A 42,103-nucleotide genomic window follows, 5' to 3' on the forward strand; every position below is an offset into this window, starting at 1 on the left:
GTTCCGCTTGGAATAATCTTGCCGCCTTGCCTGACACCATTCGATCCATCGGTCTTAGAAAGTGGGCTCACACAGGTCAGTGCCCATAACCGTTGGTATAATTGGCCAGGCAGGCTTCCCCCCGTCCTTCCGCCAGCACCTGTTCCGTCAGCATCAGGCTGCGGTCAAAACGCCGGGGCAGTCCATCGGCGACATAAACGGTCGCCAGCATGCCGACACCCAGCGCCAGCGCCCCACCGTACCGGAGGACGACGCCACCATCCGCCCCGCCGCCACGGCGGAAGGGCTGTTCGATGTAGCGCCATGACAGCACGGCCGGAAACAGTGATACGATCCCCGCCCCAAGCAGCAGCAGTGGCGCGGGCGGCTGGGGCGAACACACCCAGATGAACGCCATGAGCGGCCAGTGCCACAGGTACCATGAATAGGATATGCGCCCGATCCATATGAATGGCCGCGTGGACAGGATGGCGCGGTTGACAAAGCTGCCATCGGACAGCAGCAGCGCCAGCGTGCCACCGACAGGCAGCAGCGCCGCGATACCCGGAAACGGCGTATGTTCGTCAAATACGAATATGGACAGCCCGATAAGAAAAAGCCCCATCCAACCAATGAAATGATTGACGGGGCGGGGAAAGGACAAAGTATAATTTGATTTTGCCACAGCAAGGAATGTGCCCATGCCCAGTTCCCACGCCCGCGTGGGCAGCAGGTAGAACGCGGCGGCAGGCCACCGGCCCACGCCGATCTGGGCAATGCACAACGACCCGATGCACAGCGCACCAAGCATGCAGAGCACATAAATCCCCCGCAACTGGCGAAACGCAAGTATCAGCAGGGGAAAGAACAGATAGAACTGTTCCTCCACCCCCAGGGACCACGTCATGAGGAATGGATTGAGGTGCGCATCGGGGGAAAAGTAACTGATCTGTTTCCACAGCAGGACGTTCGACCATCCAAGTAGCGCGCTAATGGCCCCCAGACTGTTCTGACGTAATTCCGTCGGGCTTGAAAGTAACAGCCCGAGCAGCATGACACAGATGACAGTGAGCATGAGCGCGGGCAGGATACGCCGGGCCCGGCGGGCGTAAAACCCAAGGAAACTGAATGTGCCCAGGCTGACATCCCTGTAAACGATGCCGCCGATCAGGAAACCGGAAATAACGAAGAATATATCCACCCCGACAAATCCGGACTGCACGGGGTAAAGATTGGCATGGAAAAGTACCACGGCGGTGACTGCGATTGCACGTAGTCCATCAATATCGCGCCGGTAATCGGCGTGTAAATTCAGGCTCATGGGATCACCCTACAGAAGCTGCATGACAACAGATTGGGGGTGACCTTGCGATCCCGCACAATTTGTCAACTGTAATAAAATGTAAAATTAACGCTGGTTTCACCGGGCTTGTAAAATTTTTTACAAATAAAAGCCGTGTGTCTGTTTTGCATCAGCCCACGATATGGCGCGGCGGGGCGACACCGACCTGCGGCATCGCGCGGACCCCACAATCTTATGAAAAGCCTGGCAGGCCCGACCCGCCTAATATGCCCCGACATCTGCCGCAGAAACCGGAGCGTACGACCCCATGCTGCTCAATACCATCGAACTTGGTCCTGAAAACGGTGACCTGTCCCTGCCACCTGTTGTATTCCTGCATGGACTGTTCGGGCGGGCGCGCAATTTCGGCTTTTTCCAGCGCCGCATTGCCGCAACCCGCCGCACGCTGGCGCTGGACCTTCGCAACCACGGGCAGAGCCCACATGGCCCCATGGATTATCCGTCCCTTGCGGCGGATGTGTGCGAAACACTGGCCACCCATGGCGCATTGCCCGCGACCGTGGTGGGGCATTCAATGGGGGGCAAGACCGCCATGATGCTTGCGCTCAGCTTTCCTGCAGACGTGCATTCGCTGATGGTAGTGGATATTGCGCCGGGCGAGGGCGGTTTTTCGCAATCCCACCAACTGGCACGGAAGCTTGCGGCACTTCCCCTGCCGGATTTCCTTGACCGGGCAGGGGCGGAATCATGGCTGGGTCAGGTCATTTCTGAAAAGCCCGTGCGTGACCTCATGCTGATGAACCTGGAACTGGGGGAAAAGCCACACTGGACGATCGGGCTGAAGGACATAGCGGCCGCGATGCCAGCGATTATCGGCTGGCCTGACGTGCTGCCCGGCGTTCACTATGACGGGCCAACCCTGTTTGTGGCCGGGGGACGCTCCCATTATATCCAGCCGGACAACTATCCTGCCATGCGCAGGCTTTTTCCGCATTATCGACTGGACGTCATACCGGATGCAGGACATTGGGTGCATGCGCAGGCGCCACAGGCGTTTCTGGAGACGCTGGAGTATTTCCTGCACGTTGCCTGATGGCGCGACGTTTACTGGTGGTCAGTGGTCGGTATGGGGACCGCGGCTCCAGTGCTGGTGGGGGTTGCGGTAATCATCCGCCAGGTTCTGGTCGGTGTCGGGACGATCATGGGCATGGTGGTGACATCCCGCGACTGACAGGATGACAAGGGTGGCGAAAATCCTGCTGGCGTGACGCATCTGTGGCCTCCCGTATTGGTGCGGGCTGAACGTGCATGGCACGGGAAAGTTCAGGGGCCTGTATATTTAGGCTGTCTGAAATTTCTATCCGGGAAAATCCAGAAATTATAAGTAAGATTCGGAAGTCGTTGCCTTGACATACATGAAATCCGAGAGCGTGTTCCCTCGTATCATGTAAAAAATTAAGTTCAGTTGATGATGTGTTTTTAATACCCTGCCGCAATTAAATAGATCACTAACAAGACATTACGGAGATTGATAATACCCGCAATGGCTGATCAGAAGATATGGATTCCAGAATTTGCGCGACCTGCCCGCATGCACGCGGGCAGGAACGTGTCGGGGCTACGCTTTTGTGCGCATACCGTCACGCGGCATCATGATCCATACGCTTTCCACCGCCGGGCAGACGCCCTTCAGGCCGCCCGGTATGGGTTGACGGGCTATGCAGGTCAGGCTGAACGTCTGGGCATAATAGTGCCGTAGCGCCTGTTCATCGACGCAAAATGGTGGGCCCGCCTTGCGGGACTGGTCATATTCCATGCAGACCACAAGTTCTGGGGCGGCTCGGGTAATGGACACCAGATGCACGGCGTATTGCGCGCGGACGAGGGCAGGCAGGGCAATCAGCGCCGCGCGGTCGTATACGGCATCGACCGGCCCCAGTTCTTCACGCGTCAGGTCGAAGATATTGCCGACGAAAATACATAGCCCCGCAGCCTCAAACCGCTGCAGCTGCCCGACGGTGGAGATGCGCGGCGTCAGATCAAGTTCGGCAAAAAGCTGTGTGACGGCAATGGGACTCAGTTCAATGCCGACCACCTGATACCCGCGTTCCAGCAGCCAGTGGATATCTCGGCTTTTCCCACATAACGGCACAAAGACCCGTGCCCGCGCAGGCAGATGCAGTGCCGCGAAATGATTGGTCAGCAGCGGGTTGGGTTGTGGTTCGTGAAAACCGATTTCGTTGCGCTGCCATTTGGCATGCCAGAAGGCTTCATCCATCGCGTTGTATTTCCATTTCCCTGTGCCCGCGTCCTGTCCAGACTGGCGCGGCCACGATACCGGCATTGGCAACGCAGCGAAAGGTGGGGGATGACCGGGCCCGGTCGCCTGCCGGGCGGGTTGTGCCAGACGGGGAATAATGATTTCTGGGGCCCGTCAACCCTGTGTTCGAAGCTGATGGATCGGTGCGGATATACAAGAAAAATATTTGGTATCGGTTCTGCAGTATATTTCTGGCCACAATCGGGGCTGCTGGCGGGGGTCTTTATCTGTTCGTGGTAATGGTTGACCCATGGGGTGGACTGCCGCTGTCGTTGCCTCTGCACCGGTGGCCGGTCACGGGCAATGTGCGGTTCACCATGCCCATGCTGGCGCGCGACGGGCGTTTTGATTCCGTCATGCTGGGGACATCCACGGGCCGGTTGATGCAGCCGGCGGTGCTGGACGGCCGGCTCAACGCGCATTTCCTGAACATGTCGATGAACAATGCCCAGCCGCATGAACAGTATCGCCTGCTGCGTGAATTCCTGCGCCACCATCCGGACCCGAAGGTCATGATGGTGGACATTGACCGTTCATGGTGCCTGTATGGTCCCAAGCAGGTTCCCCTGAACCCCGAACCGTGGCCTGACTGGATGTATCGGGGGACGCCATGGATGGGTTACCTGCAGATGGCCAACCTGTATGCGCTGCAGGAAGCGGCCAACCAGTTCATGCTGCAGATCGGCCTGCGCCATGACCATTACGGGGCCGATGGCTACACCAGCTTCGTCGGTGCGGACAGTACCTATACCCGTGCGCGCGCCGACAGGCTGTTTGTGCACTGGGGACCGGACCACATGCGTCCGCCATCGGGTGGTGTCGCAGCCGCCCCCGTCATGCAGGCATACCTGCCGCTGGTCCTGCATGCCGTGCCCGACACCACATTGCGCATTGTCTGGTTCCCGCCGGTACAGGCCATACGGCATAACCCGCAGGGGTCGATGTATGACAGCATGTTCGCCGCCTGCCACCGTTATGTGGCGTCCTTGGCGGGACATATGCCCAATACGCTGGTGATCGATTTCGATATTCCCGGCCCGATTGTCGATAACCGTGACATGTTCTGGGACCCGATCCATTACCGGCTCATGACGGCGGACCGCATCATGGGTGATATTATCGCGGCCGTTCATGACCGGACGCAGCCATCGCCGGATTATGTCGTCATTCCGCCCCCTGATCCGGTCAGGCCTGCTCCCGTTCATTAAAGGGGCGACATCCTGTTTTATCGTGATATTTAAAACAGGTAACCCGGCAGCATATCAGGCCGTCCCATCCGGTTTGGGTGGCGGCTTCTTTTGCATCCATAACTATATGTCCTTTGGCTACAGGCAGTGCAGATGAACATGTCTTTCCTTACATCGGGTATGATGCTGGCCTTTGCCGCGTTTTCCTCGTTTTCGATCAGTGATGCGTATTCCAAGCTGCTGGCCGGTCAGCTTGACCCCTTCGAGGTCGCTTTTTCGGGCGGAATATTCGGTTTCCTGATCATTCCATTCATCCGCAGGCCGGACGAATCCTACCGTGACATTTTCTCCCCCCAGCGACCGGGCATGTGGCTGGTGCGGGCGGTCGCCACCTTTGCCTCCACCGCCGCCAGTGTCGAAGCCTTCATGCTGCTGCCGATGCCCGAGGCGCTTTCGCTCATGTTTCTCATGCCGTTTTTCGTGACGGTCCTGTCGGTCACGCTGCTGCATGAAAAGGTGTCCGGCTGGGCATGGCTGTCCGTTATTCTGGGTTTCATCGGTGTGCTGATTGTGCTGCGGCCGGGCATGCGGGAGCTGCATCTGGGGCATCTGTGCGCGGTGATCGCGGCGGTGGCCAATGCTGTGGGGGTCATTGCCTACCGGCTGGCGGGCAATGATACGCCGCGGCTGTCGCTGTTCGGGTCCAGCCTGTTTGGCCCGCTGGTGGGCGATGGCCTGCTTATGCTGGCGCATGCGCACTGGCCGCATGGGCTGAAGACCTGGCTGTTCCTGTTCGGTTACGGGTTTCTGGCGGCGCTGGGGCAGTTGCTGATGATGATGGCGACAGCCCGCGCACCGGCCAACCGGGTTGCCCTGCCGCAGTACAGCCAGATGTTATGGGCCGTGGCGTTCAGCTACTTCCTGTTTCACCAGCCGCTGGATAACTGGACGATTGCGGGCATTATCGTCGTGACCCTGTCGGGCATGCTGAACTGGATCCGACAGCGTATCAGCTTTGAACGCCTTGCCATGCGGGAAAGGCGGGAGCGGCGGCGGCATCTGCACGATCCGCAGGCATCGACAGGACGGGGGTGAGCGCCGCCGTAAAACCACATGGCCCGTGCGGGGTCAGGCGCGCATGATGGCCATCGCCGGGCACGCGGTCAGTCAGGCCACGCCCGCACCATCGGTCCCTGCGCCCCCATGACCGGGTCAGAACGGGGAAAGGGCAGGGACGCCAGCCTTGCCCGCTGCACGCCATCGGGGGCGCTGCGCACGATGTCGAAATCCTGTCCCGGCGGATACGCGCCCACCACCGCGAAATCAGCACTGCCGGACAGCTTCATATGTCCCGTTCCGGCGGGAAGCAGGACAATGTCCCCGGCCAAGACATCAACCACCCGCGCATCCGGCCCACCCAGCATCAGCCGGGCCTGACCGCCATAAAAGCCCAGAACCTCGTGCCCCATGGTGTGGTAATGGTGGAAGGAATAGACACCGTTGCGCCATTGCGGCGGCCAGCCATTATGCTGGAACATCGCTTCGAACACGGCTGCAGGGTCGTCGCCGGAAGGGGGCAGGACGTTGCGGTAGATGATGACCGGCAGCTTCGGGTTGTTGGGAACCCAGCCATTGGCCCGCAGGACAAAGCTTTCGGTCCGCGCTGGTGTCGCCCCGGCAGCCTGCACACGGCCTGCGCCAAGTGAAAGGCCCAGCCCGGCAAGGATGGAATTGAACGAACGTCGTTCCATCATGTTGCTCCCCCAAATATCAACGTCCCATGGTTGGTCGGACGGGATGGATGACGGATATGACCCGCAGGTGCACTATAGCCGGTTCATGCCTCCGTTTCATTGCGTCACTGTTCAAGATACCGTCGTGCCGTCTGCCCTATGGGGCCAGGGTGGCATGAAACTGAAAGGATTAAGATGATCATACTTTACGGCATGCCGTTATCGGGCCATGTGCATCGCGTCCGGCTGCTGCTGTCCATGCTGGACCTTGAATACCGCTTCGAGGTCGTGGGTGCATCCGCGCCCGAACTGCTGCGCCTGAATCCGCTGGGGCAGGTTCCGGTCCTGCGTGATGGGGACCTGGTGCTGGCGGACAGCAACGCCATTCTTGTGTATCTGGCGAAAGCCTATGGTGCCGGCACGCACTGGCTGCCGGATGATGCGGTCGGCGCGGCACATGTGCAGCGGTGGCTGTCGATTGCGGCGGGTGAACTGCGGCAGGGACCGGCAGCAGCCCGCATGGTAGCGTTGTTTGGCAAGGCAGGCGAACCGGCGGATGCACGCGCGCGGGCGGCAGGACTGCTGACCTTCATGGATCGCTGGCTGGATGGCCGTGCGTATCTGGCGGCAGCCTGCCCCACGCTGGCCGATCTTGCCTGTTATGGATACACCGCCCATGCCCCGGAAGGGAGCGTTTCCCTTGAACCCTACCCGCATGTCAGGGCATGGCTGGAACGGATCGAGGCATTGCCGCGCTTTGTGCCCCTGCCGTGGTGGGACTGATACATTGCAGACCGTATCGCGCGACCGTCCCGCAGCCTGATGGCCGGGACAGGGTGTTCAGACGAAGGCTCCGATCCTGTCGCGGTCGATTTTTATCCGCTGGGAGGACAGTCGCTGGATCAGGCCCATATCCTCCAGTTCCTTCAGGGTGCGGCTGGTGGTCTCGATGGCAAAGCCCAGATAGTCGGCAATATCCTTACGGTCCATGGCCAGTGTCAGGATATTGGACTGCCGGTCAAAAAAATCCTTCTGCCGGGTGCATTCCAGCAGGAATCCCGCCAGCCTTTTGATCACAAGCGGACAGGTCGCCAGCAGCAGGTGGCGCTCTGCCGTTTTGGCGTAGTCCAGTGCCTGCTGTAAGAACAGCGCCTGGATGCGGGGATACACCTCCACCAGTCCTTTCAGCGCGGAACACGAAATCTGGAACAGGTAGGTGTCCACCAGCGTGATGGCGGACGTGTGGTACAGCCCATCTTCCAGCGTGCCAAACATATCATCCGCCCATAAAAAGGCAAAAATCTGGTTGCGTCCGTCTTTCATATGATGTTCCAGACGCACGGCGCCGGAACGGATACGATAGATGTGATTTCCCGGTTCACCCTGTGTGTAGACACGGCGCTTTGCCGGCCGGTGTATCCGGGTCGAGATCGCATTCAGCGCCTCGCGTTCCGCATCGGTCAGTTTGAAACTACTGAACATTATGACAATCGGTTTCTCTATCGTAATCATTCATGACGTAGTGGCCATAGGGGGTCCACGCGCACCACGCTGTTGAACCGATCCATCTCCGCTGAACCAAGCGGGGAACAGACTGGTTAGCATGAATTATATATACGATACTGTTTCGTATCGAAATATGCATATAAATGCCCGATGCCGGGAACGCGCCGCCTGAACAGGGGGGCGGATGGCATGAAATCCGTAAAGAACCGGACGGTTTCCCGTGCTGGCATCCTCTCGCAGCATATGTCTGGCGCCAGACCTGCGGTATGTTGTGGGGCCCGTTCGGCGGAAAACACAGCATAAGCCTGTTTTATGGCGAGGGTAGGGCAAAGTGGCGGCAGGCACATGCCGGTCCGACCTTACCGACGGGTGCGGGCATGCCCCGCAGCAGGTCGGAAACCCGGCATCGCCCTACCGGGATAACGATTTCGTTCAGGCGGCCATCATGAATGGATGGGATCAAGCAGGCGGAAGGACAGCCGCCCCACCTGACCCGACAGCTGCGCGCCACGGGTCTGTGCATGCAGGTTGATATCAACGCCACGGGCATTTTCCATGACAACACCCGTCGTGCCATGGTGGATTGTGGCAGTGCCCCCTGCGGTCCAGTAGGTGCCGTTGAAATCCTGCACCCGCGCAAGGTTGCGCACGCAGCCCCGACCCGACAGGGCTATGCCCCCAATGTTCAGCGCGCCGCCGCCGCGCACGCGGAAACGATAGTGATTCGTGCCGTCATGTAATGTGCCCTGTCCCCACAGGTAACCGATCCCTGCGCCAACCTGATGGGCGGACATGTCAATCCATGCGTCCGTATCTGCACATCCTGTCTGTGCGTGGGCCGTGCCATGACTGGCAAGAAAGCCTGCAAGGGCCAGAAGACCCAGATGCCTGAAGCAGATCATGGTGTGTCCAGTACGAAAATGGATATGACATATTCGCTTCATTTAAATGAACGAACCCGTTTCGTTTAATTTGAAAAAAAAGCTCCGTCAATTCCAAAACCGGTGCCCGACCGGATCGGGATCAAGGTCCATTCCGGACAGGCGCAGAGGATCGGGTTCCGAAAGAATGAAGACGTTTCCGGTCAGACCTTTCCGGATGGGACAGGACACCCGGCCTTTTCAAAAAATCGAATTGACTGAAATATGTATTTTTTATCGATGAATATTCTGAAGCATCCGTTCAGCCATGGAACGCGACCCGCACCAGCATCATACTCGCACCCACCAGACCGCACAGCGACAGCATGACGGTCAGGGCCAGCGGCCGTCCCGCCCCCATGACGGAGCGTATGTCGACACTCAGCCCCAGCGCCGCCATCGCCAGAACGGTCAGCACGGTTGTGACATTGCCAAGCGGTTCCACAATGCCCGGCGGCACAAGGTTCAGGGAACGCACGACCATCATGCCCATGAAGCCCGTGATATACCACGGCACCAGGCGGGCAGGGGCACGCACCCCAGCCCCGTGCCCACCACCGGTCATGCCGCGGCCGGACCGCGCGGTCAGTATGGACAGCACGACGCAGACAGGCCCGAGCATCAGCACCCGTACCAGTTTGACCAGCATGCCGATATGGACTGCCGCAGGGCCAAACGGCGCGGTCGCGGCCACCACCTGCGGCACGGCATAAACGGTCAGCCCCGCCAGTGCGCCATGCGCCCACGCCCCCATGTCCAGCAGCGGACCAGACAGCGCAAGCCCGATGACCACCACCAGCCCGCCAGCCGCGGTGAACGCAATGGTGGTGCCGACGTCTTTATCGCGGGCCTGAATGACGGGGGCCGCCGCCATGATGGCGGAATTGCCGCAGATGGAATTGCCACAGGCCACCAGCAGGGTCCGACTGGTATCCAGTCCGCATATCCGCCCGATACAGCATGTAAAGGTCAGGCTGAGGATCGCCATGCCGGTGACGGCGGCCAGCACCCACGGCCCGACGGACAGGACGGCATCAAGGCTGAACGATGCCCCCAGCAGGACAATGGCAATATTCAGCAGCGTGCGTGAACACAACCGGATACCCGGCGTCCATGCCGGGCCGGGATTGCGCATGGCGCGGCAGGCGACACCAGCCAGCAGGGCAAGGTTCAGGCTTTCCAGCCATGCTTTTCCCAGCACACGCACCTCCATGCGTTCCAGCAGGCAGGCGAAGCCCGTTATCGCAAGGCACAGCCCGATACCCGGTACCTGCCGTATCCAGTGGGGCCGGGTCCGCTGCATCTGGCGAAACGGAACGTGAAGCAGTGTTGTCACGATACTCTTCCTTTCGCCCGGCAGGGTAGGAGGAGCGCGTTACATCATTCCAACTCATAGTTTTTCTTATTCCAATCGAAAATCATGATTGGTTGTGTTATGCGCGGTGCATGACCCTGGAACAGCTCCGTCTTTTTATCGCTGTCGCGGAACGTGAACACGTTACGGCCGCCAGCCGTGTCCTGAACGTGACCCAGTCTGCCGTATCTGCGGCCATTGCCACGTTGGAAGAACGACATGGCGTGAAGCTGTTTCATCGTGTCGGGCGTGGTATCCGGCTGACGGAGGCCGGCCGGCTGTTCCTGCCGGAAGCCCGCGCGGTCCTTGCCCGTGCCGCCGTGGCGGAAAACGTACTGGAGGAATTCAGCGGGCTGAAGCGCGGTACGCTGCGTGTTGTCGCCAGCCAGACCATCGCGGCATACTGGCTGCCCGTGACACTGGTGGCTTTCCGGCGCGCATATCCGCATATTGCGATCGAACTGGCGATCACCAATACGGAAGAAGCCGCAACGCGCGTCCGCGATGGGGATGTGGATCTGGGTATTGTCGAGGCGATTGTGGATGATCCGGCCCTGGCGCAATGGCCGGTCGGGACGGATCGTCTGACCATCATACAGGCTGATCCCTGCCTGCCCGGCGTGGTGGATACGCACTGGCTGCGCGCCGCAAGCTGGGTCATGCGCGAACCCGGATCTGGCACCCGCGCCACGCTGGAAGACAGCCTGCGCCAGCTGGGGATTGATCCGGCGGACCTGAATGTCAGCCTTGTACTGCCATCCAACGAAGGCGTACGGACCGCGATCGAGGCCGGGGCCGGCATTGGCGCGCTGTCATCGCTGGTGGTCGCGCCCGCGTTGCAGGCCGGCACGTTGCACGCCGTGCCACAGGCACTGGGCACCCGGTCGTTCTATGGATTGCGGCACAAGGAACGGCACCGCAGCCCGGCGGCGGAAGCCCTGCTGGATCTTGTCGCCCGCCGGGGACGCTGACCCGCCGTCTGCACGGACGCGGGGCAAATGCCCCACCCGGTCAGGCAGGGCATCCGGTCGGTTTACGCGACGCGTAGCGTGATCTTGTGCAGGTCCTTTTCAGCCTTGGCGTCGGGGTGGCCGACATGGAAGGCTTCGCCCGGTAGCAGGCGGATGTCGCTGATGTTGGCCAGCGGCAGCACGCTCCATTCGCCCATGGGGGGCACGCGCTTTTCATGGGCGTCCTCGCCACGGTAGATCATGACCTGTGTCGTGCCGTCGCGCTCACCCAGCGCGTGGGGGGAGCCGATGTAGTTCTTGCCATCGAAGGTAAAGCCGACAACGACCTTTTTCTGGATGGCGTCACGAAGCGTGCTTTCAACTGACATGCATATGTTCCATTCTGGTTGAACCCGGTGCGGGTTGCCGCATGTTATAACGGACCCGGCAGGTTATACCCTGTCTGGCGCTATACAGAAGTGCGGAAGGATATTTATTGATGCAATACTGCCCTGCATTATGCTGTTCCTCGTCAGAATTGGCATAGGCCTGCGCTGATTTTGTTTCGATAAAGTAAATATCAGCCCTGTATGGAGCAGGCCGCATGGCAGGTTTGACCTGTGTCACTGTCGGGGGCGGTTATCGGTTCCAGAATTCGCAGCACAGGGCGGCCATGTTCCCAAACGGGCCGCCCCGGTTACGTAATTCAGGAGAATGACCATGATTGCTCGACCGACATTTGTTGCAACCCCGGTTCGTGCGACCACGGCGCGGGTGGCAGACCCGTTTGCCGTACTGCAGCGTCAGGTGGGCAGGCTGATTGATGATTATCGTGCACCCGACACGTTCGGGTCGGGCCGTATCGGGGCCACCGATATTACCGAGGACGCGACAGGATACCATATCTATATTGAAGTACCCGGCTGCTCCGAAAAGTACATCACGCTTAATGCAAGTAATGGCGTGCTGAGCATTTCGGGCGAGAAAAAAAGTCCCATGGCGGAAACCGACCACAAGATGCATGTCTCCACCCGTAGCTTCGGTGCGTTTTCCGAGCATTTCAATCTGCCGGAAGGCGTGGATGAGGATAAAATCACCGCCCGTATCAAAGATGGGGTGCTGAAGGTCACACTGCCGCGCCGCGAACCGGCCAAGCCGACCGAACGCAGGATCGATATTCAGCCCGGCTAGGTCTGTCGTGTGCATTGTCCCACAGCCGCATGTCAGGTCCGGGCATGCGGTTGCGGGACGTCGATGCCATCTGTGCGCCCATGTCCCGTAACGTGCCGCCATGGCGGGCCTGCGGTGGGGTGGCGTAATGGTGTGCATGCTTGTCAGGCACGGGAACGGGGGCAGGCTTTCTTGGCCGCTCGGTCTCGTGCATTTTGCGGGACTGGATCGCTGCCGTTACTTCAAGGGGGCCGTAAATGGCCCCACGCCCGGCTTTCCGCCCAACTTTCGCAGTGCAACTGAGTGATATGACCCCGGGCCGATAGGTCATTGCGCCGAGCCCGTCAGTTCAGCACAGTCGGGCATGGAAATGGTGCAGCGTGCTACTGCCTGATTGTGGCGGCGCGTGTCCCTAACGGAAATCACCGCGGAATTTCGTGACCGCCGCCTGCGCACAGGCTTCGTCCTTTTCCCCACCGGGCGCGCCCGATACGCCAATGCCCTCCAGCACGGTCTGATCCGATGCCCGACGCAGCGTGACGCCCCCAGGCACGAACAGTACTTCCGGAATGGTATTGAGCGCACCATTGGCCGGCCCCGTGACCTTGGCGGCGATCAGTTCGCTCGTGGTGTTCATGTTGAAGGCAAGGCCATAGGAATAGGCCGTATAGGCCTTGCGATAGGACACCGACAGGGACTGCAGTGGAACACTGTCCCCCTTGATGACAGCCTGCTGGTGGCCGGTCGTGTCCACGACGGTGGCGGTCACGGAATATCCCTGTCCGGCGCAGGCCGCTACGGCCTCCATCGCCAGATGCGCGGCCGTGGTCCAGTCCAGCTTGGGCATCAGGACCACATGGCCCTGTGCGCAGACCGGGGAACTCATGAACAGTCCACCTGCGATAATGGCATGCTGCATGACCCTGTTCATATCCATTGCGTGCATCATTCCCTGCTGCGGACAGGCCCCATGATGCAGACCGGGGGGAAAGCCGCGCAATCGGAAAAGCGGGCGGTCACACGATGGTGTTGGGTCACGCGGCAGCGAAGGGCGATGCGTTCCGGATCGTCTTTCCGCCCGGTCATGCCCTGCGTTCAGGGGCAGGGCGGAAACGGGCGATTGCGACCGTCCTGCCCGCCTTTCGGGGATAAGCCGCGCGGCGGTCGGCCATGGCAGGTGAGTTGCACTATCGGCCATCCGCGTTACGATGGAACCGGAACGATCGTGTGCCGTCAGGGCAGGGTGGGCATTCTGCCCGGTCGTGACGCGAACGGGCGGCGGGTGCGGAACGTGTCATCATGCCATGCCGCTCCTTCCGGACCGGAGAGTGGTACGATCATGGGGTGGCCTGCGCGCGGAACTGTCCCGTGCGGGTGGTCGAAACGTTGGGCCAGGGGAACCGCTCCGGGTCATGTCGTTCAGGATGGATGGTCAGGAAACGATGAAGGTATCGGAAAAGAAGCAGGCGGCGACCACACAGGTTCCCCCCGCCACGTATGAGGAACTGATCCGTGTTATCCATGACCGATATGCCCGGCTGAGCAATTCCTACCAGAAGATCGCCCTGTACATGACGCAGAACCCGAATGATGTGGCCGTTGATTCGGTCCATGTCGCCGCCGGGAAATGCGGCGTGCATGCGTCGGGCTGCGTCAGGTTTGCGCAGTCTTTCGGGTATCAGGGATACAGGGACCTGCAGACCATATTCCGTCATCGCCTGTCCACGGCGGCCCTTGGGTTCAGCGCACGTGTCAAGGCGCTGGAGGAGGAACTTGATACGCGTGAGGACCGGAGCGAGATGGGATTCATGCGCGACCTGATCGTGCGCGATATCTCATCATTGCAGGAACTGCTGGCCAATGTAACCGCACAACAGATCGCCCGGGCGGTTGACCTTATGGAACAGGCCGATACGATTTACCTGATCGGTCAGCTACGTTCCGCACCTGTGGTTGAACTGCTGCGCTATATGCTGACCATGCTTGGAAAACGCGCGGTGCTGCTTGATGCGGCGGGTGGCCTTGCCACCCATATGGCCCGGGTGATGCTGCCGACAGACATGCTGTTTGCGGTTTCATTCCGCTTTTATGCCAGTGAGGTCGTCAATATCGTGGAGGAAACCGTTACCCGGAACATTCCGGTGGTGGCGATCAGCGACAGTACCCTGTCCCCCCTGGCGCGCAACGCGGATGTGCTGTTTTCCGTACCGGAACATGAATATACGTTTTCGCGCTCCCTGGCTGCGCCCATGTGCCTGACACAGGCGCTGGTCGTGGCGCTGGCATCACGGTTGCAAAATGAATCCCGCAAGCCCCGGATTCCGGTCGCAACACAGAAGTGAGGGGCCGCCTGAAAATACGTCCCTGACGGGAACCACTTTGAAAAAAGCACCCTCACAAATGTCCCGATGACCTGCGGGAAATGTCATACGCTGCTTTGTCAGGCTGGCCAGCGCATCGGCCCGTCCGGCGTGGGCATGCTGCGGGCGGTCGCCCCCCAGACGGACTGATCGAAATTCACGATCGCGCCGGTCATGAGACCAGCATCATCCGAAACAAGGAAGTTCACGGCACGGGCCGCTTCCTCGGGTGCGACTAGTCGTCCGAACGGAAGCTTTGCCGCCGCCTTTTCCATCCAGTCGGGATCGTTCGTCTCGGCCATCTGGATTTCGCGTTCCTTATCCGATGCCATCCAGCCGATATTAAGCTGGTTGACACGGATCCGGTTGCCCATGACGGAAAAGGCCGTATTTGCGGTCAGCGTGGCCAGCGCGCCCTTGGACGCGCAGTAGGCACTGATGAACGGCTGTCCCGACAGGGCGGAAATGGAGCCGATATTACAGATTGCCCCTTCAATCCCGTCGCGGATCATATGCCTGATCGCTGCCTGCATCAGGAAATACGGCCCGCGCACGTTGGTCGCGAAAATGCGGTCAAACAGGTCGGGGTCGGTATCCAGTATGGTGCCCCGCTGCGTCAGTGCCCCGGCGTTCACCAGCACATGCACATGGCCAAAGTGGTCATGTGTCCGGGCGATTACCGTCCGGCAGTCCGCGACCGATTCAAGATCGGCGCGGATGAAGATGACGGGCACGCCGCAACTGTCCGAAATCTCGCGCGCGACTGCCGTGCCGCGTGCCTCGCTCCGTCCCGTAATGGCAATGCCCGCGGCACCCGCCGCGGCAAGGCGGCGCGCAATGGCCGCCCCAAGGCCCTGCGTGGCGCCCGTGACCACGCATACCCTGTCATCCATCCGGTTCATGACGCCACCCTGTATTCCGCCTGCGTCATAAGCTGCAGCAGGGCGGCATGTCCCTTGCGCGCCATGTCCAGCGGCGGGTTGAGGGCCGGGTCCTGCTCGGCCTCCACCACAAACCAGCCTTCATAGCCATAGGATGCAAGGCGTTCGATAATGGGCAGGAAATCGATCGACCCGTCCCCCGGCACGGTAAAGGCACCCTTTACGACCGCGTCAAGGAAGCTTTCGCTGCTGCGGTCAAGGCTGTCGATGACAGCGTTGCGCACATCCTTGGTGTGTACGTGGCTTATGCGGGCATGGTGTCTGTCGATTACCCGCAACAGGTTGCCCCCCGCAAAATACATGTGCCCGGTATCAAACAGCAGGTGCAGCGCCGGGCCCGAATGCTTCATCAGCAGGTCAAGCTCGGCCTCGGTCTCGATCGGGGCGGCCATATGGTGGTGATAGGCGAGGGGCATGCCTTCATCGGCACACCATTCGGCAAAGGCCGTCATCCTGCGGCCATAGATCCGTATGTCCTCTTCCGACAGGCGCGGCTTGGTCGCGAGTGGTGCGGAGCGGATTCCCTGGATCGACCGCGCGGTTTCGCCGTAGACAATGCACGGCGCGCGGGCGGCGATGAAAAAATCCATCTGGGCACGGATACGGTCCTTCTCCGCCTCCATGTCCCCATCCAGCAGCAGGCCCGAAAACCATCCCCCGCACACCGAAATGCCGTAGCGTTTCAGGATTGGCCCCAGTTCGTTCATGTCCATGGGAAAGCGGCGTCCGGTTTCCATGCCGGTAAAGCCCGCCTCACTGGCCTGACGCAGGCATTCCTCCAGGCTGACATCGTCTGACAGTTCCGCAAGGTCGTCATTCCACCATGCAATCGGCGCGATACCCAGTTTTGCCTTCATGGCCATTACACTCCCACACGCTGTTTCGCGCGGATTTCTTCCTGTTGTTTTCTTGCCGCCTGTACCGATGCGCGGGTCGAGACCTCCGGCACCCCCACATCCCAGTCCGCATCGCCCGGCGTCCAGGCATGGGCGTCCGTGGTGATGGCAAGGATGGTGGTCCGGTCCGTGGTTTTTGCCCATTCGAGGGCCGCGGCCAGTTCGGCCATGCTGTCGCACCTGCGGCCCAGCGCGCCCATGGATTCGGCATGTTTGACAAAATCGACATGCAGCGGCCGGTCGGGATGCTGCACGTGGCAGTCAACCAGCAGGTTGTTGAAACCGGGCACGCCCTTGGCCTGCTGCAGGCGGTTGATAACCGCGAAGCCACCGTTGTCACAGACCACGACAATCATCTTGTGGCCCGTCAGCACGGTGGAATAGATGTCGGAGTTCATCATCATGTAGGTGCCGTCACCAATCATGACGATGGGCGTGCCGCCTGTCCCGCCCGGTCCCTCGCTGGCCATGGCGTGGCCCCAGCCCGCCGCGATTTCGTACCCCATGCATGAAAAGCCGAATTCAAGGTCAAAGGTATTGGGGGCCTTGACCCGCCAGCCCTTGCACACTTCGCCCGGCAGGCCGCCTGCGGCGGTAATGATGGTGTCGCATTCCCCTGCCGCGTCATTGACCGCATGCACGACCTGCGCATAGGTCGGAACGGGCGCATTCGTGGGGGCCTGCAGTTTTGTCAGCAGGTTGTCCCATTCACCAAACAGGTGCCTGGCGCGCTGCATCTGTCGCGGGTCCGCCGCCCAGTCATCCAGCAGCGCGTCGAATTCGGTCATGGTTTCCAGCGCGTCGCCCACAACCGCCAGAGCACGGTGCTTGACCGCGTCAAACCGGGCGGTGTTGATGGAAATGAACCGTGCCGTCTGGCTGAACAGCGTCCATGACCCGGTGGTGAAATCCTGCAGCCGCGTGCCGATCGCCACGATCACATCGGCATCTCCCGCCAGAGCGTTGGCCGAGGTGGAGCCGATAATGCCGATCGGCCCCGCATGCGCTTCATGGTAATGTGTTACACTGCCCTTGCCCGCGATCGTTTCCACGATCGGGATGCCGCGTTTTAGCGCGAATGCGGCGACGGCCTCCTCTGCCTGTGAATACCGCACCCCGCCGCCTGCGATCAGCAGCGGCTTTCTGGCCGTTTTCAGCAGGTCCACCGCCTGCGCCAGCCTGCGGCGGTCCGGCCGCGGGCGGGGAATGACCCACAGTTTTTCTTCAAAGAAGGTAACGGGATAATCAAAGGCGATTTCCTGCACATCCTGTGGCAGGGATACAAAGGCCGGCCCGCAATCGCCCGGATCAAGCATTGTTGCCGCAGCCTGTGGCAGGGATGACAGGATCTGTGCCGGGTGCATGATCCGGTCCCAGTACCGGGTCACGGCGCGGAATGCATCATTGACCGTTATTGTGGGATTACTGAAATGTTCGACCTGCTGCAGGACGGGATCGGGCAGGCGCGTGGCGAAGGTATCGCCCGCCAGCAGCAGCAGCGGCAGGCGATTCGCATGCGCGGTGCCGGCGGCTGTCACCATATTCAGCGCGCCCGGCCCGATGGAGGACGCGGCAACCATGATCTGCCGCCGCCGCCGGGCTTTGGCAAAACCTGTTGCGGCCAGCGCCATGGACTGTTCATTCTGCCCGCGCCATGTGGGCAGCCTGTCCTGCACGGCCTCGAGTGCTTCGGACAGGCAACTGACGTTGCCATGGCCAAAAATGCCGAAGACACCGGGAAAAAGCGGAACGCGCTGACCTTCGATTTCCGTGAACTGATTAACCAGCCAGTGCACGATGGCCTGTGCGGTCGTGAGGCGGATTGTCGCCTGTGTCATTTTTGTTTCCTCCCTTGACGGGTTATGGCCACCATATCCAAATGCAATATATGTTGACAACCAAATAAACACGCAACATTAATTGCAAATACAAAAAAGGAAGAAAAGAACCTGCTGACCCATCCCGATGACCGGGGACGCCGTCATGTGGACGCAGGGGACAGATGGTGTGCCGGTGATGAACGCCGCAACGCTTGCACGGTTCATGACACCATCATGTCACGACCACGACTGTTCATCTGTGTTCAGGTGTCCCGGTGCCAGCAGTGGCGCGGTGGATGGCCAAACCGCCACCGAATGCGCGGAAAGGACGGTCCCGGTACCGGCACGGCCGACGGATATGTGCCGGATAACAGGGCCAGGACGGACTGGTGGGCAGCTTTACCTGCGGGATGCATGTCGGTCCGACTGCCGTCAACAGAAGGGGCGATCAGGTCAATCGCCATATGTCGTGTCACAAGAATAATGGGGACCCAATAATGTACACGAATTTCGGGTTGTTTATTGACGGCGCATGGCGTCAGGCATCGGAAGGAAAAACCGAGCCGGTCATAAGTCCCGTATCGGAAAGTCCGCTTGGCGACGTGCCCAGTGCGGGTGCCGCGGATACGCAGGCGGCCATTGATGCGGCGCATGGTGCGCTGGCGCGATGGTCGACCACGCCCGCCCATGACCGCGCCGAAGCCCTGCATGCGATTGCCAATGAAATGATCCGCCGCACGGAGGAAGCCGCCCGGATGATTTCCAGCGAGACAGGCAAGCCGCTGATGCAGGCACGTCGTGAATGGGGGCTGAGTATTGACCAGTTCCGCTGGTATGCCGAAGAAGCACGCCGTATCTACGGGCGCATTATCGAAAGCCGTGTCCCGTCTGGCCGTTTCGAAGTCAGCCATGAACCGGTTGGCGTCGTCGCGGCGTTTACGGCGTGGAATTTTCCCGCATCCCTGCTGGCGCGCAAGCTGGCGCCCGCGCTGGCGGCGGGCTGTCCGGTCATTGCCCGCCCGTCTTCGCAGACACCGGGCACCGCGATGGTCATGATTGCCTGCTGCCGCGCGGGCAACCTGCCGCCGGGCACTGTCAATTTGGTCGTAGGCTCCACGGATGCGACCTACAGGCCGATCATGGCATCCGGGATCGTGCGCAAGGTTTCGCTGACCGGGTCCACGCGTGTCGGTCAGCAGATGATCCGTGACGCGGCAGATACGATGAAAAAGGTGTCGATGGAACTGGGCGGGAATGCCCCGCTTATCGTTTATGATGATGCCGATCTGGATATGGCCCTGAATACGGCGGCACAGGCTAAATTCGCCAATACGGGCCAGGTCTGCGTGGCGCCTGACCGTTTCTTTATCCATGACCGCCTGCATGACGCGTTTGTGGAAGGGTTCGTGACCCGCGCGAAGGCGATCAGGCTGGGGAACGGGCTGGATGACGGCGTGGGCATGGGCCCGCTGATCAACGCGCACCGGCTGGCGGAAATGGAAACCATTGTTGCCGATGCCGTGGCCGGTGGCGCGAAAGTGATGACAGGCGGCCAGCGGCCACCGGGGTTCAATAGCGGCTATTTCTATGAACCGACGGTCCTGACCGATGTCACGGATGACATGCGTGTGATGGCGGATGAAAATTTCGGGCCGATTGCCGCCATTACCCGTTTTTCAAGTGATGATGAAGTCCTGACCCGTGCCAATGCATCGGACATGGGGCTTGCGGCGTATGCCTTTACCCGTTCGCCCGCGCGTGCGCGCCGCACGGTGGCCGAACTGCAGGCGGGTATGGTCGGTATCAATTCCACGGCCCTTGCTGCGGCGGAAGCACCGTTCGGGGGCACCCGTTTTTCCGGCATGGGCCGGGAAGGGGGCAGCGAGGGCATTCTTGATTATCTGGATGTAAAACTGGCACAGGTGGTATTCTGACATGATCCCCAATCGTCTCAAGCAGCTCTGGGCCGAGGGGAAACCCACGCTCAATGGCTGGTGTTCCATCGGTAACCCCTTCACCGCTGAAATCATGGCAGCCCAGGGGTATGATTCCGTCACGATAGATGTGCAGCATGGTGCGCTGGATTATTCCGGTGCGCTGCCCATGATGCAGGCCATGCGTGCATCGGGCGTCGTGCCCATGGCACGGGTCCCGTGGCTGGAGCCCGGCATCATTATGAAAATGCTCGACGCCGGCGCGTATGGCATTATCTGCCCCATGGTGAATACGGCGGCACAGGCGGCCGAATTCGTAAGCTATGTCCGCTATCCCCCCTATGGACAGCGCAGTTTTGGCCCGACGCGCGTTGCATTCGCAGCAGGCAGCAATTACGCCAGCCAGGCCAATGACGAACTCCTCGCCTTCGCCATGATCGAGACGCAGCAGGGCATGGACAATCTGGCTGAAATTGCCGCGACCCCGGGGCTTGATGGCATTTATGTCGGGCCTGCCGATCTGATGCTCAGCCTTGCAGGTGGACGTCTGTCCCCCGGTTTTGACCGGGAAGAGGCGGAGATGATCGACCGGCTGCACGAGATCATTGCCGCCTGTCAGGACAGTGGCATTCGTGCCGCCCTTCATTGTGGCACGCCGGAATATGCCGCGCGCGCCATTGGCTGGGGGTTCAACATGACCACCGTGTCGGGGGATTCCCGCCTGCTGGCCGCGGCTGCGGGTGCCAGTGTCGCGCAGTTCCGCAGGCTTGTCAGCCGCGACAGCGTGACGGTGATGCAGGGAGGGGCGTACTGATGCCCCACATACTGGTCGCGGGGCGCCTGCATTCTGCGGGTCTTGCGCTGCTCGACCATGCTCCCGGTGTGACCTATGACTATGTCGAGGAGATATCGGAGGACAGCTACGCCCCCCTTGTTTCCCGTGCCGATGCCCTGATCCTGCGCACCCAGCCGCTTTCGGCCGCAACGGTGGAAAAGGCGTCGCGGCTCAGGGTCGTGTCCCGGCATGGCGTGGGCTATGACGGCATTGACCTGCCCGCGCTGGACCGGCGCGGCATTACCCTGTGTGTCGTGGGGAATGTTAATGCGGTGTCCGTCGCCGAGCACGCAATGACCCTCATACTCGCCTGCGCCAAGCATCTGCTCCAGGCGGACCGGTCCGTGCGTCAGGGGCAGTGGGAGTGGCGCAACCGGCTTATGGCGGGCGAGGTAGGGGGCAGGCGGCTGCTGATATTGGGGTATGGCCGCACCGGGCGGCATCTTGCCACCATGGCTGCGGGCTTTGGCATGAAGATCCGCGCCTATGATCCCTACCTGTCCGCCAGGGGAAAATGGCCCGCAGGCCCGGTGGGCGAGGTGGCGGATCTGTACGACGGGCTGGAATGGGCCGATATCATCTCGGTCAACGTGCCGAAGGGCGACCAGCCGTTGATTGGCGCGGCCGAACTGCGCCACGTCAGGCCGGGTGCGATCATCGTCAATACCGCACGTGGCGGCGTGGTGGATGAGGCCGCGCTGGCCACGGCCATCGTGAACGGGCATGTCGCGGCGGCAGGGGTGGATGTATTCGACCCCGAACCACCTTCCGCCCACAATCCATTGATCGATCTGGATCGTGTCATCCTGACGCCCCATGTCGCCGGGCTGACCGCACAGGCGGCGGAGCGCATGGCGGTCGGCTGCGTGCAGAATGTTCTGGATTTCTTTGCGGGCACACTTGATCCCGCCCTTATCGTGAACAGGGAATTCGTCAAATGACCAGACGTAAGCTGCGTATCGGCCTGATTGGCAGCGGTTTCATGGGCCGGACCCATGCTTTTGGCTATTCAACCGCATCGAAGGTATTCGACCTGCCGTTCCAGCCGGAACTGGCGTGCTTGGCCGATATTTCGGAAGACGCGGCGGCACGGGCGGCCGGCGCGCTGGGGTTTGCCCGGTGGACGGATGACTGGCGCGCCCTTGTGGCCGATCCCGACATCGACGTGATCAACATCACCGCTCCCAACGCCCTGCACAAGGAAATGGCGCTTGCTGCCATAGCGGAGGGCAAGCACGTCTATTGTGAAAAACCCCTGGCCCCCCTTGCCGCGGATGCGCGTGAAATGGCCGAAGCGGCGGAGGCGCGGGGTGTGAAGACACAGGTCGGCTTCAATTACCTGTGCAACCCCATGTTCGCGCTGGCACGCGAGATGATCGCGGCGGGCGAACTGGGTGAAATCCGTGGGTACCGCGGCCTGCATGCGGAAGACTATATGGCGGATGCCGCATCCCCCTTCACCTTCCGCCTGGACCCGGTGGGGGGCGGCGCGCTGGCCGATATCGGCAGCCATGCGCTGGCCACCGCCGAATTCCTGATGGGACCGGCAGCAGGCGCGATTACGCAGGTCATGGGTGACTGTGTCACGGTAATCGGGTCACGGCCGGACGGGAAAGGGGGTACCCGCGCGGTGCAGGTGGACGATATCGGCCGCGCCTTCCTGCGTTTCGAGAACGGGGCGACAGGTTCGGTCGAAGGAAACTGGATCGCGACCGGGCGCACCATGCAGCATGATTTCGAGGTTTATGGCACGAAGGGCGCGCTGGCCTTCAGTCAGCAGCGGTTCAATGAACTGCATTTCTTCTCGACCGCGGATGCGCGGGGCCGCAAGGGGTTCCGCCGTATCGAATCCGGCCCGGACCATGCGCCCTACGGGCTGTTCTGTGTGGCGCCGGGGCATCAGCTTGGGTTCAATGACCTTAAGGCGATAGAAGTCGCACGCTATCTGGATGCACTGGCCGGCAATCAGCCCGAACCGTTCAACTTCCGCGCGGGCCTGCGTATCCAGACGCTGGTGGAAGCCATTCATGACTCAAGCCGTGCCGCCGCATGGCGTGACGTACCGACGGACAGGATCGGACACCGTCACGAACACCGGCAGCACGAACAGGCATGACGGTCCCATATCCTGCCATTTTATGGAGGAAACACCATGACCCAGCCGACCCATGACCGGAAGATCCGCTACGCCGTGATCGGATGTGGGCAGATTTCCCTGCAATCCTTTATTCCCGGTCTCGAACGGGCTGCCAATTCCACCCTGGCGGCCCTTGTTACGGGCGATATGCACAAGGGGCAGGCCCTTGAAACCCGCTATGGCGTGCGGGTCTGGCATTATGATGACCTGCCGGATCTTCTGGCATCGGGCGAGGTTGATGCCGTGTATCTGGCAACGCCAAATGCGTTGCACCGGCGCTATGCCGTGCCCGTGCTGGAGGCGGGGCTGCACCTGCTTCTGGAAAAACCCATGGCCACAAGCGTGGAAGACTGCGAGGCGATCCTGCAGGCCCGGCGCAGGGGGGGCGGCAGGCTGATGATTGCCTACCGCCTGCATTGCGAACCGGGGACGGTGGAACTGGTTTCACGCTGCCGCAATGGGGATTTCGGCGCACCTGTCGGGTTCAGTTCGGTCTTTGGGCAGGACGTGCCGCAGTCGAATCATCGCGCCCATGGCGGGTACTGGTCGGGTCCCGTGCCGGATCTGGGCAATTATCCGATCAATGCGGTGCGCCACATGTTCGGGGCCGAACCGGTGGAGGTCACGGCCACAGGCACGCGCACGCCGGGCCGGACCTTCAATTTTGATGATACGGTGTCGGTCGTGCTGCGGTTTGCTGATGGCCGGATCGCGGATTTCATGGTCAGCTATGCCTGCGCACCGGTTGAGGGGCTGACCCTGTTTGGCAGCCGGGGCAGTGTCAGGGCCATGCCCTGCTATACCTTCGGCCCGTCCGTCGCCATTACCTACACCACGCTGATTGACGGCAAGGAAGACAGGCGCAGCCATGGCCCGGTCGAGCAGTTCGGGGGGGAAGCCTTCTATTTTTCGGAATGTATCCTCAATAACCGCGATCCCGAACCCGATGGCGAGGACGGGCTGCGTGATGTCCGTGTGCTGGTCGCGGTGGAAGCGGCCCTGCGCACCGGGAAACCGCAGTCCCTGCCGCCGCTTGCCGGGCGCGAGGGAATACGTGAGGATCAGGTCGTCATCCTGCCACCCCTGGCCGAAGCATGTGAAAGTGACCTGACCGGCGTGATGCCGCAGGCCGTTTCATGACCCGCGACCGCGCGGCTTCATCCATGCAGGGACGGACATCATGACATTCACGACCTGTCCCCGGCCCCTGAACCATATCGGGATCAGCGTGCCCGATATCGACCGTGCCATTGCGTGGTACGGCGAGGTTCTGGGCTACCGGCTGTTCAGCGGCCCGTTCGACCTGGTCGCCAGCCCGCCCGCACTGGCGCAGTTTCAGGACGCGTTGGGGGAGCGGTGCCAGCATGTGCGCATCGCGCACCTTTCAACAGGTGGGGGCGTGGGAATTGAACTGTTCCAGCCCGTTCTGCCGGCTACCCAGCCCGGAACCACGGATATCCGTTTCGATCAGCCCGGTCCCTTTCACATATGCGTCACGGACCCGGATATAGAAGGGCTGATCGGCAGGATTGTTGCGACAGGGGGCACCCAGACGTCCCGCATATGGGACGATCGCCCCCCATCGGGCATATACCGGATGGTGTACTGCCGCGACCCGTTTGGCACCGTTATCGAAATCCATACGCATTCCTGTGAAATCGTTCAGGGATGGCGGAACGGAAAGCAGGAAGCGGGCCAGTAGAGCTGCCCTGCTGTATTCACAATGCCCATGTTCTTTCGAAAAGCATCAGTCTGGACGTTTCAGTATATGTTTCCTGTAAACATATACTGACCTGAGAACCATGAATGTACATGAGCGTTGAATGCATTATTCGATGCCTGTCCTATCCGGTTTTATTTCGTTTTCATTCTGGTTTTCTGTCCTGGGCGTTCGTGGCGCGGGATATGAGGCCATTCCTGTATCTGGTCCCGGCGCATGTCGTGGCCGTCGTATCCTGCGGGAGCGGCTGCACATACGGCACCGGGCAACGGATACAGGCCAAGACCGCAGGGACAGGCCTGCAGGCATGGTGACCGGGGCAGCCTGCCACCGCGCCATGCACCTTACGACTGGATTCATTTAAAGACGCGGACTGTCGTCCCGCGTCACTCTGCTGAAACAGAACAACAAGAACAAATGACTGCTGGAGTGGTAAATGATGAAAGAATCCATAAAAAACGCCATGTTTGTCCGGTCGGACCGGCATGACGTGGGCTACGTGCTGCGAATATGTGCGATCGCGGCATTGGGTGGTATTCTGTTCGGGTATGATACGGCGGTCATTTCGGGCGCTGTCGGGTCGCTGCAGGCCTATTTCCACCTTTCGCCGGCGGAAATAGGCTGGGCAGTTTCCAACGTGCTGCTGGGCTGTATCCTTGGGGCCGGGGTTTCGGGCTGGCTGGCGGACCGCTTTGGCCGTCGCCCGACACTGGCTGTGTCCGCCGTACTGTTTACCGCATCGGCCATCGGGGCGGCGCTGGCGACGGGTTTTACATCCTTCGTCGTGTATCGCTTCATTGGCGGGGTTGCAGTGGGGGTGGCGTCCTCGATTTCGCCCATGTACATGTCGGAGGTCTCGCCAAAAGACATGCGCGGGCGGGCGCTGTACATGGAATCCTTCGCCATTGTGGGCGGGCAGCTGACTGTCTTCATCGTCAATTACCTGATTGCCCGCAGTGCGAGTGATGTGTGGCTCATGAACGTGGGCTGGCGGTGGATGCTGGGGTCGGAAGTCATACCGTGCATTGTTTTCTGCATCGCGATCTTCTTCATGCCGGAATCACCGCGCTGGCACGTGCTGCGTGGGCGCGATGCCGACGCGATGCGGACCCTGACCCGCATTTCCAATGAACATCATGCCCGCTCGGTCCTGACGGAAATCAAGGAATCACTGGAACATAAGATCGAGACATCCGACCTTGGCCGGGCCGTGGCCTCACGCGGGGCGCGGTGGATCATCTTTGTGGGGGCCACGGTCGCCATGCTGCAGCAGCTGACCGGCGTGAACAGCATGATGTACTACGCGCCGCTGGTGCTGGGTTCGGTCAGTGGCAGCGTGCAGAACGCCCTGTTCCAGACCATATGGATCGGGGTGGCGTCCGTATCGGGCGCGGTGCTGGGCAGCTGGGTGATTGACCATAAGGGCCGGCTGCCGCTGTTTCGTTTTGGCTCGATCGGCATGATTATCGGCCTGCTGGCTGCATCATGGGCGCTGTATACCCAGACGCACGGGTATTCCGCCCTGGTGGGCATGCTGGTTTACATGCTGCTGTTCGGCCTGTCGTGGGGGCCGCTGACATGGGTGCTGATTGCGGAAATCTTCCCTAACCGGATCCGCGGCGTGGGCATGAGCATTGCGGTGTCGGCCAACTGGGTGATGAACTTCATCGTCAGCCAGCTTTTCCCGATGATGGCGCAGAACCACAGGCTGGACGCGCTTTTTCATGGCGCGCTGCCGATGTGGCTTTTCGCGCTCTTTACACTGTTTTCATGGTGGTTCGTTGAACGGTATGTGCCGGAAACGAAAGGCATCGCGCTGGAAAAGATCGAAAGCGTCATGCTGGCCCCGAAGCGCCGCCGACGCGGGGCCGGCACGCCAACGGTCCCGACAGATGGCCTGACGGATATGGTCGGGCGGAAATGACCCTGTCGGGGAAAAGGGGGGCGCGCGGCGGGTCCCGCCGCGCGCCCATTTGTGGGAACAGGTTGTACAGGAAAGAAAACTGCGCCTGTTTCTTTTTGTTTACAGGGAGAAAACTGATGCCACTTTTACATTTCCACATGCTTGAAGGGCGCACGGATGAAGAAATCCGCACCCTTCTCGATGCGGCGCACGAAGCCATGCTGGAAGCATTCGCCGTGCCGCGTCGCGACCGTTACCAGCTTGTATCGGAATACAAGCCATCGCGCATGATTGTCGAGGATACGGGGCTTGATATCCCCCGGACGGACCGGGTCCTGGTCGTGCAGATGTTCAGCCGCCCCCGTGGGGCGGACAAGACAGCCGAGTTTTATCGCCTGCTGACCGAACGGCTGGAACGCGAATGCGGGATCGCACCGTCCGACGTCATGGTGTCGGTTGTCGAGAATGAAGACGCCCACTGGTCCTTCGGGAACGGGCGCGCGCAGTTTCTGACAGGCGAACTTGGCGGGGGTAGGCCGGTTCACTGACGCATACGTTGTCATTACCGTGGGGGCGTTATTATGCCCCCACGGAACAACGTCACGAACGTTTTTTACAGAAGATGGCACCCGTGAAACGGGTGCCATCTATTTTATCAGGCTGTGTTTGAAAACGGTTTCCGGCCTGCCATCCGGGCATGCCATATGCATGGTCTGCTGCTATTCATCAGCGCCCACGTCCTGCCTGCGGAATACACTAAACTGTATTTGCCGCATCCGGTCTGTAATGCGACAGCATGAATATACAAACCTGAGTATGAGCCAGATTACATATAATGGGTACAGGACAGGAATGGCGGAACATGTCACAATGCGCCTGGTGACAGCAGTGAACGGGCTTTTGGGTGGGTTGGCCAGCCATCAGTACAGTGCGGTTGACCCGGCCATGCCAATTGCCACATAGATCGGTATTCTGGCGCAGACAAAAGCAACGTGTTCAGGCCGTTTCATCCAGTCCATGCCTTTCTGTCCGGAACGTGACATGAAGTATTCAGACGGTTTTTCTGTAATTCTGTTCCCTATATTCGGACTGCGTGGTATTCGGTCAATCCTGAGGATGTTTTTTACTGGAGGTTTTTTCAAAGAACTTCAGAAATGCCGTGTTTCAGAAAAGACGATAATCGAACATTTCTACTTTTCCATCAATGAATTATTTCAATTTCGATGACATCGGGACCTGTGCTGCGGGTGAGCTGATTGCAATTATTATTTTCCGCCGCGGCATGTCGGACCGGCAACGCGACCAGATCGGACGCATATGTCGGAATACAAGAAAATCTTACGCAGAATAGCGGCAGTTATGACGCGTACGACCCGTGCAATCTCATCTGCGCGGCCTGACAGGATGATGGTATCCGTCAGCACCTTTACGGGCGATGTCACGTGACATCGCCCGATATGCAGGTAAATGCAGGCCATGTGCCCGGCAGCCTGCGGGGGCACCGGGCGCATGGCCTGCGCGGCGTTACCCGATTTCGTCTGTGGTCACGATACGGCTTTCCTTCAGCGATTTCAGGGCTGCTTCGGCAAGGAGCAGCGCCTGCCGTCCGTCATGATAGCTGACGGCAACCGGGCTGCCGTTTTCAACGGCATCGACAAAGGCGTCGATTTCCGCATCGAACGCCTCACGGTAGCGTTCGATGAAAAAGTTCAGCAGCGGGGCGGCATGTTCGGTAAACGTGCTGCCCGACAGCACCATGTGGTGCGGACGACGGTTTTCCGAAACCGCCATACCCAGGCTGCCAAAGGCTTCGACCCGCTGGTCGTAGCCATATGTCGCTTCACGCGAGTTGATGAGGATCGCCTGCCTGCCCGTATCCGTCGTCATCACCACCGTGATGGTGTCCTCATCCCCCAGCGCGTCCATAAGGGCAGGGGCCACCAGGCGCGATCCCACGGCGAATACCCGGGTCGGCTCCTCGCCCAGAATGTAGCGGGCCATGTCAAAATCATGGATCGTCATGTCCCGCAGGATCCCGCCGGATTTTTCCAGATAGGCTTCCGGCGGCAGGCCCGGATCGCGCGATGTGATGACAAGCTGGTGCAGATCCCCGATCGTCCCGTCATGAACCGCCTCGAACACCGCCCGGTGTCCGGGGTCGAAGCGCCGCACGAACCCGATCTGGACCGGCAGGGTCGTGTTGGCAATGGTCGCGGCACAACGGTCCACCCGTGCAAGGCTGAGGTCGATCGGTTTTTCGCATAGTACAGGCCTGCCCGCCGCGATTGCCTGTTCTAGCAGGTCGGCATGGGTATCGGTCGCGGTTGCGATCAGCACCGCGTCCACATCGGGCGCGGCAAGCACCTCGGCCGCGGATGTCATGACCGGGGCACCCGTCGCCCTGGATAGGGCCTGCGCCGCAGCAACGTTGATGTCATATACCGCCGCGACGCGCGCGCGTGGATGGGCGGCAATATTGGCAGCATGCATGGCGCCAATACGCCCACAGCCCAGAACGCCAATTCCAAGCATGATTAAGGTCTCCCTGACCTGTATGATCTGTGGTGAGGTGATCCCGGCGTCGGCCGTCCTTCAGCATGGGCCAGTGACAGCCGGCGCGTATTTTTTCCCCTTTCCTGCCCGGTGCGGGCAGGAAAGGGGACAGAGGTCAGTGCCAGACGGGCTGTTCTGCGCCGATGGCCTTGCGCGCCCTGGCGACATCGGCAGGCTGGACCGCCGGGGCAGCGTTGCCCATGCTGTTGCGGATATAGGTCAGGATAGCCGCGATCTGGTCATCATGCAGTTTCCAGCCAAAGGCCGGCATTGCCGCGCCGGTGGGGTTCGCGGCCGTCATGGGGCCATTGGTGCCACGCAGCACGATGTTCAGCAGGCTGTCCGGATCGGGCGCGTTGACCGCCGGATTGTCCTGCAATGTCGGGATCATGTTGCGGATTCCCGCGCCGCTGCTGACATGGCAGGCGCTGCACTGCACGATGAATTCCCGTGCGCCTGTCACCATCTGCGCGTTGGTGGCAGGCAGTGGCGCGGGTGCGGCCGCCGCCCGGGGCGGCAGGGATTTGAAATACGCCGCGATGGCCTGCAGGTCCACATCGCTCAGGTGTTGCGTGGAGTTCTCGATCGTTTCCGTCATGGGGCCGGATGCTGCAGTAAAGCGGTTTGTGCCGCTGCGCAGGTAGGTGACAAGGTCATCCGCGCTCCATCTGCCCAGGCCCGTATGGGGGTTGTTGCTCAGGTCCGGGGCATACCATCCCTGCAGGGATGTGCCCTGGTAGGTGGCACGGGTATCGCCGCCAAGAAAATTCTTGGTGGTGTGGCATGTGCCGCAATGTTCCAGCCCTTCAACCAGATATGCCCCCCGGTTGACCTGTGCGCTTTTGGACGGATCGGGCGCAAAGGGGGTGCGGTCAAGGAACAGCAGGTTCCACCCGATCATGAGGGCGCGGATATTATACGGAAATGGCAGTTTGTTGGTAACTGCCGCGTTGCGGACAGGCGGGATGGTACGGATGTATTCCCACAGGTCCGCAAGGTCGGTATCCGTGATTTTGGCATAGGCGGGATAGGGCATGGCGGGATAGAGGTACCCCTTCGGGCTTTTGCCATGCCGGACTGCGCTGTCGAACTGCTGCAGCGTCCATGATCCGATCCCCGTTTCCCTGTCCGAGGTAATGTTGCTTGTCGTGATGATGCCAAAGGGCGTTTTCAGGTCCAGCCCCCCCGCGAATGGCTTCCCGCCCGGCGTGGTATGGCAGGCAAGGCAGTCGCCCGCGATTGCAAGGTACCGCCCGCGTTCGATCCGCGCGCCCCGGTCATCCTGTGCCTTTGCGCCATGGGCCAGAAACGCCATGGCGGAAAAGACCATGCCGCCACGCATGCAGGTGCGTAGTGCAGTGCGAAACAGGTTCTTTGCCATGATCATAGCCTTACCAGCGGGCCGGGGTTCCTGATGTACTGATCGATGATCGCTTTCGCGGTCCATAGGGTCGTCGCCCCCACGACGACCGTCGGGTTGTATCCGGCATTGTTGGGGAAGGAAGATGCGCCAATGACAAACAGGTTGGGAATGTCCCAGTTCTGCTGGTAGCGGTTCTGCACGCTGGTCCGTGGGTCTTCGCCCATGGTCACGCCGCCCTGCACGTGCGATGAATCCCATGGTGTATAACCGGAATAGGGACGGTCGGCGAAGGAATCCCCGCCGACCTCGGTGGCACCCATTTCACGCGCGATTTCAACGCATCTGTCACGGATGAACCTGCCGGAACGCCGGTCATTCTCGTTATAATCGAAGGTGATGCGCAGCAGGGGACGGCCGTAACGGTCCTTGTATGTCGGATCAAGGTCAAGGAACTGTTCGCGATGCGCGAAGCTTGTGCCCTGTCCCTGTATCTGGGCGTAATTCTGGTATCCACGCTGAAACGCCTGTTTCCAGCCCTTGCCCCATTGCGGACTACCCTTGGGCAGCAGTCCGGCCATGCCGATCGGCAGGCCCTGGTTGCTGAGCGACTGGATACCCGCCCCCCCGATAAAGCCCAGACCCGTATGGTCGAAGTTGTCGCCATTGAAATCATCGATCTGCGTAGCCAGCGCACCAGTATTCATGAAGGGGTTCATGTATTCGTTTTCAAAGAACATGAACGCCCATGACAGGGTCTGGAATGTAAACGCCCGGCCAACCACGCCCTGTCCCGATGCGACATCATAGGGCGTGCTGATGCCCGACAGCAGCATGAGACGCGTATTGTCCAGCGTAAAGGTCGCGGTTATGACAATATCGGCAGGCTGTTCACCAGTATTGCCGTCGGAGTCAATGAACGTCACGCCAGTGGCCATTTTTTTGTCCGGCGTGGTGTTGATGCGCAGGACCTCGCACTCGGTGACCAGCGTGAAATTCGTGCGCTGCATCAGGACCGGCAGGATACAGATGTTCGGGCTGGATTTGGACCAGTTGCCACATCCGTATAGCTGGCAGTACCCGCAATAGGTGCATGGGGCCAGATTCAGGCCCAGCGCATTGGTATAGGGCGCGCCGATCATGGCTGATGGCACGGGGAAGGGGTTGTAGCCCAGCCGGGTCGCGGCCTGGGTAAACAGCACGTTGGCGCGGGAGCGTTCCAGCGCGGGCGTGGGAAACGGGCCGCTGCGCGATCCCTCGAACGGGTTGCCGCCGGGCTGGCGCTGTCCGTTTATGACGCCTGCCGTGCCGGACGTGCCTGCGATCTTCTCGAACCTGTCATAAAAGGGTTCAAGATCGTCATACGTCACGCCCCAGTCCTGCAGGATCAGCCCGTCCACCAGCTGTCCCGCGCCATAGCGCTGCATAACATGGGTATGGGGCTGATGGTCGAATGGCAGCCACCGCCAGCTTGCACCCGCCCAGTGCGTACCCGCGCCGCCAACATTGTTGCCCAGTGTCAGGTTATGGTATTTGCGCAAGGGCAGGGCGGTCTGTCCGACTTTGTTGCGCACGGTATAGGTTTCCGTCACCGGCGCCTGAAGGATCTCCTTGCGTACGGACCCGCTAAGTTCATCAGGGTCACGTGTGGTTGGGAAGCTGGTGGAGGTCTCGCGCCATGCGCCCCGTTCGATCGCGACGACATTCAGCCCCGCGCGGGTCAGTTCCTCCGCCATTGTGGAACCGGACCAGCCCAGCCCGATAATGACCACGTCGGCCTTTGGCCTTTTGTAATTCATTCAGCTGCACCTTGTTTTTATTATAATTGTGCGCAGGACACCCTGATCGTACCGCCCTGCCGGGTGCGTCGGAATCAGGCGCGGCCCAGCAGGCTGACGGGATGGACATCAATCTTTTTGCCCCGTTTTGATACGATCCAGTCCCGGTAGTCGTAAATCGCGCCGGGAAACCCGACCAGTTTCCAGCCCACCATGTCGCGGTTGCCGCCATACATGGGATCGGCCAGATAGCCTTCACGGACATTTTGCAGCATCAGTACAAAAAACTGGTCGGATTTCAGGGTGTCGAAAGAAATGGTGCCGCCTTCGACACCCTTCAGGAAAGTAATCTTCTGTTCTTCGGACAGATCAAGAAACGATTTGTTGAATTCTGCATGTGCGGCATGTTCCAGTTCAGCCAGTCCCGTGCGATACATTTCCGCAGGCGTCATGATGCCCTGCGGCCCCTGCTGGGGCAGTCCTTCAACAACGGGGCCAAGCCTGTAATCCTTTGCCGCCGATCCGTACGGACCGGCCAGCTGGTGGTCCAGAAAGGTCACGCATCCTGCTTCGGTCGCGCCCATTCCCAGTTCATCCGCAGGGATCAGGATATCGAACACGGCGCCCACCAGGCGTGCTTCCTGCGGTGTCAGATAGACAAGGCGCGTGGGGTCGACCACAGACAGCGGTGGTGGCGGGGCGGCCTTCCACATGCCCGTGCCACCAACATATGTGCGCGAATAGGCCGGTTTATAGATGGAGGCCAGCGTGGTGGTCGCCAACAGCACCAGACCACCCTTCATGACATCACGCCGCTTCATGACTTTACTCCTGATATACGCCGGGTGAGGGATGCCGTGTTGGACGGATGCTTTTTTCCGGGCGCGACCTGCGTTACCTGAAAAAAAGACCTGTCTGAATCCGATCCGTGCCATGGCATCACGTCACCCCCGCAGCATGGCCGCGGGTACATGTTTTTGTGGTTTACGAATGATCGGGGTGCCGCCTTACAGGCTGCTGACGACATCACCCAGCCTGTGCCCCTCCAGCGTGTCCGGTAACGCAAATCCCAGGGTTATGAAGGGCAGCCGCACCGCGTTGACGCCCGCGTTGTTTGCCGGCAGCCGTTCCGTCTGGGCAACCGGCACCAGCATGTGGCGGTCGGTTGTGATGAACAGGGCGTCGCCATCAACCAGCCGGTCATCTTCAAGTAACGTAAGCTGCTTTTTTTCGGGTGTAAGCACCATGATCCGTCCGTGTTCGGTATCGGCAAAATAGAAATTGCCCAGCGTATCAATGGCCGTGCCCATGATTGTCGGTATGTCGATCACCGTTTCGATCCGGCCGGCGCGCTGGTCATCCGTCAGGCTGGAATCCAGCAGGATGTCGGTCGGAATCCGTCGCAGCGGACCGGAAGGGGTGGAGAAATAGAACCATTTGCGGTCTGCCGTGATTTCCAGCATGTCCGAATGTACCAGTGGTCGCTTGCCCGTCCTGTCCTGCAGTATGTGCCCGTCGCGCCCGCGCAGCGGCTTGGCGGCGGTTGCGCGCAGCAGGGGGTGTTCCGACAGGCGGCGCACGGTCTCTCCGCTACGCATGTTATGGATGATGATCCCGCCCAGACCGGAATCGGTCACGAACAAAAGATCACCCGCAATGCGCAGGTCATTCATTGCTGAACCCGGTGGCAGGATGTCCTCGCCCCATCGCAGCACCTGCATGACCCTGCCATCGCGCGGGTCCAGCTGTACCAGTTTCTGGCCATCCGGCACGGATGCGCCCTTTGTCGGGTCAATGCCCTGATCGACGATCCACAGCGTGTCGTCACTGAATATATGCAGGCCGTTGACCATCAGGAAGGCATTGCGCGGGTCATCGCCCGGTTTCCATGCGTTCCAGCTTCCACCCGGAAAGGGATGCAGCGCGCCATCGGACGCCACGCGAAAAACGCTGGGCGTATCGGCCATCAGATCCCATCGCGGCGCACCAAGGAAGAGCGTACCGTCGCGTGTGGCGGCGACGGCATTGCACAGGTAATGCGGCGAGGACGCGATAACGGTGGCCTGAATGGCCGCGGCATGCCGGGACGCCGCGGCAGCGCGCGGCATGCGGGATTCCAGTCCTGCCAGCGCTAGCCCCCCCGTCAGTCCCCACAGGGTGGCGCGGCGCGACAGGCCGTGGCCACATGCATCGGTAATGTGTGTCATGAAGATGTTCTCTTGATTATTGTTTATTATTATGACTGCCGGTCTGTACTTGCGACGTGGCCTGTAACGAACACCGTGCGCGCCCTTCATTCTGGCAGGGACAGACGCCTTATCTTGCCCACCACGAACAGGTAGAGCAGGATCGCAACGCCACAATGCGCGGCGACGAATACCAGCGCCCCGTCATAAGACTTCGTGATCGCAACGATGTATCCGATCACGATGGGCGTCACGATGCCGGCAATATTGCCGATCCCGTTGAAAATGCCCGCGGCCAGACCCGGCGCTTCCCGGGGCGCAATATCGGATATGACGGCCCAGCCAATGGCAGCGACCCCCTTGCCAAAAAAGGCGAAGGACATGATGAGCACGATCACCCAGGCCGAGTGTACGAAGTTGCACAGGCAGATGGTCGAGGCAATCGCCATGCCAACGACATAGGGTGTCTTGCGCGCGATGTTTTCCGACCGTCCCGATCGCAGCAGCATGTCCGAAAGCGCCCCCCCGGCGATCGCACCGGCCAGTCCGCACAGCGCGGGCACGCTGGCGGCCAGTCCGGTCTGCGTCAGGGACAGCCCGCGTGACTGATGCAGGTAAAGCGGAAACCAGGTCAGGAAGAAATACAGGATGGCGGTAATGCAGTACTGCCCGCCATACACGCCCACCAGCGTCCGGTCGGTCAGCATGAAGCGGACCTGCCGCCATGTCAGCGGCCTGCGCACCCGCATGGCGCGGTCGTCAATATCCACCAGCGCGCCACCGGCGCGGATGAAGGCCAGTTCGGCGGCGTTGACCGCCGGATGGGTGGCGGGCGGCCGCATGCGCAGGAGCCATATCCCCGCCAGGACCACGCCTGCAATCCCCATCACGGCAAAGATGTATTCCCACCCGAATGCCTGGGTAATCCATCCCATAAGCGGCGCGAAGAACGCCACCACCACGTACTGGGCCGAATTGAAGATGGAGGTGGCAAGACCGCGTTCAGCCGTGGGAAACCAGCTTGATACGATGCGGCTGTTGGCGGGAAAGGTGGGGGCTTCCACCAGTCCCAGCCCGGCCCACAGGATGAACAGCACGGGAAAGGCGATGGCGTGCGGGACATGGCCCATTCCCGCAATGCACAACGTACACACCGACCATGCAAACAGGCTGACACCGTACACACGGATGGAACCGAACCGGTCCAGCAGCCAGCCGCCGGGCACCTGGTTGATGACATAGGCCCAGCCGAAGGCGGAAAAGACGTAGCCCATCGCAACCGGGCTCAGCCCCAGATCATGCGAAATGGACGATCCCGCGATCCCGAGTGTCGCGCGATCACCATAGTTGATCGCGGTGATGATGAACAGGAATGCAAGAACGCTGTAGCGGACGGCGCTGCGTGGCATGGCGCGGGATGCCCCGGTGGCGATTGACGGATGCGTGGTGGCGGGGCCTGCTGTGCGCCCTCTTGTTATGGTCACCCTGTTTTCTCCCTCGATGGCGGGACCGGTGCGGCGGGCCGGGTTGTGTCGACTGTCCTCTGGCCGCATCTGGTCCTGTGCGGAAGGGAACGCAGCGCGATGGCACAAGTCAAAATCAAACTTCGTATGGAGTGATGCAGTACGGGCATCGTTCACGGCATGGCAGTGAACGGCGTCATGCAGGGCGGGTGCCGGGGCCATCCGTTGCGGTGATCTGGTCCGCGATAGCCATGACACTGCCAAGGACCGGGCTGGCATCATCGGTGCGGTGGACCATGTACAGTTCCGCCAGGATCGCGTCGCCAAACGCCAGCGGGCGGCAGATGACATTTTCGATACCGAGCCGCGAGGCTGATTCGGGAATAAGGGCAATGCCGACCCCTGTCCTGACCATGGACAGGAGGGCATGGATCTGGGTCAGGTGATGGACAAGTCGGGGCTGGATGTTCGCGCTGACCAGCAGGCGGCGGACAAGGTCGTGAAAATAGCCGCCACCCAGTATGGAATACATGATCAGGTCCTGTCCCTCCATATCCGCAGGCGTCAGGGCGGCGCGCGTTGCCAGCGGGTGGGTGTGGGGCAGGGCGGCCACCATGGGTTCGCTGCGGACCAGCCGGGCACGGGTATCCCGTGCGTCAAACGGGGGCCGCACGAAAGCAAGGTCGATACGGTGCGACGCAAGGGCGGCAAGCTGGTCGCGGGTGATCATTTCCTCCAGCGTCAGTTCAATATCGGGATAGGTCGCCCGCAGCGCATGGATCAGGCGTGGCAGGAAATCGTAACTGCTGGCGGGCGTGAACCCGATCGCCACCTGCCCCAGCGCGCCGCGGCCTGCGCGGCGGGCCATCAGCATCGCATCTTCCGCGTTGCGCAGCAGGCGTCGTGCCTCGGGCAGGAATATGGCGCCTGCTGCCGTCAGCCGCACGCTGCGGCTGTTGCGTTCCAGCAATTCAACGCCCAGCGCATGTTCCAGCAACTGGACCTGTCGGCTTAACGGGGGCTGGGTCATGTTCAGCCGCGCGGCCGCGCGCCCGAAATGCAGTTCCTCCGCGACGGTGACAAAGCACCGGACCTGGGTAAGCTGAAGCATCAATATCAATCCTGTCTCAATCCATGCCGTATCTGGTCTGGACACCCCTGAATGCCCTTGCCCTTACTGCAACACGCAGCGCCCATTCCATCAGGCTATCGTGACCGGTCCGGGCGCGCAGGGAGAACAGAGGAATGTCAGAAGAAGCCGGAACACGGCCAGAAGGCGGAAATATGGAAGGGAAGGAAAAACGTACCCTGCGCAGTGAACGCTGGTTTGGTCCCGCCGACCTGCGCAGTTTCGGCCACCGTTCCCGCGCGATGCAGATGGGGTACGACCCGCAGGACTGGGAAGGGAAGCCGGTTATCGCCATCCTGAATACCTGGTCGGACATCAACCCCTGTCACATGCATTTTCGCCAGCGTGTCGAAGATGTGAAGCGTGGGGTGCTGGAAGCGGGGGGATTTCCGATGGAACTGCCCGCGATCTCGTTGTCCGAAAACTTCATGAAGCCGACCACCATGCTGTACCGCAACATGCTGGCGATGGAGGCAGAAGAACTGCTGCGTGCCTATCCGGCGGATGGCGCGGTGCTGATGGGGGGATGCGACAAGACCACGCCCGGCCTGCTGCTGGGGGCGACCAGCATGGATATTCCTGCGATCTATGTCCCTGCGGGTCCGATGCTGCGCGGGAACTGGCAGGGAAAGACGCTGGGTTCAGGGTCGGATTCATGGAAATACTGGGATGAGCTGCGCGCGGGCAAGATCACGCCAGAGGACTGGCGCGGGGTCGAGGCCGGAATTGCCCGCAGCGCGGGCACCTGCATGACCATGGGCACGGCAAGCACCATGACCGCCGTTGCCGAGGCGATCGGCCTGTCCCTGCCGGGGGCCAGTTCCATTCCGGCGGTTGATTCCAACCATATCCGCATGGCCAAAAGCTCCGGGCGGCGGATTGTCGATATGGTGTGGGAAGACCTGAAACCGTCAAGAATCCAGACCCCGGCCGCCTTCCGCAACGCGATTGCCGTGGCAATGGCGATGGGGTGTTCGACCAATGCCATCATACATGTGATTGCCATGGCACGACGCGCGGGCGTGCCTATCGGGCTGGATGATTTTGACCGTGCCAGCCGCGAAATCCCGGTCATTGCCAATGTCCGGCCGACGGGCACGACCTACCTTATGGAAGATTTTTACTATGCCGGGGGCATTGCGGCGCTGATGAACCGGATTTCGGGTTTTCTGGACCTCGACTGCCTGACGGTGACGGGGCGCAGCGTGGGGGAAAACATCCGCGATGCAAAGGTGTGGAATGACGATGTCATAAGGCCCCTCGACAAACCGATGTTTACAGGTGAGGCAGGGGGGGCGCTGACGGTGCTGCGGGGCAATCTTGCGCCGGATGGGTGCGTAATGAAGCCCGCCTGCTGCGATCCGAAATTTCATAAGCATCGCGAACCGGCACTGGTGTTTGATGATTATCCCACCATGAAGAAGGCGCTGGATGACGTGACGCTGGATGTCACGCCCGATCACGTGCTTGTGCTGCGTAACGCGGGTCCACTGGGCGGGCCCGGCATGCCGGAATGGGGGATGCTGCCCATGCCCAGACGCCTGGTGCAGGAAGGATATCGCGATATGCTGCGTCTGTCCGATGCCCGGATGAGCGGCACGAGCTATGGCGCGTGCGTGCTGCATATCGCGCCGGAAAGTTATGTGGGTGGCCCGCTGGGGTTGCTGAAGACGGGGGATATCGTCGCGGTGGATGTAGAAGAGCGCACGATCCGCATGGAAGTGTCCGATGAGGAACTCGCCCGCCGCCGCGCGGCATGGAAGCCACCTGCGCCGCGTTATGAACGGGGATATGGCTGGATGGCGGCCCACCACATGCGGCAGGCGAATGAAGGATGTGATTTCGATTTTCTGCAGACCGATTTCGGGGCGCCGGTGCCTGAACCTGTCATCTACTAAATGCCCCCATGGCCGGGTGGACACGCGGAGGAGGCAGTGCTGCGGTACTGATCGAATGTGGGAATGCGTGACGGCACTTCCCGGACCGGTTTTGGGAAAACTGCTTTTTTAATCTGCACGACAGTCCGCCAGCGGGCTTCTGCAACAGTGTCCAGGGGAGCGGAAAGGAACAGACAGGTGACCATCGGGACGGGAACACGCCCCGTTTCATCAACACACATATCTGCAATACGGTTCGACACTCTGTAAAGAAGAAAAACAAGATGTTCATGAAGTCGAATGCGGTTCCATCGTCATATGTGACATTGCGCCCGCGCTACATACCTTACTGGCCGTTATGGCTGGGACTGGCCGCCTGCGTGGTGGCCATGGTCTGGTCGTCCTTTATTGTTCCGGTCATACCGGACTTTGCCTGTCTTTCAACAATCGGGCTGGATGGTCTTGCGCTGGCCATGACCGTCATGGTCATGCCACGGCATTTCGTCATTGGTTTTCTGGCCTCACTCCTGCCCTTCATGATCAGCTGGCGGGTGGCGGCCATCCATGGATCGGTGCCGGGCATGGCCACATCCACGGTCGCGTTCATGATTTACCTTATGCTGTATGTGGATTGCATGGTCCATGACCGGGCAGCGGGCTGGAATGACCATTTACAGTGGCAGACGGCGACAATCCGCATATATTTCGGGTTCGACATGGTCGGGCATTTCGCGGAAAAACTTTTCGCAGGTGTTCATTCCTTCCACCACATGGAACAGGTATTTGTCGGTTTCGGTTTTCCGCCGGATGGACAGGCCGTTATTGCCGGCGGGCTGTGTGAACTGTCCGTTGCAATCGGGGTGGGGATGGGCGTCCTGACCCGGCTTGCCGGGATTGGTGGCACCCTCTATTACCTGATTGCCAATCATTATGGACGGCATTTTGGCGACGGGTTTACCTGGAACAACGCCCCTGTGGGTGGTTGGGAATATCCGATGCTCATGATCGTGGCCTTTGCCAGCTTTGCGATTGCAGGGGCGGGGAAGTTCTCGATTGATGGCTGGCTGATCGCCCATGGCTGGATGCCGCGGTTCCTGCTGCCCCTGTGCGTGTCCGACGCATGCACCCATATCCAGCGCGATGCCCGGCGAAGTGCTTGACCAATACTTGTCCTGTTTGGCAGGCGTTCATGTAACACATGCTTTCTTCATGAAAAATAGTAAGAGGATCTGTCACGTAAGCGCGAGGGTTTTAATTGTTATTTGTCTGCATGGCAAAGACTGTAATAGAATCCTTCGTGCGATATGAGACCAATTCTATCGTATGATCTGAACTGAACGACGGCTTTATTTTTCCCGGCATGTATTGGCCTGCGGGACATAAGGCGTCGTCAGGGGTTCAATAATAACATCCAGAATAAGGTAACCCTTGAAATGAAGCAGATGCTTGGAGTTCTTGCATTGCTGGCGTCGTTCGCCACCCCGGCATTCGCACAGACATCATCCACCGCGCCGCAGCTCAACATCACGACGGCGGCCGCAATGGACATGGCGCATTATGCGGTCGGGCTGGCGGAAAACCGACACCTCAGGCTGTGCATAGCGGTCGAGGATACGGATGGAAACCTGGTTGCGTTCATCCGCATGCAGGGCGCTTACGCGGGATGCGTGGAAGCCTCGATCGCCAAGGCGAAATCAGCGGCACGATTTGCCCGCAATACGATTGAATTCTTTGACGCCGTGCGCACGCAGAACCTGCCCATCGGTTTTGTTCCGGGTATCCTGCCATCTGCAGGGGGGGCTGTGTTCAAGCAGGGTGATACCGTAGTGGGCAGCATTGGCACCAGCGGCGATACCAACGAAAACGAACAGGCGCTGGTGATTGATACGGCCAAGCATTTTCATTGATGCAGATGGACCGGTCGAGATTTCTTTATAAATAAAACCACGTATCCAGACACCCTTGTTTCAGGATATCCCATGAAAATCACACATATCGGGCCGCTGGCCCTTCTGGCGTGCCTTCCGGCGTTATTCAGCGCACGCGCCGATGATGCCAAATTGCTGACACGGCCGCAGTTGAGCAGTGCCGGTGCAAAAAGCCTGCTGAACGCAGCGGAAGCCGAGGCAAAGCAACGCGGCATGCAGGTCAGCATCGCGGTGGTGGATGCATCAGGTAGGTTGCTGGCCTTTACGCGCATGGATGATTCACAGACCGGCACCGACGAAACCGCCATAAAAAAGGCCCGGACGGCCGCGCTGTATCATTCACCGGGCAAGGTGCTGGCACAGCGGATCAGCCAGAACCAGGCGTTTCTGGCGACACTGCCGGGGATTACGGCCGTACCGGGATCCTGTCCGGTCATGGAGGGGAAATACCTGATCGGGGCGGTCGGGGTCAGCGGTGCGACGGATGATCTGGATAATGCCGTTGCGACGGATACGGCAACCGGTTTCCATTCCTGAAGACGCCAGTTCCTGACAGAAACGGACAGATCCGGTTGCATGCAGGACATGCGGTCGGGTCTGTCCGTATCATAGCACACGAAGGGAGGAATCTGAGGAGTTGCCGGGCCAGCCGCATTATTATGCTGATCGGGCAAAGTGAATTTATTTATAATAAAGGCTGAACAGACATAACCGTTTCCAGGGCTATATTTTTTCAAAAGGGGTTATGAAAACAGGCTTTAGCACTACTTTGGCAGAATATGTTGCGAGGTCTGGAGTAGAAGGTTTCCACAGTGCGGGCATTGCCCGATAGGTGGTCGTAGGATGCGATCAAGAATGGCC

38 protein-coding genes are annotated in these 42,103 nt (G+C 60.3%); 19 read left to right on the forward strand and 19 right to left on the reverse strand.

Annotated elements, in window-relative coordinates:
• Window positions 1–76: 76 nt before the first annotated feature.
• Entirely contained in the window at window positions 77–1,300 is a 1,224-nt protein-coding gene (locus tag CFR80_RS10170) for an acyltransferase family protein (protein WP_258367763.1), read from the reverse strand.
• 289 nt (window positions 1,301–1,589) lie between these two features.
• Here CFR80_RS10170 and CFR80_RS10175 point away from each other — a divergent pair, with 289 nt between their 5' ends.
• Window positions 1,590–2,375 carry an alpha/beta fold hydrolase gene (locus CFR80_RS10175; RefSeq protein WP_010513304.1) on the forward strand — a complete coding sequence of 262 codons (786 nt, stop codon included), beginning with the start codon at window positions 1,590–1,592 and terminating at the stop codon, window positions 2,373–2,375.
• Between the two features lie 21 nt (window positions 2,376–2,396).
• Here the strand turns inward: CFR80_RS10175 and CFR80_RS19310 are convergent, their stop codons facing one another.
• On the reverse strand, window positions 2,397–2,555 hold the full coding sequence (locus CFR80_RS19310; RefSeq protein WP_181418194.1) for a hypothetical protein: 159 nt from the start codon (window positions 2,553–2,555) through the stop codon (window positions 2,397–2,399).
• Between the two features lie 345 nt (window positions 2,556–2,900).
• On the reverse strand, window positions 2,901–3,560 hold the full coding sequence (gene tmpT, locus CFR80_RS10180) for a thiopurine S-methyltransferase (protein ID WP_010513302.1): 660 nt from the start codon (window positions 3,558–3,560) through the stop codon (window positions 2,901–2,903).
• 281 nt (window positions 3,561–3,841) lie between these two features.
• Between tmpT and CFR80_RS19825 the strand changes: the two genes are divergently transcribed.
• Complete coding sequence (locus tag CFR80_RS19825) at window positions 3,842–4,810, forward strand: hypothetical protein (protein WP_110507307.1); 969 nt, start codon at window positions 3,842–3,844, stop codon at window positions 4,808–4,810.
• A 132-nt stretch (window positions 4,811–4,942) separates the two neighbouring features.
• The gene (locus CFR80_RS10190; protein WP_010513300.1) at window positions 4,943–5,884 is read left to right on the forward strand and encodes a DMT family transporter; all 942 of its coding nucleotides are present in this window, start codon (window positions 4,943–4,945) and stop codon (window positions 5,882–5,884) included.
• Window positions 5,885–5,952: 68 nt separating this feature from the next.
• Here the strand turns inward: CFR80_RS10190 and CFR80_RS10195 are convergent, their stop codons facing one another.
• Entirely contained in the window at window positions 5,953–6,540 is a 588-nt protein-coding gene (locus CFR80_RS10195) for a cupin (protein WP_029329272.1), read from the reverse strand.
• 177 nt (window positions 6,541–6,717) lie between these two features.
• Here CFR80_RS10195 and CFR80_RS10200 point away from each other — a divergent pair, with 177 nt between their 5' ends.
• Window positions 6,718–7,305 (forward strand): glutathione S-transferase family protein, encoded by a 588-nt coding sequence (locus CFR80_RS10200; protein ID WP_010513298.1) that lies wholly within the window; start codon window positions 6,718–6,720, stop codon window positions 7,303–7,305.
• A 57-nt stretch (window positions 7,306–7,362) separates the two neighbouring features.
• Here the strand turns inward: CFR80_RS10200 and CFR80_RS10205 are convergent, their stop codons facing one another.
• The 3 genes from CFR80_RS10205 to CFR80_RS10215 form a co-directional block, all read right to left on the reverse strand.
• Window positions 7,363–8,004 (reverse strand): Crp/Fnr family transcriptional regulator, encoded by a 642-nt coding sequence (locus CFR80_RS10205; protein WP_010513297.1) that lies wholly within the window; start codon window positions 8,002–8,004, stop codon window positions 7,363–7,365.
• A 467-nt stretch (window positions 8,005–8,471) separates the two neighbouring features.
• The gene (locus CFR80_RS10210; protein ID WP_010513296.1) at window positions 8,472–8,930 is read right to left on the reverse strand and encodes a hypothetical protein; all 459 of its coding nucleotides are present in this window, start codon (window positions 8,928–8,930) and stop codon (window positions 8,472–8,474) included.
• 280 nt (window positions 8,931–9,210) lie between these two features.
• Window positions 9,211–10,251 carry a YeiH family protein gene (locus CFR80_RS10215; protein ID WP_258367765.1) on the reverse strand — a complete coding sequence of 347 codons (1,041 nt, stop codon included), beginning with the start codon at window positions 10,249–10,251 and terminating at the stop codon, window positions 9,211–9,213.
• Window positions 10,252–10,394: 143 nt separating this feature from the next.
• On the opposite strand from CFR80_RS10215, the gene CFR80_RS10220 reads away from it, so the two are divergent.
• Window positions 10,395–11,273: a LysR substrate-binding domain-containing protein gene (locus CFR80_RS10220; RefSeq protein WP_029329270.1), complete on the forward strand. Its 879-nt coding sequence runs from the start codon at window positions 10,395–10,397 to the stop codon at window positions 11,271–11,273.
• 62 nt (window positions 11,274–11,335) lie between these two features.
• On the opposite strand, the gene CFR80_RS10225 is transcribed toward CFR80_RS10220, so the two are convergent.
• Complete coding sequence (locus CFR80_RS10225; RefSeq protein ID WP_010513292.1) at window positions 11,336–11,641, reverse strand: hypothetical protein; 306 nt, start codon at window positions 11,639–11,641, stop codon at window positions 11,336–11,338.
• A gap of 331 nt (window positions 11,642–11,972) precedes the next feature.
• On the opposite strand from CFR80_RS10225, the gene CFR80_RS10230 reads away from it, so the two are divergent.
• Window positions 11,973–12,443 (forward strand): Hsp20/alpha crystallin family protein, encoded by a 471-nt coding sequence (locus tag CFR80_RS10230; protein ID WP_010513291.1) that lies wholly within the window; start codon window positions 11,973–11,975, stop codon window positions 12,441–12,443.
• Window positions 12,444–12,834: 391 nt separating this feature from the next.
• Here the strand turns inward: CFR80_RS10230 and CFR80_RS10235 are convergent, their stop codons facing one another.
• Complete coding sequence (locus tag CFR80_RS10235) at window positions 12,835–13,308, reverse strand: GlcG/HbpS family heme-binding protein (RefSeq protein ID WP_373636473.1); 474 nt, start codon at window positions 13,306–13,308, stop codon at window positions 12,835–12,837.
• A 526-nt stretch (window positions 13,309–13,834) separates the two neighbouring features.
• On the opposite strand from CFR80_RS10235, the gene CFR80_RS10245 reads away from it, so the two are divergent.
• Window positions 13,835–14,764, forward strand: coding sequence for a MurR/RpiR family transcriptional regulator (locus CFR80_RS10245; protein ID WP_220032740.1), 930 nt, complete (start codon window positions 13,835–13,837; stop codon window positions 14,762–14,764).
• 98 nt (window positions 14,765–14,862) lie between these two features.
• On the opposite strand, the gene CFR80_RS10250 is transcribed toward CFR80_RS10245, so the two are convergent.
• The 3 genes from CFR80_RS10250 to iolD are packed head-to-tail and all read right to left on the reverse strand — an operon-like array spanning window position 14,863 to window position 18,457.
• Window positions 14,863–15,684 carry an SDR family oxidoreductase gene (locus CFR80_RS10250; protein WP_010513287.1) on the reverse strand — a complete coding sequence of 274 codons (822 nt, stop codon included), beginning with the start codon at window positions 15,682–15,684 and terminating at the stop codon, window positions 14,863–14,865.
• Complete coding sequence (gene iolE, locus CFR80_RS10255) at window positions 15,681–16,580, reverse strand: myo-inosose-2 dehydratase (protein WP_029329267.1); 900 nt, start codon at window positions 16,578–16,580, stop codon at window positions 15,681–15,683. Before iolE ends, CFR80_RS10250 begins: the two co-directional genes overlap by 4 nt.
• Window positions 16,581–16,585: 5 nt before the next feature.
• Window positions 16,586–18,457 (reverse strand): 3D-(3,5/4)-trihydroxycyclohexane-1,2-dione acylhydrolase (decyclizing), encoded by a 1,872-nt coding sequence (gene iolD, locus CFR80_RS10260; RefSeq protein ID WP_010513285.1) that lies wholly within the window; start codon window positions 18,455–18,457, stop codon window positions 16,586–16,588.
• A gap of 479 nt (window positions 18,458–18,936) precedes the next feature.
• Between iolD and CFR80_RS10265 the strand changes: the two genes are divergently transcribed.
• The 8 genes from CFR80_RS10265 (at window position 18,937) to CFR80_RS10305 (ending at window position 27,516) form a co-directional block, all read left to right on the forward strand.
• Window positions 18,937–20,373, forward strand: coding sequence for an NAD-dependent succinate-semialdehyde dehydrogenase (locus tag CFR80_RS10265; protein ID WP_010513284.1), 1,437 nt, complete (start codon window positions 18,937–18,939; stop codon window positions 20,371–20,373).
• 1 nt (window position 20,374) lies between these two features.
• Entirely contained in the window at window positions 20,375–21,187 is an 813-nt protein-coding gene (locus CFR80_RS10270; RefSeq protein ID WP_110507301.1) for an HpcH/HpaI aldolase family protein, read from the forward strand.
• Window positions 21,187–22,149 carry a hydroxyacid dehydrogenase gene (locus CFR80_RS10275; RefSeq protein WP_010513282.1) on the forward strand — a complete coding sequence of 321 codons (963 nt, stop codon included), beginning with the start codon at window positions 21,187–21,189 and terminating at the stop codon, window positions 22,147–22,149. Before CFR80_RS10270 ends, CFR80_RS10275 begins: the two co-directional genes overlap by 1 nt.
• Window positions 22,146–23,324, forward strand: a complete 1,179-nt coding sequence (locus CFR80_RS10280) for a Gfo/Idh/MocA family protein (RefSeq protein ID WP_010513281.1) — start codon at window positions 22,146–22,148, stop codon at window positions 23,322–23,324. The genes CFR80_RS10275 and CFR80_RS10280 overlap by 4 nt, the downstream gene beginning before the upstream one ends.
• Before the next feature lie 36 nt (window positions 23,325–23,360).
• Complete coding sequence (locus CFR80_RS10285; RefSeq protein ID WP_010513280.1) at window positions 23,361–24,485, forward strand: Gfo/Idh/MocA family protein; 1,125 nt, start codon at window positions 23,361–23,363, stop codon at window positions 24,483–24,485.
• Between the two features lie 40 nt (window positions 24,486–24,525).
• On the forward strand, window positions 24,526–25,047 hold the full coding sequence (locus CFR80_RS10290; RefSeq protein WP_010513279.1) for a VOC family protein: 522 nt from the start codon (window positions 24,526–24,528) through the stop codon (window positions 25,045–25,047).
• Window positions 25,048–25,501: 454 nt separating this feature from the next.
• Window positions 25,502–26,989, forward strand: coding sequence for a sugar porter family MFS transporter (locus CFR80_RS10300; protein ID WP_010513277.1), 1,488 nt, complete (start codon window positions 25,502–25,504; stop codon window positions 26,987–26,989).
• 116 nt (window positions 26,990–27,105) lie between these two features.
• Window positions 27,106–27,516 carry a tautomerase family protein gene (locus CFR80_RS10305; protein ID WP_010513276.1) on the forward strand — a complete coding sequence of 137 codons (411 nt, stop codon included), beginning with the start codon at window positions 27,106–27,108 and terminating at the stop codon, window positions 27,514–27,516.
• Between the two features lie 976 nt (window positions 27,517–28,492).
• Here CFR80_RS10305 and iolG read toward each other — a convergent pair.
• The 7 genes from iolG to CFR80_RS10345 form a co-directional block, all read right to left on the reverse strand.
• Complete coding sequence (gene iolG / locus CFR80_RS10315; protein ID WP_110507302.1) at window positions 28,493–29,500, reverse strand: inositol 2-dehydrogenase; 1,008 nt, start codon at window positions 29,498–29,500, stop codon at window positions 28,493–28,495.
• A gap of 136 nt (window positions 29,501–29,636) precedes the next feature.
• A complete protein-coding gene (locus tag CFR80_RS10320; RefSeq protein WP_232275555.1) occupies window positions 29,637–30,902 on the reverse strand; it encodes a c-type cytochrome in 1,266 nt (421 codons plus the stop codon).
• A 2-nt stretch (window positions 30,903–30,904) separates the two neighbouring features.
• Window positions 30,905–32,680 (reverse strand): GMC family oxidoreductase, encoded by a 1,776-nt coding sequence (locus CFR80_RS10325; protein ID WP_010513272.1) that lies wholly within the window; start codon window positions 32,678–32,680, stop codon window positions 30,905–30,907.
• A gap of 74 nt (window positions 32,681–32,754) precedes the next feature.
• Window positions 32,755–33,480, reverse strand: coding sequence for a gluconate 2-dehydrogenase subunit 3 family protein (locus CFR80_RS10330; RefSeq protein ID WP_010513271.1), 726 nt, complete (start codon window positions 33,478–33,480; stop codon window positions 32,755–32,757).
• A 186-nt stretch (window positions 33,481–33,666) separates the two neighbouring features.
• Window positions 33,667–34,866: an SMP-30/gluconolactonase/LRE family protein gene (locus tag CFR80_RS10335; RefSeq protein WP_110507303.1), complete on the reverse strand. Its 1,200-nt coding sequence runs from the start codon at window positions 34,864–34,866 to the stop codon at window positions 33,667–33,669.
• 86 nt (window positions 34,867–34,952) lie between these two features.
• Complete coding sequence (locus CFR80_RS10340) at window positions 34,953–36,323, reverse strand: MFS transporter (RefSeq protein ID WP_110507309.1); 1,371 nt, start codon at window positions 36,321–36,323, stop codon at window positions 34,953–34,955.
• Window positions 36,324–36,504: 181 nt separating this feature from the next.
• Window positions 36,505–37,419: a LysR family transcriptional regulator gene (locus CFR80_RS10345; RefSeq protein ID WP_010513268.1), complete on the reverse strand. Its 915-nt coding sequence runs from the start codon at window positions 37,417–37,419 to the stop codon at window positions 36,505–36,507.
• Between the two features lie 134 nt (window positions 37,420–37,553).
• On the opposite strand from CFR80_RS10345, the gene araD reads away from it, so the two are divergent.
• The 4 genes from araD (at window position 37,554) to CFR80_RS10365 (ending at window position 41,779) form a co-directional block, all read left to right on the forward strand.
• Entirely contained in the window at window positions 37,554–39,335 is a 1,782-nt protein-coding gene (araD, locus tag CFR80_RS10350; RefSeq protein WP_110507304.1) for an L-arabinonate dehydratase, read from the forward strand.
• Between the two features lie 269 nt (window positions 39,336–39,604).
• Window positions 39,605–40,474: a DoxX family protein gene (locus tag CFR80_RS10355; protein WP_258367764.1), complete on the forward strand. Its 870-nt coding sequence runs from the start codon at window positions 39,605–39,607 to the stop codon at window positions 40,472–40,474.
• 273 nt (window positions 40,475–40,747) lie between these two features.
• A complete protein-coding gene (locus CFR80_RS10360; protein WP_010513265.1) occupies window positions 40,748–41,221 on the forward strand; it encodes a GlcG/HbpS family heme-binding protein in 474 nt (157 codons plus the stop codon).
• 72 nt (window positions 41,222–41,293) lie between these two features.
• Complete coding sequence (locus CFR80_RS10365) at window positions 41,294–41,779, forward strand: GlcG/HbpS family heme-binding protein (RefSeq protein WP_010513264.1); 486 nt, start codon at window positions 41,294–41,296, stop codon at window positions 41,777–41,779.
• Window positions 41,780–42,103 lie beyond the last annotated feature (324 nt).

It is taken from the genome of Komagataeibacter oboediens, from assembly GCF_003207815.1.
In the GTDB taxonomy this organism is placed as follows: Bacteria; Pseudomonadota; Alphaproteobacteria; order Acetobacterales; family Acetobacteraceae; genus Komagataeibacter; species Komagataeibacter oboediens.

Excerpts from the sequence above, each read along its gene's own strand:
- CFR80_RS10170 (WP_258367763.1), bottom strand. The coding sequence starts at position 1,300 with ATGAGCCTGAATTTACACGCCGATTACCGGCGCGATATTGATGGACTA.
- CFR80_RS10175 (WP_010513304.1), top strand. The coding sequence starts at position 1,590 with ATGCTGCTCAATACCATCGAACTTGGTCCTGAAAACGGTGACCTGTCC.
- CFR80_RS19310 (WP_181418194.1), bottom strand. The coding sequence starts at position 2,555 with ATGCGTCACGCCAGCAGGATTTTCGCCACCCTTGTCATCCTGTCAGTC.
- tmpT (WP_010513302.1), bottom strand. The coding sequence starts at position 3,560 with ATGGATGAAGCCTTCTGGCATGCCAAATGGCAGCGCAACGAAATCGGT.
- CFR80_RS19825 (WP_110507307.1), top strand. The coding sequence starts at position 3,842 with ATGGTTGACCCATGGGGTGGACTGCCGCTGTCGTTGCCTCTGCACCGG.
- CFR80_RS10190 (WP_010513300.1), top strand. The coding sequence starts at position 4,943 with ATGAACATGTCTTTCCTTACATCGGGTATGATGCTGGCCTTTGCCGCG.
- CFR80_RS10195 (WP_029329272.1), bottom strand. The coding sequence starts at position 6,540 with ATGGAACGACGTTCGTTCAATTCCATCCTTGCCGGGCTGGGCCTTTCA.
- CFR80_RS10200 (WP_010513298.1), top strand. The coding sequence starts at position 6,718 with ATGATCATACTTTACGGCATGCCGTTATCGGGCCATGTGCATCGCGTC.
- CFR80_RS10205 (WP_010513297.1), bottom strand. The coding sequence starts at position 8,004 with ATGTTCAGTAGTTTCAAACTGACCGATGCGGAACGCGAGGCGCTGAAT.
- CFR80_RS10210 (WP_010513296.1), bottom strand. The coding sequence starts at position 8,930 with ATGATCTGCTTCAGGCATCTGGGTCTTCTGGCCCTTGCAGGCTTTCTT.
- CFR80_RS10215 (WP_258367765.1), bottom strand. The coding sequence starts at position 10,251 with ATGCAGCGGACCCGGCCCCACTGGATACGGCAGGTACCGGGTATCGGG.
- CFR80_RS10220 (WP_029329270.1), top strand. The coding sequence starts at position 10,395 with ATGACCCTGGAACAGCTCCGTCTTTTTATCGCTGTCGCGGAACGTGAA.
- CFR80_RS10225 (WP_010513292.1), bottom strand. The coding sequence starts at position 11,641 with ATGTCAGTTGAAAGCACGCTTCGTGACGCCATCCAGAAAAAGGTCGTT.
- CFR80_RS10230 (WP_010513291.1), top strand. The coding sequence starts at position 11,973 with ATGATTGCTCGACCGACATTTGTTGCAACCCCGGTTCGTGCGACCACG.
- CFR80_RS10235 (WP_373636473.1), bottom strand. The coding sequence starts at position 13,308 with ATGAGTTCCCCGGTCTGCGCACAGGGCCATGTGGTCCTGATGCCCAAG.
- CFR80_RS10245 (WP_220032740.1), top strand. The coding sequence starts at position 13,835 with ATGTCGTTCAGGATGGATGGTCAGGAAACGATGAAGGTATCGGAAAAG.
- CFR80_RS10250 (WP_010513287.1), bottom strand. The coding sequence starts at position 15,684 with ATGAACCGGATGGATGACAGGGTATGCGTGGTCACGGGCGCCACGCAG.
- iolE (WP_029329267.1), bottom strand. The coding sequence starts at position 16,580 with ATGAAGGCAAAACTGGGTATCGCGCCGATTGCATGGTGGAATGACGAC.
- iolD (WP_010513285.1), bottom strand. The coding sequence starts at position 18,457 with ATGACACAGGCGACAATCCGCCTCACGACCGCACAGGCCATCGTGCAC.
- CFR80_RS10265 (WP_010513284.1), top strand. The coding sequence starts at position 18,937 with ATGTACACGAATTTCGGGTTGTTTATTGACGGCGCATGGCGTCAGGCA.
- CFR80_RS10270 (WP_110507301.1), top strand. The coding sequence starts at position 20,375 with ATGATCCCCAATCGTCTCAAGCAGCTCTGGGCCGAGGGGAAACCCACG.
- CFR80_RS10275 (WP_010513282.1), top strand. The coding sequence starts at position 21,187 with ATGCCCCACATACTGGTCGCGGGGCGCCTGCATTCTGCGGGTCTTGCG.
- CFR80_RS10280 (WP_010513281.1), top strand. The coding sequence starts at position 22,146 with ATGACCAGACGTAAGCTGCGTATCGGCCTGATTGGCAGCGGTTTCATG.
- CFR80_RS10285 (WP_010513280.1), top strand. The coding sequence starts at position 23,361 with ATGACCCAGCCGACCCATGACCGGAAGATCCGCTACGCCGTGATCGGA.
- CFR80_RS10290 (WP_010513279.1), top strand. The coding sequence starts at position 24,526 with ATGACATTCACGACCTGTCCCCGGCCCCTGAACCATATCGGGATCAGC.
- CFR80_RS10300 (WP_010513277.1), top strand. The coding sequence starts at position 25,502 with ATGATGAAAGAATCCATAAAAAACGCCATGTTTGTCCGGTCGGACCGG.
- CFR80_RS10305 (WP_010513276.1), top strand. The coding sequence starts at position 27,106 with ATGCCACTTTTACATTTCCACATGCTTGAAGGGCGCACGGATGAAGAA.
- iolG (WP_110507302.1), bottom strand. The coding sequence starts at position 29,500 with ATGCTTGGAATTGGCGTTCTGGGCTGTGGGCGTATTGGCGCCATGCAT.
- CFR80_RS10320 (WP_232275555.1), bottom strand. The coding sequence starts at position 30,902 with ATGGCAAAGAACCTGTTTCGCACTGCACTACGCACCTGCATGCGTGGC.
- CFR80_RS10325 (WP_010513272.1), bottom strand. The coding sequence starts at position 32,680 with ATGAATTACAAAAGGCCAAAGGCCGACGTGGTCATTATCGGGCTGGGC.
- CFR80_RS10330 (WP_010513271.1), bottom strand. The coding sequence starts at position 33,480 with ATGAAGCGGCGTGATGTCATGAAGGGTGGTCTGGTGCTGTTGGCGACC.
- CFR80_RS10335 (WP_110507303.1), bottom strand. The coding sequence starts at position 34,866 with ATGACACACATTACCGATGCATGTGGCCACGGCCTGTCGCGCCGCGCC.
- CFR80_RS10345 (WP_010513268.1), bottom strand. The coding sequence starts at position 37,419 with ATGCTTCAGCTTACCCAGGTCCGGTGCTTTGTCACCGTCGCGGAGGAA.
- araD (WP_110507304.1), top strand. The coding sequence starts at position 37,554 with ATGTCAGAAGAAGCCGGAACACGGCCAGAAGGCGGAAATATGGAAGGG.
- CFR80_RS10355 (WP_258367764.1), top strand. The coding sequence starts at position 39,605 with ATGAAGTCGAATGCGGTTCCATCGTCATATGTGACATTGCGCCCGCGC.
- CFR80_RS10360 (WP_010513265.1), top strand. The coding sequence starts at position 40,748 with ATGAAGCAGATGCTTGGAGTTCTTGCATTGCTGGCGTCGTTCGCCACC.
- CFR80_RS10365 (WP_010513264.1), top strand. The coding sequence starts at position 41,294 with ATGAAAATCACACATATCGGGCCGCTGGCCCTTCTGGCGTGCCTTCCG.